Annotated in this window: 44 protein-coding genes and 1 pseudogene (1 of these 45 running past the window's edge); 27 read left to right on the top strand and 18 right to left on the bottom strand. The window is 69.5% G+C overall.

Annotated features, from left to right (window positions below; all coding sequences use genetic code 11):
* The 3 genes and pseudogenes from ACSRUE_RS19825 to ACSRUE_RS19835 all read left to right on the top strand — a co-directional run.
* Positions 1–209, top strand: partial view of a hypothetical protein gene (locus ACSRUE_RS19825; protein WP_441292341.1) — the 3' end only. It extends 472 nt beyond the left edge of the window; the window shows 209 of its 681 coding nt (coding positions 473–681); the start codon falls outside the window, past its left edge; its stop codon occupies positions 207–209.
* 37 nt (positions 210–246) lie between these two features.
* The gene (locus tag ACSRUE_RS19830; protein WP_441292342.1) at positions 247–1,107 is read left to right on the top strand and encodes a hypothetical protein; all 861 of its coding nucleotides are present in this window, start codon (positions 247–249) and stop codon (positions 1,105–1,107) included.
* A 22-nt stretch (positions 1,108–1,129) separates the two neighbouring features.
* A pseudogene (locus ACSRUE_RS19835) lies at positions 1,130–1,741 on the top strand (class I SAM-dependent methyltransferase); the annotation flags it as partial.
* Between the two features lie 42 nt (positions 1,742–1,783).
* Here the strand turns inward: ACSRUE_RS19835 and ACSRUE_RS19840 are convergent.
* Complete coding sequence (locus ACSRUE_RS19840; protein WP_441292343.1) at positions 1,784–2,275, bottom strand: DUF6368 family protein; 492 nt, start codon at positions 2,273–2,275, stop codon at positions 1,784–1,786.
* 182 nt (positions 2,276–2,457) lie between these two features.
* Here ACSRUE_RS19840 and ACSRUE_RS19845 point away from each other — a divergent pair, with 182 nt between their 5' ends.
* The 3 genes from ACSRUE_RS19845 to ACSRUE_RS19855 all read left to right on the top strand — a co-directional run bounded on the left by ACSRUE_RS19845 (position 2,458) and on the right by ACSRUE_RS19855 (position 7,168).
* The gene (locus ACSRUE_RS19845; protein WP_441292344.1) at positions 2,458–3,537 is read left to right on the top strand and encodes a multiheme c-type cytochrome; all 1,080 of its coding nucleotides are present in this window, start codon (positions 2,458–2,460) and stop codon (positions 3,535–3,537) included.
* An 8-nt stretch (positions 3,538–3,545) separates the two neighbouring features.
* Complete coding sequence (locus ACSRUE_RS19850; protein ID WP_441292345.1) at positions 3,546–5,042, top strand: hypothetical protein; 1,497 nt, start codon at positions 3,546–3,548, stop codon at positions 5,040–5,042.
* Positions 5,043–5,395: 353 nt separating this feature from the next.
* The gene (locus tag ACSRUE_RS19855) at positions 5,396–7,168 is read left to right on the top strand and encodes a CotH kinase family protein (protein ID WP_441292346.1); all 1,773 of its coding nucleotides are present in this window, start codon (positions 5,396–5,398) and stop codon (positions 7,166–7,168) included.
* Between the two features lie 46 nt (positions 7,169–7,214).
* Here ACSRUE_RS19855 and ACSRUE_RS19860 read toward each other — a convergent pair whose 3' ends face one another.
* Both ACSRUE_RS19860 and ACSRUE_RS19865 read right to left on the bottom strand, forming a co-directional pair.
* A complete protein-coding gene (locus tag ACSRUE_RS19860; RefSeq protein ID WP_441292347.1) occupies positions 7,215–8,639 on the bottom strand; it encodes a proteinase inhibitor in 1,425 nt (474 codons plus the stop codon).
* 245 nt (positions 8,640–8,884) lie between these two features.
* Entirely contained in the window at positions 8,885–9,970 is a 1,086-nt protein-coding gene (locus ACSRUE_RS19865) for a monooxygenase (protein ID WP_441292348.1), read from the bottom strand.
* A 529-nt stretch (positions 9,971–10,499) separates the two neighbouring features.
* On the opposite strand from ACSRUE_RS19865, the gene ACSRUE_RS19870 reads away from it, so the two are divergent.
* A complete protein-coding gene (locus tag ACSRUE_RS19870; protein ID WP_441292349.1) occupies positions 10,500–11,924 on the top strand; it encodes a peptide MFS transporter in 1,425 nt (474 codons plus the stop codon).
* Positions 11,925–11,989: 65 nt separating this feature from the next.
* Here ACSRUE_RS19870 and speD read toward each other — a convergent pair whose 3' ends face one another.
* The 4 genes from speD to ACSRUE_RS19890 all read right to left on the bottom strand — a co-directional run bounded on the left by speD (position 11,990) and on the right by ACSRUE_RS19890 (position 16,828).
* Positions 11,990–12,409: an S-adenosylmethionine decarboxylase gene (speD, locus tag ACSRUE_RS19875; protein ID WP_437765766.1), complete on the bottom strand. Its 420-nt coding sequence runs from the start codon at positions 12,407–12,409 to the stop codon at positions 11,990–11,992.
* Positions 12,410–12,490: 81 nt separating this feature from the next.
* A complete protein-coding gene (locus ACSRUE_RS19880) occupies positions 12,491–13,261 on the bottom strand; it encodes a hypothetical protein (protein WP_441292350.1) in 771 nt (256 codons plus the stop codon).
* Positions 13,262–13,427: 166 nt separating this feature from the next.
* Positions 13,428–13,898 (bottom strand): PaaI family thioesterase, encoded by a 471-nt coding sequence (locus tag ACSRUE_RS19885; protein WP_437293595.1) that lies wholly within the window; start codon positions 13,896–13,898, stop codon positions 13,428–13,430.
* A complete protein-coding gene (locus tag ACSRUE_RS19890; protein WP_437765769.1) occupies positions 13,895–16,828 on the bottom strand; it encodes a 2-oxoglutarate dehydrogenase E1 component in 2,934 nt (977 codons plus the stop codon). Before ACSRUE_RS19890 ends, ACSRUE_RS19885 begins: the two co-directional genes overlap by 4 nt.
* 143 nt (positions 16,829–16,971) lie before the next feature.
* Here ACSRUE_RS19890 and ACSRUE_RS19895 point away from each other — a divergent pair, with 143 nt between their 5' ends.
* The 9 genes from ACSRUE_RS19895 (at position 16,972) to ACSRUE_RS19935 (ending at position 29,532) form a co-directional block, all read left to right on the top strand.
* Positions 16,972–18,609: a glucose-6-phosphate isomerase gene (locus ACSRUE_RS19895; protein WP_441292351.1), complete on the top strand. Its 1,638-nt coding sequence runs from the start codon at positions 16,972–16,974 to the stop codon at positions 18,607–18,609.
* 538 nt (positions 18,610–19,147) lie between these two features.
* Complete coding sequence (locus ACSRUE_RS19900; protein ID WP_441292352.1) at positions 19,148–21,241, top strand: DUF2169 family type VI secretion system accessory protein; 2,094 nt, start codon at positions 19,148–19,150, stop codon at positions 21,239–21,241.
* Positions 21,242–21,349: 108 nt separating this feature from the next.
* Positions 21,350–23,743, top strand: coding sequence for a type VI secretion system Vgr family protein (locus ACSRUE_RS19905; RefSeq protein WP_441292353.1), 2,394 nt, complete (start codon positions 21,350–21,352; stop codon positions 23,741–23,743).
* Between the two features lie 108 nt (positions 23,744–23,851).
* Positions 23,852–24,298: a hypothetical protein gene (locus tag ACSRUE_RS19910; RefSeq protein ID WP_441292354.1), complete on the top strand. Its 447-nt coding sequence runs from the start codon at positions 23,852–23,854 to the stop codon at positions 24,296–24,298.
* Between the two features lie 33 nt (positions 24,299–24,331).
* Positions 24,332–26,974, top strand: a complete 2,643-nt coding sequence (locus ACSRUE_RS19915) for a DUF2169 family type VI secretion system accessory protein (protein WP_441292355.1) — start codon at positions 24,332–24,334, stop codon at positions 26,972–26,974.
* Positions 26,971–28,020 (top strand): pentapeptide repeat-containing protein, encoded by a 1,050-nt coding sequence (locus tag ACSRUE_RS19920; protein WP_437765775.1) that lies wholly within the window; start codon positions 26,971–26,973, stop codon positions 28,018–28,020. The genes ACSRUE_RS19915 and ACSRUE_RS19920 overlap by 4 nt, the downstream gene beginning before the upstream one ends.
* A gap of 19 nt (positions 28,021–28,039) precedes the next feature.
* Complete coding sequence (locus ACSRUE_RS19925) at positions 28,040–28,684, top strand: DUF3540 domain-containing protein (RefSeq protein WP_437765776.1); 645 nt, start codon at positions 28,040–28,042, stop codon at positions 28,682–28,684.
* A gap of 9 nt (positions 28,685–28,693) precedes the next feature.
* A complete protein-coding gene (locus ACSRUE_RS19930; RefSeq protein ID WP_437765777.1) occupies positions 28,694–29,086 on the top strand; it encodes a DUF4150 domain-containing protein in 393 nt (130 codons plus the stop codon).
* The gene (locus ACSRUE_RS19935; RefSeq protein WP_441292356.1) at positions 29,083–29,532 is read left to right on the top strand and encodes a hypothetical protein; all 450 of its coding nucleotides are present in this window, start codon (positions 29,083–29,085) and stop codon (positions 29,530–29,532) included. The genes ACSRUE_RS19930 and ACSRUE_RS19935 overlap by 4 nt, the downstream gene beginning before the upstream one ends.
* A gap of 76 nt (positions 29,533–29,608) precedes the next feature.
* Here the strand turns inward: ACSRUE_RS19935 and ACSRUE_RS19940 are convergent, their stop codons facing one another.
* Positions 29,609–29,935 (bottom strand): DNA/RNA non-specific endonuclease, encoded by a 327-nt coding sequence (locus ACSRUE_RS19940; RefSeq protein ID WP_441292357.1) that lies wholly within the window; start codon positions 29,933–29,935, stop codon positions 29,609–29,611.
* Positions 29,936–29,977: 42 nt separating this feature from the next.
* Positions 29,978–30,352 carry a hypothetical protein gene (locus tag ACSRUE_RS19945; RefSeq protein WP_441292358.1) on the bottom strand — a complete coding sequence of 125 codons (375 nt, stop codon included), beginning with the start codon at positions 30,350–30,352 and terminating at the stop codon, positions 29,978–29,980.
* A 1,215-nt stretch (positions 30,353–31,567) separates the two neighbouring features.
* Between ACSRUE_RS19945 and ACSRUE_RS19950 the strand changes: the two genes are divergently transcribed.
* The 5 genes from ACSRUE_RS19950 to ACSRUE_RS19970 are packed head-to-tail and all read left to right on the top strand — an operon-like array spanning position 31,568 to position 40,767.
* Complete coding sequence (locus ACSRUE_RS19950; protein ID WP_441292359.1) at positions 31,568–32,536, top strand: hypothetical protein; 969 nt, start codon at positions 31,568–31,570, stop codon at positions 32,534–32,536.
* Positions 32,537–32,548: 12 nt separating this feature from the next.
* Complete coding sequence (locus ACSRUE_RS19955) at positions 32,549–34,870, top strand: type VI secretion system Vgr family protein (protein ID WP_441292360.1); 2,322 nt, start codon at positions 32,549–32,551, stop codon at positions 34,868–34,870.
* Between the two features lies 1 nt (position 34,871).
* A complete protein-coding gene (locus tag ACSRUE_RS19960; protein WP_441292361.1) occupies positions 34,872–36,206 on the top strand; it encodes a hypothetical protein in 1,335 nt (444 codons plus the stop codon).
* Positions 36,203–40,195 (top strand): RHS repeat-associated core domain-containing protein, encoded by a 3,993-nt coding sequence (locus ACSRUE_RS19965; RefSeq protein WP_441292362.1) that lies wholly within the window; start codon positions 36,203–36,205, stop codon positions 40,193–40,195. The genes ACSRUE_RS19960 and ACSRUE_RS19965 overlap by 4 nt, the downstream gene beginning before the upstream one ends.
* A 29-nt stretch (positions 40,196–40,224) precedes the next feature.
* Complete coding sequence (locus tag ACSRUE_RS19970; protein ID WP_441293106.1) at positions 40,225–40,767, top strand: hypothetical protein; 543 nt, start codon at positions 40,225–40,227, stop codon at positions 40,765–40,767.
* A gap of 238 nt (positions 40,768–41,005) precedes the next feature.
* Here ACSRUE_RS19970 and ACSRUE_RS19975 read toward each other — a convergent pair whose 3' ends face one another.
* Together ACSRUE_RS19975 and ACSRUE_RS19980 are read right to left on the bottom strand one after the other, a co-directional pair.
* Positions 41,006–41,731: a hypothetical protein gene (locus ACSRUE_RS19975; RefSeq protein WP_441292363.1), complete on the bottom strand. Its 726-nt coding sequence runs from the start codon at positions 41,729–41,731 to the stop codon at positions 41,006–41,008.
* Between the two features lie 46 nt (positions 41,732–41,777).
* Positions 41,778–42,530: a hypothetical protein gene (locus ACSRUE_RS19980; RefSeq protein WP_441292364.1), complete on the bottom strand. Its 753-nt coding sequence runs from the start codon at positions 42,528–42,530 to the stop codon at positions 41,778–41,780.
* Between the two features lie 752 nt (positions 42,531–43,282).
* On the opposite strand from ACSRUE_RS19980, the gene ACSRUE_RS19985 reads away from it, so the two are divergent.
* The gene (locus ACSRUE_RS19985; RefSeq protein WP_441292365.1) at positions 43,283–44,755 is read left to right on the top strand and encodes a DUF5050 domain-containing protein; all 1,473 of its coding nucleotides are present in this window, start codon (positions 43,283–43,285) and stop codon (positions 44,753–44,755) included.
* A 142-nt stretch (positions 44,756–44,897) separates the two neighbouring features.
* Here the strand turns inward: ACSRUE_RS19985 and ACSRUE_RS19990 are convergent, their stop codons facing one another.
* Entirely contained in the window at positions 44,898–45,200 is a 303-nt protein-coding gene (locus tag ACSRUE_RS19990) for a hypothetical protein (protein ID WP_441292366.1), read from the bottom strand.
* 169 nt (positions 45,201–45,369) lie between these two features.
* Between ACSRUE_RS19990 and ACSRUE_RS19995 the strand changes: the two genes are divergently transcribed.
* The 4 genes from ACSRUE_RS19995 (at position 45,370) to ACSRUE_RS20010 (ending at position 50,314) form a co-directional block, all read left to right on the top strand.
* A complete protein-coding gene (locus ACSRUE_RS19995) occupies positions 45,370–46,050 on the top strand; it encodes a hypothetical protein (RefSeq protein ID WP_437765783.1) in 681 nt (226 codons plus the stop codon).
* A 142-nt stretch (positions 46,051–46,192) separates the two neighbouring features.
* The gene (locus ACSRUE_RS20000; protein ID WP_441292367.1) at positions 46,193–46,615 is read left to right on the top strand and encodes a DUF1810 domain-containing protein; all 423 of its coding nucleotides are present in this window, start codon (positions 46,193–46,195) and stop codon (positions 46,613–46,615) included.
* A 351-nt stretch (positions 46,616–46,966) separates the two neighbouring features.
* Entirely contained in the window at positions 46,967–48,973 is a 2,007-nt protein-coding gene (locus ACSRUE_RS20005) for a sodium-translocating pyrophosphatase (RefSeq protein ID WP_441293107.1), read from the top strand.
* A 177-nt stretch (positions 48,974–49,150) separates the two neighbouring features.
* The gene (locus ACSRUE_RS20010; RefSeq protein ID WP_441292368.1) at positions 49,151–50,314 is read left to right on the top strand and encodes a pyridoxal phosphate-dependent aminotransferase; all 1,164 of its coding nucleotides are present in this window, start codon (positions 49,151–49,153) and stop codon (positions 50,312–50,314) included.
* Between the two features lie 33 nt (positions 50,315–50,347).
* Here the strand turns inward: ACSRUE_RS20010 and ACSRUE_RS20015 are convergent, their stop codons facing one another.
* On the bottom strand, positions 50,348–51,289 hold the full coding sequence (locus tag ACSRUE_RS20015; protein ID WP_441292369.1) for a LysR family transcriptional regulator: 942 nt from the start codon (positions 51,287–51,289) through the stop codon (positions 50,348–50,350).
* 134 nt (positions 51,290–51,423) lie between these two features.
* On the opposite strand from ACSRUE_RS20015, the gene ACSRUE_RS20020 reads away from it, so the two are divergent.
* On the top strand, positions 51,424–51,831 hold the full coding sequence (locus tag ACSRUE_RS20020) for a RidA family protein (protein ID WP_441292370.1): 408 nt from the start codon (positions 51,424–51,426) through the stop codon (positions 51,829–51,831).
* Here the strand turns inward: ACSRUE_RS20020 and ACSRUE_RS20025 are convergent.
* The 5 genes from ACSRUE_RS20025 to ACSRUE_RS20045 form a co-directional block, all read right to left on the bottom strand.
* Positions 51,821–53,833, bottom strand: coding sequence for an ABC transporter ATP-binding protein (locus tag ACSRUE_RS20025; protein WP_441292371.1), 2,013 nt, complete (start codon positions 53,831–53,833; stop codon positions 51,821–51,823). The two genes, ACSRUE_RS20020 and ACSRUE_RS20025, sit on opposite strands and share 11 nt — an antisense overlap.
* The gene (locus ACSRUE_RS20030) at positions 53,830–55,563 is read right to left on the bottom strand and encodes an ABC transporter ATP-binding protein (protein ID WP_441292372.1); all 1,734 of its coding nucleotides are present in this window, start codon (positions 55,561–55,563) and stop codon (positions 53,830–53,832) included. The genes ACSRUE_RS20025 and ACSRUE_RS20030 overlap by 4 nt, the downstream gene beginning before the upstream one ends.
* Positions 55,557–56,171, bottom strand: a complete 615-nt coding sequence (locus ACSRUE_RS20035) for a TetR/AcrR family transcriptional regulator (RefSeq protein ID WP_441292373.1) — start codon at positions 56,169–56,171, stop codon at positions 55,557–55,559. Before ACSRUE_RS20035 ends, ACSRUE_RS20030 begins: the two co-directional genes overlap by 7 nt.
* 102 nt (positions 56,172–56,273) lie before the next feature.
* Positions 56,274–56,663 carry a hypothetical protein gene (locus tag ACSRUE_RS20040; protein WP_441292374.1) on the bottom strand — a complete coding sequence of 130 codons (390 nt, stop codon included), beginning with the start codon at positions 56,661–56,663 and terminating at the stop codon, positions 56,274–56,276.
* Complete coding sequence (locus ACSRUE_RS20045; RefSeq protein ID WP_437765791.1) at positions 56,663–57,613, bottom strand: lipase family alpha/beta hydrolase; 951 nt, start codon at positions 57,611–57,613, stop codon at positions 56,663–56,665. Before ACSRUE_RS20045 ends, ACSRUE_RS20040 begins: the two co-directional genes overlap by 1 nt.
* Between the last annotated feature and the right edge of the window lie 58 nt (positions 57,614–57,671).

The raw sequence follows: 57,671 nt of genomic DNA on the forward strand, positions 1-57,671 counted from the left end.
AGCGCGTTTTTCGCGACGCTGCAACGGCGCTCGGCCGCGATGACGTGGACGATCTTCTGTCCGCGATGGGCCGAGCGATCGGGCCGCCTTGGCAGGCCAACCACAAGCTCGCGGCAGCGGCGGCGCTCGCGGCCACAGGGCATCCAGCGCCGCGGGAAACGACAGGATCGTTGCGGAGCCGGTCCCAGAGCTCGAGGTGGAAGCGCTGACCCGGCTGGTCACCGCTCAGAAAGAGCAGGTCGACCGGTGACGACCAAGAAGGCCAACCCGCCGGCTATCAATAGGGGAATCGATGCCGAGAATGTGTTACACGCTCCCTCTGGCCGGACACGCCAGATGACCGAGACGGAATGGCTGGTGTGTACTCGGACCAATCCCATGCTCCGCTTCCTGCTCGGACTCGGTCCGAAAGAGCTGCGGGTCGTGGACATCAAGACGTTTCCGGCGTGCAGGGGGAGTGACCGCAAGATGCGGCTGTTCGCCTGTGAATGTTATTACCGCGTGCGCGCCCTGCTCCCCGATGAGCTCGCAGAAGCGGCAGTGGAAACAGCGCGCCGTCACGCCGATGGCCTGGCCACGCTGGAGGAACTCCAGGCAGCCGAGGCTCTGGTCCGGCAGGCGCTCGACTCTCTGGAGGGTAGGTGGCGGGCGTCCCACGGGGCCGAACGTACCTCGCTCCAGCCGACGCACGACGCGCTGGCCCTGAGCTTTCAGGTAGTTCGGCCACAGGCTCCGAAGGCGGCGTACTACGCCTCGTCCAACGCTCATCTGGCGGCGGCTGCCATGGCCAATCCTGGCGCCGCGTCTGGCGATACTTCCTACGCTGCCAGCAGCGCCGCGGAAGAGCACGCCCAGGCGGACGTGCTCCGCGACATCTTTGGCAACCCGTTCCGCGCGGTGGCATTCGACCCGGATTGGCGGACCTCGACGGCCGTCGGGCTGGCCCGGCAGATGTACGAGAGCCGCGTTTTCGGGCCGATGCCGATCCTGGCCGACGCCCTGCTGGAGGCCGGGTGCGAGGACGCGGACGTGCTCGGCCACTGCCGTGGCGACGGGCGGCACGTCCGCGGGTGCTGGGTGATCGACGCGCTGCTCGGGAAGGGATAGGCTGAGCCTGACTCACGGCTGTGGCGTCGGGCAGTACGTCATCCTCGGCGCGGGCCTGGACACCTTCGCCCAGCGTCGGCCGGAGCTCGCCTCCCGCCTGCTCGTGTTCGAGATCGATCGGCCCAGCCCCCAGGCGTGGAAGCGCCGGCGCCTCATCGACCTCGGCCTTGGCGTCCCATCGTTCCTGCGGCTCGTTCCGGTCGACTTCGAGGCAGGAGACGCGTGGTGGGAGCGGCTGGCGGCGTCGGGCTTCGACTCGGGGCGGCCGGCGGTGGTGGCGTCCACCGGTGTCAGCATGTACCTGACCAGGGACGCCACCGCGGCGACGCTGCGCCAGGTCGCGGCGCTCGCTCCGGGCTCCACGCTCGCCATGTCGTTCCATGCTTCCGATCGAGCTGGCGGACCCCGAGGTGCGTCCCGGGATCGAGCGAGCGGCAGCGGGGGCCAGAGCCAACGGCACGCCGTTCATCAGCTTCTTCACGCCGGCAGAGATGCTGGCGCTGGCCCGAGATGCCCTTTCAGAGAGGTCCAGCACGTATCGGCCGCTGCGCTTGCAGAGCGCTACTTCGCGGGCAGGACGGATGGCCTTCGTCCGCCGAACAATTCAGAGGAATTGCTCGTGGCGGCGACCTGAATCAAGCGGTCTGACCAGTCGTTGCACCGATCCGAGTTGCATCTACTTCACCATGCGGAAGCTCGCGTGCCGTAGCCAGGAGCGCGCGAGCGCCGCGTCTCCGTAGTGGGAGCGCGCCGTCGCGAACAGCACGCCCGTGACGCCACCTGGATTCTCGATCCTGACGGGCTTGTCGTCTTGAAGGCCGTCCAGCTGTGCACCGATCGCCAGCTGCCCACCGAAGTCGATCACTCCACCTTCCGCCTCGGCCAGGTCGATGCACAACCTGACGAGCAACCGATGATCTTCGTCGTCGTTGCACATCGCGGCGAATGAAACGACGTCTTCTGGCGACCATCCGAGCACCTCCGGGAGGCCCGCCTCGAGGATCTCGGATATGGCCTCGGGATATTCGGGTCCAACGGTCAGAATGAACGGGCGTCGGTCAACCCAGAAGCCGTCCCCACGAACATCGTCGGCGATGCGCGAGATCGCACTTCGAAGCGCGGCGACTCGCTCCACGCTCATCTTCGACGGCAGCAACACGGACGCCACGGGACCAGCCATTCCTCGAGCGTACGCGCTCGATCCATGGCCGTCCACCGAGGCGTCGCATCCGCCGAGCTTCGAAGCTTCGTCCGTCGTCCTGAGGAGTGCTATCCTGAACGAACATGGGCAGGTGGCGTCGGACGGCCTCCGGTGAACGGAGGACACCTCGTATCGCGGGTGCCGGCGTCATGGCGCTCGCCGCGCTGCTGTTCGCGCCCGCGGCCGGCGTGCGCGGCGATCCGCTGCCGCCGCTGCCGGGACCCGCGCCGCAGGGGAGACCGCAGGGCTTTTCCGCGCGCATCGAGAACCAGCGTTGCGAGGCGTGCCACGAGGACATCGCGGCCGAATGGCGCGCCTCGTTGCACCGGCAGGCGTTCACGGATCGCGTCTTCCAGAGGTCCTACGCGATCGAGCCGCTGCCCTTCTGTCGTGGCTGCCATGCGCCCGAGGCCGATCCTGCCCACCACCCCGGCGCGGACGCGCAAGCGGTGGGCGTGGGGTGCGTCACCTGCCATCTCGTGGCCGGCGAGGTCGTCTCCGCGCGCGGCAGGGACGCGCGCGGCGGCGCGCACGCCGTCCGTGGCGACGCGCGGCTCTCGACCGATGAGGGCTGCGCCCGCTGCCATCAGTTCGATTTTCCGCGAGCGCCCGGCGTCGCCATGCAGGACACCGTGGCCGAGCACCGCTCCGGGCGCTTCGCGGAGCGACCCTGCCGCGATTGCCACATGCAGCTCGTTCAGGGCATCGCCGGGAGACCGCACCGCGATCATCGCTTCTCCGTGGTCGGGGATCCGGCCGTGCTGCGCTCCGCGATCGACGCCAGCGCGTCGCGGAGCGGCGCGAACGCCATCGAGGTGAGCGCGCGCGTGGTCGCGGCGGGGCACGCCGTCCCCACGGGCGATATGTTTCGCCGGCTCGAGGTCCGCGCCTCGGCCGTCGATGCGGAGGGCGCGCCCGTGGCCATCGCCGCGCCAGTGATCCTCGAGCGGAGGTTCTCCGTGCGCCCGGTCGAAGGAGGCATCGAGCGCGTCCCTGCCGGCGATACGCGCCTTCCCGCCTCGGGGGCGCCGCGCGTCCTGCGGCTCGTGTTCCCGGCCGCCATCGACGGGCTCGCGGTGCGCTGGGAGGTGGTCTATCAGCGCATGGGCGCCGCGATGGGCGCGGCCTTCGGCGTCGATCCGGCCGCGGACGAGGTGGTCCTCGCCGCGGGCACGCTGGGCGCGCGCCCGGTTGTCATCCGCCGACAAGCGCTCGCTCCGGTACCATGAGCGCCGCCATGCGAACCCGTCGCCTTCCCGCCCTGCTGCTGCTTGCGCCTTTCTTCGCTGCTGCTTGCCGGCCCGCGCCGCCCCCCGCGACGGCGCGCGCCGAGATCGCCACGCTGCCGAAGGCCCCCGTCGTGGCCGCGCCCCCGGCGGCCGCGCCCGGGCCTTCGCCGCTCGTCAGCGTGAAGACCCAGGCGCGCGTGCCTGAAGCGTTCGTGCTCGACGGCGACGTGGCGGAGTGGGGCTCGCTGGTCCCGCCGCCGCCGCCTCGTCCTCCGCGGCCCGCGCGTGGGGAGAGCGCGCCTCCGCCGCCCTCGACCAGCGCGATGGATGCGCCTTCGCACGTCGCCCTGGTGCTCTCCAGCGCGGGCGTCACCCTCGCGGCGGAGCTCGACGAGGGATCACAGGGCGGGATCTGGCTGGGGCTCGGCTTCGGCGCGCCGGAGCTGCCGCCCATCGGCTACTTCCAGCGCGGGGGCGGGGTGATGCCGCTCAACTGCGAGACCGACATGGGCGGCGAGCCGCTCCCGGCCGACGTGCAGAAGGCCTGCCATGAAACGCTGGCCCAGCATGACGCGTTCACCGCCGGCTACGAGGCGCGCTTCGTGCGGTTCTTCCGGCTGGATCGCGGCGGCCTCTCGGGGATCGGCGAGGACGGGAAGGGACGCCCGATCGAAGGTGCGAAGGCGGCGGTGAAGGGCGGCGAGGGGAGGTTCACCATCGAGGCCACGCTGCCGACCTCGGCGCTGCCCCGCGCCTCGTCGGCGCCCATCGACAGCATCCGGCTCTTTGCGCGGGCGGCGGACGCGCCGCGCGCGCCGGCGCCGGCGGACGAGGAGTGGGTCTGGCGGGAGATCCCGGAGCCGGTGAGCTACGAGCCCTTCGCGAACCTCCGCGCCCTGGCGTTCCAGGCGCCGGAGCCGATCGGCCGCGTCCCCATGTCGTACCAGCCGGGAGATCCGCTCGAGCTCGAGGTCATCGGCTATGCGCGGGGTTCGGACGGTACCGCCCTGGAGCCCATGCGCCAGGGACTCTACAGCCCGATATCCACGATAGGGGACGTCGAGATCGGCGAGCTCTTCCTGCGGCGGCCTGCCCTCGCCATCCTGCGCAAAGGCGAGATCGTCGACACCATCGAGACCTCCGGTGCGCCGACGGGCATCGAGAGGCGCAACAAGGAGCTTCACATGTTCTTCTACGATCAGTACACGTCGACGGACATCTGGGCCGAGAGCGCGGACTGGCGGGTCATCGGCATCAAGCCGAGCGGCGAGTACACAGAGCTTCTGGAAAGGGCCGCGGACAATGGTCCCTGGGCCAAGGATGTCGAGGAGTTCCATTCGACGCGCTTCGACCGCTTCGGGATCCGCGGTACGCCGTGGCGCCAGGACGCCGAGGGCGAAGCGCCGCGCGCCGTGGAGATCACGTGGCGCTACGACGCGACGGCGGGGATGTATCGGCCGAGCTCGCGCGCGCTGCCCGCGACGAAGGCGAAGAAGGCGCGGTGAGGCGGAGAGCGCGTGACGCGCGCTCGACCGGCTGGAGCAGGGTACCCGGAGCGATCGACGGCGCGCGGCGGGAGCGTGGGGGCGATCCTCGCCTCGATGGATCGACGCCGCGTCGCGGCGTTGGCACACAAGGACGAAGCTCCCGGGCAGTGTGCCAGCCTCTGACCCTCGTGTCATGAGGGGGCTCCGGCGGCGCGTCCACGCACCGCGGCACGGACGGCGCGAGCTCCTCGACGAACTCGCCGGACCCACGAGGGCCGAGCTGTCTCCAGGGCACCGACACCGACGGTTTACAATTTCGCCGTGAACGGTACGTTATTTGCACTGGGCGTGAAGCGGAAAGGTTGCGCTTCATGTCCAATCAGCTGCCGTCGTCTTCCTCTGGTCGATCCTGGTCGTCCCGCACGCGAGCCATCTCGCTGTTCGCCCTGCTTGCCCTCCCGCCTGCCGTCTTCTCGGCGGGGTGCGCTGACGAGCCGGACAACATCTACAACTACTATTACACCAACGGGGAGGGCGGCGCCGGGGGCGCCGGCGGCGCCGGTGACGCCGGGGGCGCCGGCGGCGCGCCCGAGCCGTACCCGGGGGCGCCGGTCGCGGACACCGAGGTGGCCGAGCATGCTCTCGACGTCTTCGGCACCGTCGGCAACCGCTACTGGTTCGCCGTCTCGGAAGAGCAGCTCGAGATCATGAACGAAGGGCTCGGCGGCATCGGGGGCCCCATCAAGAGGGACGCGTTCGGGGACATCTACTCACCGACCGGGGAGGACACGACCTTCGTGGATCATCTGTGGGTGACGACGGCCGGCGCCGAGGGCAAGACGGCCGACTACGGCAAGGTCCAGGTGGGGATCGCCGGCCAGTCGACGGAGCGGCCCTGGACGAAGCGAACCATCCCCAACCTCAACATCGACGCCGACGAGTTCGTCGAGAAGCAACGGCTCGGCGGCTTCGAGCACGTGCGCTTCAACAACGGCCAGGTCGGCAGCATCTTCCGCGAGCGCCTCACGCTCGATCTCTATGCTCGCCTCGATTATCCGGCCCCCCTCGCCAACTACGCCTGGCTGTCGAGCAACGTCTGGGGCGCGGAGGTGGCCGTCCCCTACATCGTGGTCGAGCGCTACAAGAAGGCGTTCTGCGCCCGCCTCGAGGGCGAGCTCGGCGGCGGCTGCGCCAACATCTGGGAGTTCGCCGGAGACTTCGCCGGCAACGTTCCGGGAGGCGGCGGGATCCCGCTTCCGATCGACATGGTGCCGTTCGGCGTGAGCGTCTTCGACGATCCGGAGAACTGCCAGCTCAAGGAGTGTGACAAGACCCGCGCGAAGGAGCTCGAGGAGCTGATCGTCGAGACGCCGCCTGGCGAGGGCTTCAAGGCCGCGCTCGAGGGCTGGATCGACTGGCCGGCGTTCCACCGGTTCCAGTGCCTGTCGTGGGTGCTCGCCACCGGTGACGACGCGATCCACAACAGCAACAACGTCGTGCTGGTCGAGCGGGCCGATGGTCTGTTCCAGTACCTGCCGTACTCGGTCGACATCAGCCTGGGGCAGAGCTGGTATCCGGTGGTGCCCCTGGCCGGCATGAACACGCTGGCGCGCGGGTGCCAGAGCGAGCCGGCCTGCTGGGCCGACACCATCGCGGCGTGCGAGGAGGTGATCGAGGAGTTCACCGCGCTGGACCCGAACGCGGTGCTGAAGGGTCTCTACGAGCAGCTGTCGGACGAGGGCATGCTCCGCCCGGGTGACGAGGAGCGATACGAGGAGCTGGACGCCTGGCTGACCAATCAGCTCGAGGTCCTGCCGGTGGAGCTGGAGAGGAACCGCGAGCAGCCGCAGCTCTGCATGCCTCCCCAGATCGATTGCGGCGGCTACTGTGGCTTTCCCCAGGAGTGCGGCTTCTGCGTTCCTCCCCTGATCGACTGCGGCGGTTACTGCGACTATCCCAAGGCGTGCGGCGGCGGCGTCGGAGCGGGCGGCGGAGACGCGGGCGTCGGAGCGGGCGGCGGAGACGCGGGCGTCGGAGCGGGCGGCGGAGACGCGGGCGTCGGAGCGGGCGGCGGCGAAGCGCCCGTCGGAGCGGGCGGTGGCGACGCGGGTGCGGGTGGCGCCGGCGGTAAAGCAGCGGACTGACGCCGGCTGAACCCCGAGGGAGGGGCCCACGCCGTGGAGCCCCCTCTCAGGGCGAAGCCTCGAACAGGCACCGCGTGATCGGGATGGCGACGTCTTTCCAGACGTACAGGTAGTATTTCGTTCCCGGGACGAGCTCCTCGGGGCTCCCCTCGGCGGGATAGCCCTGCTTCGTGCCCGGCGGGACCTCGCCGTAGGTGATACCGCTCTTGACGGGCGCGGCGCTCGAGGGCACGTCGAGCCGCCAGATCGTCCCCTCGGGCAGGTCGAGGTTGGGCGGGGCGCCCGGGTTCTCGGCGTTCGCCGACAGGACGTAGACGTAGCGGGCGTCGCCGCCGCTCCACGTGATCTTGCCTGCGGCGTCCACGCCTTCCCCTGCCGCGCAGTCGCCTGGCACGTAGAGGCTCTGTTCATGGAGCGGCCCGCCGAACGGGGTCTCGTCCGCGAAATCCTCCTTCGTGAACCCGCGTCGCAGGAGCTCGCCCTCGAAGAACGCGACCATGCGCGCCGGGTCCGTGGAGGGCAGGCCGCTGACGTCGCGGGAGAAGCCGTTGTTCTGGTCCGGCGGGTACGCGCCGAGCGCCGCCGAGGAGACCCAGCCGGCGGCCAGCGCGAGGCCTGTTGGATAGAAGCTGTCGGTCCAGACCGGTCCGGCCTCGATGTACCAGTTCGACGGCCCCGCGGCCGGCGCGGCCTTCTCCGAGTGGCAGCACACGCACCCGCACGCCTCGGTCTGCTCCGTGACCCAGGCGAGCTCGCCGAGCCATTCTGGATCGGACAGGCGTGGATCGTCGCTCGGCGTCTTGTAGTCGGAGGGGGGCGCCGGCCAGTACGGGCGCTGCGTGAGGACCGGCTCGCACGACGCGTAGTCGGTGAACAGGCGGCCGGGCTCGGTGCAGCCCGAGATCGCGCCGAACGTGCAGACCTTCCCGCCGCTCTGCCCTGCGGGCTCGCCGGCCTTCGGGTCGGCGCAGACCAGCTCGGGCCACTGGAAGACGGCGCCGCCCGTGCCCACGCCGCCCCCGGGCGCCTCGGCCGCGCCCTCGCAGGCGTCGGCCTCGAACCGGCCGCCGCCGAACGCCTCGCAGCCGCGCTGGGTCGAGGCGCACTGGCTCGTGTCCCCGCCGGGGAAGATGAGGGTGTATTCGTTGCCGGTCCCGCCGCCGAGCACGCACCGGCCGAGCGTCTCTGGATAGGCGCAGCTCTCGCCTCTGGTGAAGGTGGAGCCCTGGAGCGCCTTGCAGTCGGCCTCCGCGGCCTCCGCGGTCCAGCCCGCGCCTGTGTACTCACGGCACTCCTCGGCCTGGCTGAAGGGGCTCGTATAGACGCAACGACCTGGCGACCCGGAGGCCTCTGGAACCCCGGATGCGGCGTTTCTCTCGGTTTCCAGGCAGGCGCCCAGCCCTCCGAGGGCCGAGACGAGGAGCGCTGCGCCCAGCATCACGTGCGGTGAACGGAGGAGCTCTTGCTTCACGGTCGAATCTCCTGAACGTCGCTCTCGGGTGACATTGATTGTGATCTGTCTCACGCAACCTCCCGGTCAGCGTCCGTTTGTATATCGTTTGTTTATGGTTGTTCAATTGTTGTCCAATCTTTTTGTGTGAACTATGTATGCAAGAACACATTCTTGCTCATGGCGCCATTCGCTTGGAGGAGGCGGAGGCGTGTCCAGGGGCGCTGGCCCGCGCCCGTGCGGGGATCAGGCGGCGACGAAGCGCCTCACCGGAGCGCGCCGAGGCCGAGCGAGATGCACGGCTCCCCGTCGCGCAGCGAGATCCCCGCCACCTGCTTCTCCGGCGGGTACATGTACCCGAACAGCATGCACATCTCGTTGTCTCCGAGGCCGAACGTGAGATCGTGGCCCGACGTGTTCCGGAACCTGCACGCGTACCGGATCGCGTCGCCCTCCTCGAGCGCGAGCGCCGGCCGGTAGACCTCGATGTCGCTCTCCAGATCGAACGCCCCGCCCTCGTACACGCGCGTCTCGCCCCCGTCCGCGCGGACGACGTCGACGTCGAACGCATCGGCGTAACGGTGCGTGTGCGGCATCAGAGAGACGATGTTCCCCCCGAACGTCGAGCACGTCGTGCCCACGGTCCGTGTGGCGCGCGGCGGGACGAGGAAGTCGTTGACGCTCAAGACGAACGGCGCGAGCTCTTCCGTCCGCTCCGAGAGAGGCATGGTGAAGAAGTCGTAGGCGAACTCCACGAGCGCGGGCTCGGGCGACGTGTTGAGCAGGTGCACGCTCGTCGCGATCTCGCGGGATGGTTCGAGGGTGAAGCCCATCCCCTCCGGGAAGACGAGCGTCTCCTCGCCGACGACCTGCGTGGAGCTCGCGAAGAGGACGTCCGGGATGGCCGCCGGCAGCGTACCGAAGGGATCGTCGGCGCCGGGATGGCAGCCCGGGTAGGGGTTCGGCCCGAACGATGGATTGACCGGCTTGGCGATCACGTTGCTGTGATGCAGCCCGGCCGTCGCGTAGACGCGCGCCGCGTGGACGGTCGTGCTCTCGATCGCGGGGAAAGGCCATGACACGCAGTAGGTCGCCTCCTCGCCGGGCGCCATGAGCCGCGGCGGCGCGATGATCCTGAAGCCGCTGCGCGGCGGCTCCGGCAGCGCGAGCCGGGTGAGCTCGGCGCCGAAGGCGACGACGTTGTCCCGGTCGACGCGCTCCTCGGGCTCGTAGCGGGCGGCGGGCTGGACGCACCGCCCGCGAAAGCGCTCCTCGCCAGGAGCGCACGCCTCCGGCGGCGACGGCTCGACGCCCGCGCAGGCAGGGAGAAGCAGAATCCACAGGAGACCCATCGAACGTGCGCTGTCCCTCGGGACATAGCGAGTTTTGGGATGTTGCATCACCAAGCATCTGCGGCCGACGGCTTCTCACCGGAAGCCTCGACTGCGGATCTCCCCAGCAGAGGAAGGGCGCCCTCGCGCGGCCAGGGCGGAGCCCGCGGCGAAGGGGACGCTCCCGGCACAACCGAGGACGGCGCGGGCTTATGCGGTCCATCCGCGGCGGCAGGCGGCGTCGGCGCGGCGGCTGGTCCGCCACCACCGGCGCTCGCTCCGCCCGCGGCAGCGGCCGCTCGCCGGCCCGCGACCGCGTCGCCTATCGCAGCGCCGACCGGAGCGTCCCGCCCACCTGTCCTCCGGCCGTGGCCGAAGGGCCGCCTACGTGGACACCCTGTTCACCCGGCTCGACGCTGTGCGCAACAAGGGGGTGACGTGGTCGTCGCGGATCGTCTAGCATCCCCGTGCCGAGGGGCAGCGCGCCCCACGATCCCCCGCATCGCCCGACCACCACGCAGCGTGGTCCCAGCTCGTGGAGAAGACAGCATTGAGCGAGCAAGCAATCGAGCCGGCCCTCCCCGTCACCGCTTTCGAGAGGCGCTTCAAGCACCCGCCGGGGCTCGTGATCCTCTTCTTCGCGGAGATGTGGGAGCGCTTTTCCTATTACGGCATGCGCGGCCTCCTCAAGCTGTATATGGCGAACTACCTGTTCGTCACCGCGCGAGAAGCCTACCAGGGGTGCCGGCAGCACGCGCAGCCATGCGATCTCGTCCCTGGTGATCCGACCACGGTGTTCGCCTGGCAGTTCATCAAGGGCCTCCTCCCGAGCGCGCCCAACGAGCAGGCGTCCATGCTCTACGGGCTGTACACGGGCCTCGTGTACCTCACGCCGTTCTTCGGCGGCATCCTCGCCGACAAGGTGTGGGGGCAGCGCAAGACGGTGGTGATCGGCGGCGTCTTGATGGCCATCGGACACTTCGTGATGGCGTTCGAGAACTCGTTCTTCATCGCGCTGCTCCTGCTCATCCTCGGCAACGGCGCGTTCAAGCCCAACATCTCGACCCAGGTCGGCAGCCTGTACCCGAAGGGTGATCCGCGCCGCGACGGCGCCTTCACCATCTTCTACATGGGCATCAACCTCGGCGCCTTCATCTGCAACTTCGTGTGTGGCACCCTGGCCGCCGTCTACGGCTGGCACTACGGCTTCGCCGCCGCGGGCGTCGGGATGTGCCTTGGGCTCGTCGTCTACCTGGCGGGGCAGAAGTACCTCGCCAAGGACAACCTGATGAAGACGGCGGAGGGGGCCGGCGACCAGAAGCAGCCGCTCTCCGGCGACGAGTGGCAGCGCGTCGGCGCGCTCGTGGCGCTCTGCGCCCTCAACATCGTCTTCTGGGCGGTCTACGAGCAGCAGGGCAACACGATGCAGAGCTGGGCCGACGAGAAGACGGTGTGGCCCACCGTGCTCGGCTTCCAGATCCCGTCGACGTGGTTCCAGTCGGTGAACCCGCTCTGCATCATCCTGTTCGCCCCCCTCCTCGACATCTTCTGGCGCTGGCAGGCGAAGCGGGGCACCGAGCCGACGAGCGTCTCGAAGATGGCCCTGGGCTGCACCATCCTCGGGCTGTCGTTCATCGTGATGATCCTCGGCGCGCAGGCCGTCGGCGACGGCAAGGGCAGCCTGTTCTGGCCGGTCTTCTGCACGCTGCTGCTCACGATCGGCGAGCTCTACCTGTCGCCCATCGGGCTGTCGCTCGTGACCAAGGTCTCGCCGGTGCGGATCGTGTCGATGATGATGGGCATGTGGTTCGTCTCGAGCTTCCTCGGCAACACGCTGAGCGGCTACCTCGGCATCTTCTACACGCGCTGGTCGAAGGACATGTTCTTCCTGATGCTCACCGTGCTCGGCCTGGGCGCGGGCGCCGCGATGTTCGCGTTCAACAAGCCGCTCCGCCGCGTGCTCGGCCAGCACTGATCAGCACTGAGCCATGCCGCGCCCGGCGCGGCCGCGCGCCCTCTCCGCGAGGGCGCGGCGCCGCGTCAGGGCGCCCGCGCGCCGGCGGGGTCGACGATCCGCTCGTCGAGCGTCGCGAGCCGCCCCTCGGGCAGCGCGCTCCCGATGGCGGCCACGGCGCGGCGGACGCTCTCCAGCGTGCTGCACGAGGCGACGTCGACGAAGAGCCGCCCCGACTCGGGCCAGGAGTGCAGCGCCACGTGCGACTCGCCGACGACGGCGCACGCGGTGATGCCCTGCGGCGAGAACGGGACGACCACCATCTCGAGCAGGGTGAACGACCCCGCGGCGACGGCCGCCTCCAGCGCCCCGCGGAGCGCGGCCGGGCTGTTCAGGAAGTCGGAGGGACAGCCCTCGAACAGGGCAAGAGCGACGAAGAGCTGCATCGGTGAGCGGGCGCGCGCGGCGGCCCGCGCCGGCCGCCCAGGGTAGCCGAGCCCGGGCACCGCGGAACCTGAATCGGCTTCACGAAGAGGGCAGGCCCTCCTCGGGCCGGGCAGCTCGGCACGCCCTTTCCCCCCGCCGCGCTAGCGCCGCCGCGCGACCTGGATGACCTCCCTCACGCGCTGCCCACCCAGGTCGAAGCGCCCCTCGAGCCCCGCGAACACGAAGCTGTTCACGCGCCTGTCCGGGACCTCCCAGCCGCGGCTCGACCCGTCGGTGTTCTCCCAGAGGAACAGGTTGAGCCCGCCGCCGATCGTGGGCCCCAGCGCCACGCTCTCGGACATGCGGACGTCGATCACCACCTGGAGCCGCCCGAGCTCGATCCCGTGGGTCACCGTGTCGCCCCTCACCCCCGCCGGCGCCGCGATCCACATCCCCGCCGGCGTCGCCGTCCACACCCCCGGCCGCGCCGCGGTCCACAGCGCCCGGTAACCGGTGCCCAGCGAGATCACCGGATCGACCCGCTCGAACGGCGCCAGGTGAAAGCTCGCCTCCGCGCCGAGCGTCACGCCGCGCACGTCGGCCCCGCCCTGCTCCCCGCCCTGCGCCATGTACTGCTCGTATCTCGACGTCAGCCCGAGGCCGACCTTCGGCACCGCGCGGTAGACGAGCTTCACGCCCACGCCCGCCCCCGGCCCCGCCACGTCGCGCAGGCGTCGCTCGCTCCCGATGTCGCCGAACCCCTGCGCGTATCCGAGGTTGAGGCCGAGCTCGAGCGCGTTGGCAGGCGCCCTCAGCGGAGAGCGCAGGTAGCTCGGCGGGACCTCGCCCCCGAAGTCCTGCGCAGCGGCGACGCTCCCGCAGAGCACGGCGGCCGCTCCCGCGGCGATGGCGACCCCGGTGTTTGCCTTCATTGCGGATCCTCCTCGCTGCGCGGCGAGGCGAGGACGGCGGATCCGATCCGCGCGCCACGCCGGGAACGCCGCGCGCCGGGGCGCGAGCATCGCGTGTGCCACGGAGGCGGCGAGCAACGCCTTCCCGGTCGCGGACGGGCCGCCCGCGCCGCGCGTCAGCTCGGGCCTACCAGCGGTGGAAGGCCGGGTGCCCTTCCTTCACCGCCACGAACGTCCCGCGGCACGTCGCCGTGACCCGCCCGCCCGCCTCCAGGGTCGCCTCGACCACGACGCGGTCACCCTCCGCCTCGGCGACCTGCGCCCGCAGGTGCACCGGGCCGCCGAGCGGCGTCGGCTTCTTCAACTTCACGTGGAAGTCCGCCGTCACCGTGCACGGCGGCGCGTCGGCCCCCCGCGCCTTCATCAGGTGGTAAGCCGCGGTCCAGTTGGAGTGGCAGTCGAGCAGCGCCCCGATGATGCCGCCGTTGAGCATCCCGGGGAACGCCTCGTGGTGCGGCTCCGGCGTGAAGTCGCAGACCACCGCGTCGCCCTCGACGCGGCTCTTCAGCCGGAGCCCCCTGTCGTTCGCCGGCCCGCAGCCGAAGCAGCGGCCCTGCGGCGAGTACCTGTCCTGCAGGCTCGCCGCGCCGCCGCTCACCGGGTACCCCCGACGAACGCCTCGTCCATCAGCATCTTCTGCTCGAGGAGGTGGCTCGCGCGCGAGCCGGTCGCCGGGCTCGCGCTCGGCGCGCGGCTCACGCACGAGAGCGGCAGCCGGTCGCCGATGCGCTGCCGGAGCACCGCGAGGATGTAGTACCAGGCGCCGTAGTTGCGCGGCTCCTCCTGCACCCACACGAGCGGCGTGCCGTCCTTGTAGGGCGCGAGCGCGTTCACGATCTCCTCGTTCAGCGGGAACAGCTGCTCCAGCCGCAGGATCGCCACGTCCTTGAGCCCGCGCGTCTCCCGCGCCAGCGCGAGGTCGTAGTACACCTTGCCCGAGCAGAGCAGCACCCGCTTCACGTCCGCCGGATCGACCCCGCTCGTGTCGGGCAGCACGCGGTGGAACTTGCCCTCGGAGAGATCCTTGATCGTCGACACGGGCCGGTGCGGGCCCTTCGACGTCGCCGGGACGCGCAGCAGGCTCTTCGGCGTCGCGATGATGAGCGGCTTGCGCCACGGCCTGTGCACCTGCCGCCGCAGCACGTGGAACAGCTGCGCCGGGGTCGTCAGGTTGCACACCTGGATGTTGTCCTCGGCGCTGTTCTGCAGGCAGCGCTCGATGCGCGCGCTCGAGTGCTCCGGCCCCTGGCCCTCGTAGCCGTGCGGCAGGAAGAGCACGATGCCGCTCAGCCGGTGCCACTTGTCCTCGCTCGACGTGAGGAACTGATCGACGATGACCTGCGCGCCGTTCAGGAAGTCGCCGAACTGCGCCTCCCAGATGACCAGCCCGTCCGGGTAGTCGAGGCTGTAGCCGAAGTCGAAGCCGAGCACGCCCGCCTCGCTGAGCGGGCTGTTGTACGCCTCGAAGCGCGCCGGCCCCTCGGCCACGCGCGACAGCGGCGCGTAGCGCGCGCTCGTCTCGACGTCGCGCAGCACCGCGTGCCGGTGGCTGAAGGTGCCGCGCTGCACGTCCTGACCGGAGAGCCGCACCGGCGTCTTCTCGGCGAGCAGCGACGCGTAGGCGAACATCTCGCCCGTGCCCCAGTCGAACGGCTCGCCGGCGACGAGCTTGTCGTGCCGCTGCTGGAGCGTCGGCAGCACCTTCGGGTGCGCCTTGAAGCCCTCGGGCAGCTCGAGGAGCTTCTCCGACAGCGCGATGAGCTTCTCGGCCGGCACGCTCGTCGGCACCTCCGGCGTCGCGTGGTCGGCGCCGCCGCGGTAGTGCGACCACACGCCGCCCATCGAGTACAGCACCGGCGCGAAGCCCTTCTGCTTCACCTCGTCGAGCGCCGTGGCGAGCGCCTCGCGGCGCCGCACGACGATCTCGTCGGCCTTCTCCTCGGTGACCTGCCCGAGCTCCATGAGGCGCCGGACGTACACCTGCCGGACCGTGGGCTTCTTGTCGATCGCGGCGTACATCCGCGGCTGCGTGTAGCGCGGCTCGTCGCCCTCGTTGTGGCCGTACCGCCGGTAGCAGTACATGTCGATGATCACGTCGGAGCCGAAGCGCGTGCGGTAGTCGATCGCGAGCTGCGCGACGTGGGCGACCGCCTCCGGGTCCTCGCCGTTCACGTGGAACACCGGGACCTTGAGCATCCGCGTGATGTCGGACGCGTAGCGGGTCGAGCGCCCTTCCATCGGATCGGTCGTGAACCCGACCTGGTTGTTCACGATGACGTGGACCGTGCCGGCCGTCGTGTAGCCCTTCAGGTTCATCATGTTGAGCGTCTCGGCGACGACGCCCTGCCCGATGAACGCCGCGTCGCCGTGGATGAGCAGCGGCATCACGCGGCGGCGCGCGTCGGCGGCGCCGTCGGCGAGCCGGCGGTCCTGCTTCGCGCGGACGCGCCCCTGCACGACGGGGTTCACGAACTCGAGGTGGCTCGGGTTGAACGTGAGCGTGAGGTGGACGTTGCGCCCGTTCTCGAGCGTGCGATCGGTCGAGTAGCCGAGGTGGTACTTGACGTCGCCGCTGCCGAGGTGGCGCTCCGCGTTCTTGTCCTCGAAGGCCGCGAAGATCTCGCGCAGGCTCTTGTCCATGATGTTCGCGAGGACGTTCAGCCGGCCGCGGTGCGCCATGCCGACCACGATCTCGTCGACCTCGTGCGTCCCCGCGCGCTCGATGATGAGGTCGAGCAGCGGGATGAGGCTCTCGGCGCCCTCGAGCGAGAAGCGCTTCGTCCCCGCCTCGTAGGACTTGTGGATGAACTGCTCGAAGATCTCGGCGTCGGAGAGCTTCGTGAGGATCCGGAGCTGCTTCTGGCGGTCGAGCGTGAGCCGGTTGCGCGTCGACTCCATCTGCTGCTGGAGCCACTGGCGCGCCTCGGGCTCCTCGATGAACGTGAACTCCACGCCGATCGAGCGGCAGTACGTCTCCTCGAGCCGGCGGATGATCTCGCGCAGCGTGAGGACGGGCGGCACGCCGGCGAGGTCGGTCGTGGGGAAGGGCAGCTCGAGGTCCTCGACCCGGAGCCCGAAGTTCGTGAGGTCGAGCTCGGGCGGCGTGGCGGGCGGCAGGCCGAGCGGGTCGACGTGCGCGAAGAGGTGGCCGCGCACGCGGTAGGCGTTCACGAGGGCGTAGACGCGCGCCTTGATCGCGGCCTCCGCGAGCACCTTGAGATCGCGCGAGGACTCGGGCGAGCTCGGGTGCTCGCTGAGCGTCCGCGCGAACGCGGCCTCCAGCGTCTTCGCGGCCTCGCCGTTCGTCTTGCCATTCCCGTTCCCGTAGCCGTGCCCGTTCCCGGGCCGCAGCACATGGTGCGGGATGGTCGGCGGCGCCGCCGGCGCGGGCAGCCTGCTCGGCGTCGCTCCGCCGTTCTTTCCCTCGAAGAACGAGCGCCAGCCGGGGTCTACCGACTCCGGGTTCTCGAGGTACTGGGCATAGAGCTCCTCGACGAGCCCTGCATTGATTCCGAAATCAAGCTGCATCGTGGTCGGGCTGCAAATAACGCGTGTCGGGCCGGCACGCTAGAGTCGTTTTCCGACTCCGTCGACTCGTGGGGCGGAACATCGTCCGGGCAAGGGGTTCGAGCGCCTGGAGAAACGGTAGGGAGAAGCGGTAGAAGGGGGCCATGGATCAAGACCGCAGAACCCCGGGTCGAGGACCGGCGCCCGCCGTCCTCCCCTTCGATCGCTTCCGGGACCACCTCTTCCACGATCCCAGCCTCGGTCTCTGGCTGGACGTGAGCCGGATCCGCTTCGGGAGCGACTTTTTTACCACGATGGAACCGCGGATTCAGGCGGCGCTCGCCGAGATGGCGGCGCTCGAGGGCGGTAGCATCGCAAATCCCGACGAGGGCCGCCGGGTCGGTCACTACTGGCTGCGCGCGCCGGAGCTCGCGCCCGAGGCGGCGCTGCGCGCGGCGATCGAGGAGACGAACGCGCGGATTCTGCGCTTCGCCGCGGACGTTCACGCGGCGCGGGTCCGGCCGGAGCGGGCGGCCCGCTTCAGCAGGGTGCTCGTCGTCGGGATCGGCGGCTCGGCGCTCGGGCCTCAGTTCGTCGCCTCGGCGCTGGGGACGCCGGCCGATCGGATGCGGATCCATTTCTTCGACAACACGGATCCCGACGGGATCGATCGCACGCTGGACGCCATCGGGGACGAGCTCGGCGCGACGCTCGCGGTGATCATCTCGAAGTCGGGCGGGACGAAGGAGACGCGCAACGGGATGCTCGAGCTCGAGGCGGCGTACCGCCGGCTCGGCCTCTCGCTCGGCGCGCACGCGGTCGCGGTGACGGGGGAGGGCAGCGAGCTCGACCGGTATGCGACGAAGCACGGCTTCCTGGCCCGCTTCCCGATGTGGGACTGGGTCGGCGGGCGCACGAGCGAGCTGTCGGCGGTCGGCCTGCTGCCCGCTGCGCTCCAGGGGCTGTCGATCGTCGAGATGCTGCAGGGGGCGCGCGAGGCGGACGAGGTCACGCGCTCGAAGGAGGTCCCCCGGAACCCCGCGGCGCTGCTCGCGCTCGCCTGGTACTCGGCGACGGGCGGCGTGGGCCGGAAGGACATGGTGCTCTTGCCGTACAAGGACAGGCTCGAGCTCTTCTCGCGCTACCTCCAGCAGCTCGTGATGGAGTCGCTCGGCAAGCGCCTCGATCGGCAGGGCAACGAGGTCTTCCAGGGCATCGCCGTGTACGGCAACAAGGGCTCGACGGATCAGCACGCGTACGTGCAGCAGCTCCGTGACGGGCTCGACAACTTCTTCGTCACGTTCATCGAGGTGCTGCGGGATCGCGCGCCGTCGCGCGGCGTGCTCGAGGTCGACCCCGGCGTCACGACCGGCGACTACCTCGACGGCTTCCTCCAGGGGACGCGCAAGGCGCTGACCGAGAGCGGGCGCGAGTCGATCACGCTCACGATCGACACGGTCGACGCGCGCGCCGTCGGCATGCTGATCGCGCTCTACGAGCGCGCGGTGGGCCTGTACGCGTCGCTCGTGGGCATCAACGCGTACCACCAGCCCGGCGTCGAGGCCGGCAAGAAGGCGGCGCAGGAGGTGCTCGACCTGCAGGCCAAGGTGCTCGCGGCGCTCGGCGCGAGCGCGGGCCGCGCGCTGTCGCTCGCCGAGGTCGCGAAGGCCGCGGGCACGGACGACGTCGAGACGGTCTTCTGGATCCTGCGCCACCTCGCGGCGAACCCGGAGCGCGGCGTCGCGCGGGACGTCCCGCAGGGCGGCTCGCCGTTCGACGCGACGTACCGTCTGGCGCGCTGAGGGGCCTCGCGGAGCAGGCCCCCGGGCATGTCGGACATGGGCGTGCGCCTCGCGGAGCGCTCGTCGTCGTGTTCGTTTGAAACGCAACCTCTCGAGTCGATCGCGACCGCCTCGCGTCCGGCTCGGCAGCTGGCTGACATCATGGCCAGCGCCGTCGCCACTGCCGCGCTCGTCACATGGCATGGCGGGAGCTCGACTCCGATGGTCGTGGCTCTCCGCCTCGGGTTGATCGGGATTGGCCTTCCAGCGGTTCTCTTCTCGGTGTCCTTCGTTGATGCGCTCGGCCACGCGAGAACCAGGCAGGTGGTCCAGATGACGAAGACGGCTGCCGCGAGGAGCTTGGTTTTCGGATCGAGGTTGGATCTCGGCCCCCGACAACCCCACACAAGGCGATCACCGGAGCCTCTTCACCGCCATGCTCCCGCGAGAGGGCCCGACCGCGAGCCGCCTCCGGTCAGGTCCTGCGCTTGCGCCCGATAGGCGAGCGGGGCTATGTTGAGGGGCTCAGGGCCCGCTGCCGTCGAGGTGCGTGGGCCCCGTGACCCCCGTCGTGCAATCGCCCTGGCCCCTCTCCGTCGTCGCCCTGTCGCCATCCGCCTGCGGCGCCGTTCTGTGGCGCATGCGGGGGGCAGAGCGGCTCACCGTCCTCGTCAAGGCCACCTTTGCCCTCGTGCACGACAGGACCGCAGAGCTCGCCGCGGCGGTCGATCTGGTCCGCGCCGACCACCTTCGGGAGGGGTGGGGCAGCCTCGAAGAGGCCAGTGAGACAGCACCCTACCTGCCGGGCGCCGGGGTCGTCGTGCGCGGGCACGCCTGCGCGCCCGCGGGAACGACCGCCACGGCGCTCCCGGTGCGGATCGCGCTCTTCCGCGATGGCCGCTGGATCCTCAACAAGGCGCTTCATGTCTTCGGCGACCGCACGCGAGAGGCGCCGAGCCCCCGTCCGTTCAGCCGGATGCCGCTCGTGTACGAGCGCGCGTTCGGCGGCCCACATCTCGAGGGGAACCCGGTGGGCGTGGGCTCCGACGCGGTGCTGCCGAGCATCGTCGATCCGGGCGATCCGATGCGGCCTGCGGGCTTCGGCCCGATCGCGAGGCACTGGGCCCCGCGGCGGCATCTCCTTGCGCGGGATCTGCCGGCCGACCCGCTGGCGCTGGATCTCGACGGCAGCTTCGACTTCCGGTACTTCCACGCCGCGCCCGCGGATCAGCAGATCGACTTCCTCCGCGGCGACGAGTGGATCTTCCTCGAGGGCCTGCACCCGCATTGGCCGTGGCTCCGGTCCAGCCTGCCTTCGGCCCGCGGGCTCGCGCGGCTCTACCGGACCGGGCCGGAAGGAGAGGACCACGGGCAGGCGATCGAGCTCGTCGCCGACACGCTGACCATCGACGCCGACCGGCTGCTCTGCTCCGTGGTCTGGCGAGGGAACGTGGCCCTGCTGGCGGGCGACACGCCGGCCCGCATGCGCGTGGTCGCGGGCGTCGAGACGTCGGGGCAGCCCCTGGCATGGCCTTCTGCGGCGGCCGCGCCTCCGCCGTCCCATCGCCGGCATGGAGCGCCTGGCCCCGTCGCGGGCGAGCGACCGATCGCCAGGACGCTGGTGGTCGAGGAGGACTACACGGTCGATGCCCGCAACAGCGGTCTCGTCGTGGACATGAAGATGAAGCCGCCGTTCGCGCTCGCCGCGCCCGGCAGCGGGCGTGCTTCCCCGGTGACGGCGATCCCGGGGGCGCCCTGGAGCGCCCGTCCGCACCTGGCGCCGCCGCCTCCGCTGCCCGCCGTCGTGGCGAGCGGCCCGACAAACCTCGATGCACCGCGGCTCGATGCGGCGCCCCTCGACCTCACGGTGACGGCGATCACCGAGAACACGGCCGAGCCTGTCGCACCACCGCACGCCCTGGCCGCGCCCATGTCCGCCGCGCCCGCCGCCATGTCGCCCGAGCCGGAGAGCCGGGGCCTCCGCGCAACGTTGCTCGCCCGCCTCAGGAGCGGCCAGCCGCTCCACGACCTGGAGCTCGCGGGCGTCGAGCTCGACGGCATCGACTTCGGCGGCGCCTCGCTCGAGCGCCTGAACCTCGCCGGCTCGACGCTCACCCGATGCAACTTCGCGTCTGCGCGCCTCTCCGGGGCAAACATGAGCGGTACGGATCTGACGGACGCGAGCCTCCACGCGGCCGATCTGACGCGCGCCGATCTGTCCCGCGCCACGCTGGACCGCGCGCAGCTCTCCTCCGCGCTCCTCAAGAACGCCGACCTCGCCTTCGCGAAGGGGTCGCGCGTGCGCTTCGAGGACGCGTCGCTCGAGGGCGCCGACCTGCGGCAAGCGCGCCTGGTCGAGGCCGTCTTCGATCGGGCGTGCCTCGCGGACATCAACGGGACCAAGGCCGACATCTCGCGAGCGAGCCTCGCGGGCGCCAACCTCGCGGGCGCCGTCCTGCGCGCGGCGAAGCTGAAGGAGGCGAGCCTGTCGTGCGCCAACGTCGAGGGCGCCGATCTGCGCGACGCGGACCTCGCGGGCGCCAACGTCTATGGGGTCAAGCTCGCGAGCGCGAAATCGAGCGGCGCCATCCTGCGCGCGCTCGTCGAGATCCCACCGACCGACGCCGGCATCGACGGCTCTTCGGCAGGTTGACCACCCGACGGATTCTGCCTAGTTCTATCAACGAGCTCCTCGGGACGACGGGCGAACGATTCACCTGGTGGCATCGGGCGCGCGTCCTCGAACAACGCAGGGAAGGCCATGGACGACCTCATCAAAATCTCATCGGGCGTGCTCCCCAGCTCCACGCGCGTCGTCGGCTTTCGGGGCGTCGAGGCCATCTCGCGCCCGTATCAGATCGAGATCTTCCTCCTGCTCCAGGGCGAGGACGCCGAGTCCCTGGACCTGCCCGATGCCGTCGGCGCCAAGGCGTCGCTCGTGCTCGACTGGCCGAGAGACAACCTCCCGCCCTTCGTCTTCGCCGGCGTCCTCGCGACGGTGGGCCTGCTCCACGAGCTGGACGGGCGCTCGCTCCTCCGGGCGGTGCTGGTCCCGAAGCTCTGGCTGCTCGGCCTCTCCAAGCGCAGCCGCATCTTCACCAAGCTGTCGCTGCCCGACGTCATGAAGGCCGTCCTCGAGGAGAACGGCATCGGACCTGACGAGTACGAGATGCGCCTCGGCAGCTACGAGGTCGAGGAGCACATCTGCCAGTACAGGGAGAGCGATCTCGACTTCCTGGCGCGGTGGATGGAGCGCGAAGGCATCTTTTACTTCTTCGAGCACACGCCCGACGGCGACAAGGTCATCTTCTGCGACGCGACGTCGTACGAGGAGGACCCGATCGGCGAGCCTGTCCGGTACCACCCGCAACTGGGGCACGACGTGAGCGCGGGGATGTCGCTCCGCACGTTCACCAGCCAGCACACGACCTTGCCGGCGGTGATCAAGCTCAAGGATTACGACTATGCGCGGCCCAACCTGAGCGTCGCCGGGTCGGCGCGCGTGTCGCCGAACGGCGCGGGCGAGGTGAGCCTGTACGGCGAGCGCTTCTTCACGCCGTCCGCGGGCGAGCGGCTCGCGAAGATCCGGGCCGAGGAGCTGCTCGCGCGGCAGGTGCTGTACCAGGGGACGGGCACGCGGCTGCACCTCCGGCCCGGCTACACGTTCGAGCTCGACGACCACCCGCGCGCGGCGTTCAACGCGAAGCACCTCACCATCGAGGCGCACCATCACGGCAACCAGCTGGCCGGGGCCACCGGGTACCGCGAGCTGCTCGACCTGCCGCACGAGGAGGCCTATTTCGTCGAGATCACCGCCATCCCGGCGAAGACGCAGCTCCGCGCGGAGTCCCGCACGCCCTGGCCTCGCATCTACGGATACGAGAACGGCACCGTCGACGGCCCGGCCGAGAGCGAGTACGCCCAGATCGACGATCTTGGCCGCTACAACGTGAAGTTCAAGTTCGACGAGAGCAACCTGAAGAGCGGGAAGGCCTCGACGTTCGTGCGCATGATGCAGCCGCACGGCGGCGGCATCGAGGGCTTTCATTTCCCGCTCCGCAGGGGCACGGAGGTGGTGCTCAGCTTCCTCGGCGGCGACCCCGACCGGCCGGTGATCGCGGGCGTGGTGCCGAACGCGCTCACGCCGAGCCCGATCACGAGCGGCAACCACACGAAGAACGTCCTCCAGACGGGCGGGCGGAACCGGCTCGAGCTCGAGGACAAGACAGGGCAGCAGCGCGTCACCCTCTCGACGCCGTACTCGAACACGTACCTTCGCATGGGCGCGCCGAACGACGATCACGAGCTCATCGTGAAGACGGACGACAACACGCTGCTCGACGCGGGCAAGAACTTCGACCAGAGCGTGGGCCAGAACGGCGGCGGCTCCTGGGTCGCCACCATCAAGGACAACTGGATCACCCACGTGCAGTCCGGGATCCACGAGCTCTTCGTCGACGCCAACACCTCGTACACCGAGGTCAAGGGTGACACGGCGCTCCACGTGCTCAGCGGCAACCTCTTCACCGACGTCGACACGGGCGTGATGACCACCACGGTGAAGGGAGACACCACGACGACGGTGAAGACAGGCAATTACACGGTCAACGTCGAGGCCGGGGACACCCTCGTCGACACGAAGGCCGGGACCACGACCGTCAAGAGCAAGGGCAAGATGACGCTCGAGACGCAAGATCAGTGCGAGGTCAGCGTCAAGAGCAACATGATCCAGACGGTCGACGGCAACCTGATGGGGCAGATCAAGGGCTCCGAGGAGCTCAAGACGTATGGTCCGTTCAAGAAGCTCTTCGTCTCGAACAACGTCAACGTGACGGTCGGCATGAAGTCCGACACGTTCCTCGGCCTCTCGAACACCAACGCCGTCGGCGCCACCGTCGCCACCTTCATCGGCGCGAAGGCGACGCTGGAGCTCTCGGCCGCGCTCACCGCGACCTACGCGGCCAAGCTCGACATCTCGGGCGGCGTGGCGCTGGCGTTCAAATGGGGCGCCTCGCTCGCGATCAACAGCGCTGTCGAGGTCACGGTGAAGCCTGTCACCATCCAGTCAGGCGCGGCGAAGATCTCCCAGCTGCCGACGCGGCTCGCGATGACAGCGCTGCGTTATCACCTCTCCGGCGTCCATGTGCTCAGCTGAGAGAGCGAGCGAGGTCATCTTGTCCAGGAGCTCGGCCTCGACCGTCGGCGCCCGCGGCCAAGCCGCGGCTCAGCGCTCGTGAGCCCGAAGGGGAGATCGCGCGGCGACATGGGTACGATCATCTTCCTCTCTGCGATCCTCGTGCCGCTCCTCGTCCTCGCGGCCATCCTCTTCTTCGTCTTCCGCCGGGAAGGCGCCCAGCTCGGCGCGGTGAAGGAGCGCATGACGGAGCTCGCCGCGAGGGCGGCTCGGGCGAGCCTCGCTCAGGCCACGGTGGTGTCGAGCCGGACCCTCGGCACCTTCGAAGACGGCGCCATGGCCTTCGTCGAGCTCCGGCTCGAGGTGCAGCCGCCCGGCGGGGCCGCGTACCTCGCGAGGACGGAGTGGGAGCTGAACATCAGCTCGCTGTCGATGGCGGAGCCGGGAAAGCGCGTCGCCGTCAAGATCGATGGTGACGACCCCGAGCTCGTTTATCCTGACGTGAGCTGGGCCAACCTGTCTCGCTCGTACATCGCGCGCGGCGCGGCGGACAATCGCGCCGGTCGCGGCAAATGAGCGCCCGCCCGGCGTGAGCGACCCTTATCCCCTATGCGCGTCATCAAACCCCAGCGTCTCTCCGTCCTGCAGCGCGTGTTCGAGCTGCAGCAGCAGCGCTTCCTCGCGCTCGGCCTCACGGCGTACCTCCCGCTCGACGCTCCGGAGCTCGCGCTCCCGGAGATCGCGATGTGGCAGGAGATCCCGAAGCAGCTCGGCAAGGACGTCGCGCTCGACGAGGGGCTGCCGAAGCCGCGGGGCGAGGTCCTCGCGTTCGGCAAGGCCTTCGCGGCGGGCGGCACCCCGCGCCCGGCGTTCCGGGCCCGCGTCCAGGTCGGCCCGATCGACAAGGCCGTGTATGTCGTCGGCAAGCGCCGCTGGGAGCGCGGCGTGCCGAGCGAGCCCGAGCCCCTGACCGAGCTCGCCCTCGGCTGGGACAAGGCCTTCGGCGGGCCAGGCTTCGCCCCGAACCCGCTCGGGGTGGGGTTTGCCCCGGTCGAGGAGGACGGCAAGAGCCACCACCCGCTCCCGCAGCTCGAGCACCCGAAGCACCTCATCACCTCGCCGGGCGATCGGCCGCCTCCCGCGGCGTTCGGGCCCCTCGACCCCACCTGGCCCGAGCGCCACGCGAAGCTCGGGACGTACGACGCGGCGTGGCTCGAGAGCGACTTCCCGGGCTTCGCCCGCGATCTCGACCCGGAGTACTTCATGGTGGCGCCGCCCGATCAGCGCCTGCCCGGCTTCTTCCAAGGCGGGGAGCCGATCGCGCTCGAGCAGCTCCACCCCGAGCAGGCCGCGCTGACGGGCCGCGTGACCGAGCTCGTCGCGCGGTGCTTCGTGACGCGGGCCTCGCGCGAGGACGCGCTCGAGGAGATCGGGACGAGGCTCGAGACGCTCGTGCTTCTGCCCAACATCCGCCGCATGATCGCGATCTTCCGGGGCGTCGCGCGCGTCGAGGAGGACGACGCCCGCGACGTGAAGTGCCTGCTCGCCGCGCTCGAGCGCCGCGGCGCCCCCCGGCCGAAGGAACATTACGACGCCGTCCTGGCGCAGCGCCTCGACAAGAAGAAGGGGCACCTCGTCGCCCTGCGCGATCGCGATCTGCTCCCGGACCCCGACCCCGACGCCCCCGCGCTGCCGGACGAGAAGATCAGCGACATGGACGATCTCCTGCGCCGCGAGGGCGTGCTGGAGCGGCGGTCGCGCGAGCGGGCGCAGCGGGAGCTCGACAGCGCCCGCATGTCGGTGCGGGTGCTCGGGATCGATCCGGACGAGAAGGGCATCCCGCGCGAGCTGCCGCCGCCGGAGGCGCCGCCGAAGCTCGACGAGCTGCCCGAGTACATGGAGCGGGTCGAGGCGGAGGCCGCCCGCCTCGAGGCCGAGGCGAAGGTCAGGCAGGCCGAGGCCCTCGAGCAGGCGCGTCAGAACCTCGCCGAGCACGGCATCGACATCGACGAGGTCATCGAGAAATCGAGGCGCGAGGCAGGCGGGCCGCCCAAGTTTCGCGCGGACGAGCACCTCGCCCGCATGCGAGAGACCGCCCAGATCGGCCGCGACCTCGGCGCCCCGATGGACGAGCTGGAGGCCCAGATCGAGGATCCGGCCTTCGTCGCGAGGCTCCGCAAGCTCGAGGAGGCGCAGATCCTCGGCTACAGGCAGGCCGCGCACCACATGGCGCCCGCGGCGCTCCCGGACGACGCCGCGCAGCGCGACCTCCGCGGGCGCGTGGAGGCGGCGGTCGCGTCGGGGGGCCCGATGACCGGCTGGGACCTCACCGGCGCCGACCTCCGCGGGCTCGACCTGTCCGGGGCCGTCCTGCGGGAGGCGCTCCTCGAGCGCGCGGACCTGCGCGGGTGCGCGCTCGCCGGCGCGGATCTGTCGGGCGCCGTGCTGGTGCGCGCCTGCCTCGAGGGCGCCCGCCTCGAGGGCGTCCGCCTCGAGGGCGCGAACCTCGGCGAGGTCGCGGCGCGCGGGGCCGACTTCGGCGGCGCGCGCCTCGCCAAGGCGATCCTGCAGCGCGGCGAGCTCGAGGGCGCGCGCTTCGCCGGCGCCGACCTCCGCGGCGCCGACCTGTTCGAGGCGCGCCTCGCGCGCGGCGAGCTCGAGGGCGCGCTCGCGGACGAGGTCCTCTTCTACGAGTGCGACCTCGAGGGGGCGCGGCTGGATCGCGCAAGTCTCCGGAAAGCCACGTTTTTCCGGTGTCGCATGGCCGGCGCGAGCCTCGCGGAGGCCGTGCTCGAGGGCGCGGCGCTCGTCGAGACGGCCGCCGAGGGCGCTTGCTTCCGAGCCGCCCGCGCGAACAACCTGCGCCTCGTGCTCGCGTGCCAGCTCGGCGGGGCCGATTTCTCGGGCGCGGAGCTCGCCCTCGCGACGATGCGCGGCGCCTCGCTGAAGGGCGCCGGGCTCGCGCGCGTCCGGGCCGACGGCTGCGACCTCAGCGAGTCGGACTTGCAGGAGGCCCGCCTCGCGGGCGCGAGCCTGCAAGGGGCGCGGCTGATGCGCGCGGATCTCGGCGACGCCGAGCTGTCGGACGCGAACCTGATGGAGGCGATGCTGCAAGGCGCGAAGGTCCGCGGCGCGTCGTTCCTCCGGGCGAACCTGTTCCGCGCGAACCTGATGGGCACCGAGGGCGACGCGCGCACGAGCTTCAAGGACGCCCACGTCGTCCGGACCCTGTTCCCGAGGCGAAAGCGATGACCAAGGACGATCTCCTCGCCCGCGTCGCGAGCGCGGATCCGGTAGTCGACGAGGATCTCGCGGGCATGGACCTCCGCGGCGCCGATCTCTCCGGAGCCGTCTTCGAGCGCGTGTCGTTCCGGGGCGCCGACCTCACGGGCGCGCGGCTCCACGAGTCCATCTTCTCGGATTGCCGGTTCGAGGGGGCGCAGCTCGCGGGGGCGCGCCTCCGCCACGGCACGTGGGACCGGTGCACGTTCCTCGCGGCCGACCTGCGTGAGGCCGATCTGGTCGCCGCCAGCCTGGTCGAGTGCGATCTGTCGCGCTCCTCGCTCGACGGCGCCGACCTGACCATCGCGAGCCTGATCAAGCCGCGCCTCGAGGAGGCGAGCCTGAAGGGGGCGAACCTCGACCGCGCCGCGCTCGTCGACGCCGACGCCCCGCGGGTGAGCTTCGAGGGCGCGAACCTCGTGCAGACGGTGCTCCTCAAGGCGGACCTGTCGACGGCGCGCCTCCGCGGCGCGCGGCTCGAGCGGGTGATGCTGATCGGGGGCAAGCTCGCCGGCCAGGATCTCTCGGGGATGGATCTCACGCTCGCGCAGCTCATGGAGGTCGACCTCGGCGGCTGCGACCTCCGGGGCGCGCGGATGGCGCAGACGAATTTCAAGGGGGCTTCCCTCGCGGGCGCGCGCCTCGACGAGGCGAGCCTCGAGCGGGCCCTCTTCGCGGAGGCCAGCCTGTCGGACGCGACGCTCAGGAAGGCGAAGCTCGATCAGGCGCTCTTCGTGAAGGCGCGGCTCGAGGGCGCGAGCCTCGAGGGCGCGAGCGCCCGCCAGGCCATCTTCAAGCACGCGAGCTGCGCCCGCGCGACGTTCGCCGGCGCCGACCTGACGTACGCCGATTTCTCGTACGCGGACCTCGCGGGCGCCGACTTCTCGCATTGCACGCTGTTCCGCGCGCGGTTCCACCGGACGCGCGAGCAGGACACTCGATTCACGAACCGATCCGCGGCGCTCGGCGACGACGAGGAGCTCAGCAAGGCGGAGCGGCGCACGGAGGGCCGATGAGCTCGGCGCGGAGGTACCGATGAGAGACAATCTGGCAAGAAAGCTGGCGTGGCCTGCGCAGGAGGCCGCGATCGTGGTGGGCGTCTCGGGTCGCAGCCTGCGCGTCAGGTCGAGCTCGGGCGAGCTGGAGGCGCGGCGGGCCGCCAGCTGTCTGCTCGAGCCCGCCCTCGGCGACGAGGTGCTCGTCGCGCATCACGAGCGCGGCTCGCACGTGCTCGCGGTGCTCGAGCGCGACGACGCGGCGCCGGCGCGGCTGTCGGCCGAGGGCGACCTCGAGATCGCCGCCGCGTCGGGCACGGTCTCGGTGAGCGGGCGCGATGGGGTCGAGGTGATCACGCCCGCCGAGGTCACGATCGCGGCGGGCTCGGCGCGCCTCTCGGCGGCGCGCGCCGACGCGGTGGTCGGGGTCCTGAGCCTCCTCGGCGACAGCCTCACGGCGCAGGTCGACCGCGTCAAGACCGTGGCGCAGTCGGTGGAGACGGTCGCCGAGCGCCTCGTCCAGCGGCTCGACAGGGCCTATCGCTTCATCGCGCGGTCCGAGACGGTGCGCGCCGAGTACCTGGAGCTCGAGGCGCGCGCCGCGTTCCACGTCAAGGCGGAGACGACGCTCGTGAACAGCGGCGGGCTGACCAAGATCGACGGTTCCCAGATCCACCTTGGCTGAGAGGGCGAGATGTTCGCGAACACGCAGATGATGGGCATGTCTCTCGGCGCACCCGACGTGTGCCTCACGCCGATGCCGGCCCCGACCCCGGTCCCGTACCCGAACATCGCGATGCAGCCGATGGGCATACCGGCCGCGTACAACGTGCTGTTCATGTGCACGCCGGCGCACAACATGGCGACCACCGTGCCGCTCACGAACGGCGACAATCCCGGCGTCGCCCTCGGGGTCGCCTCGGGCATGGTGATGGGCCCGTCGCGGCACGTCACGGCGTCGTTCACCGTGCTCGCCGGCGGCATCCCGGCCACGCGACTGACCAGCATGACGATCACGAACTCGACGAACTGCCCGGCCGTATCCATCGTCCCGAGCCAGGTCAAAGTGCTCCTCCTCGCGCCGTGAGGGACCATAGCAGGCACCGCCTGGCGCTCATCACGAGCCGCTATGCGGCGCGGCAGCAAGAGAAGCTCGCGAGCGATCGCCGGGCCTTCGACGGCGCCTTCCGAACGGTGAGCGGCGAGGTGATACGGCCCGTCCTCGAGGAGATCGCCTCCGAGCTCCGCTCCGCCGGCCACGTTCCGCGCATCGCGCTCGATGAGGAGCCCGAGGCGCCGAGCATCGCGCTCGAGCTCGGGATCCGGGGAGCGAGCGCCCCACAGGGGGCGGACCGCATCGCCTTCGCGGTCATCCAGCGGCGCGAGGCGCCGGAGGTCCTCGCCTATCTCGTCGTGAGGCCGCCGCCGATGGATCTCCTGCGTTTCGCGAGCCCGGCCGAGATCACCGCATACCCGGTGGAGCAGCTCGTGATCGACGCGATAGAGCACATCTTCGCGTGCCGCTCCGTGTGATGCGGTGCTTGCCGGCGCGGGCGCCGATGCACGCCCGTGCACGGTCGGCCCCACCGCAGCGCGGTCGGCCCAGGGTCTAGTTACAGCCCTGGCTGCTGAGCCACGACACCCCGCGGTTCTTCTCCGAGGTACCGTTCGAGCCGCCTCCGTCCGTGTTCGCGAACGACATGGAGACGCTGCTCCCGGTGGAGCGGTTGGTGATCTCCATGGTCATGTTGTTCGGGATGAGCGTGCTGCTGTTCGGGTAGTTCGCGCCGATGTAGTAGCGCATCCGTCCACTGGGCAGCGAGCCGCAGGTGGCCATCTTGTTCTCCAGCGCCACCCAGTTCCCGCGGTTGAAGTTCGCCTCCTGGGGCACGAGGTTGGCCCGTCCTCCCCATCCGCCGAGCTGCGAGCCGATCATGTGACCGCCATCGTAGTCGTTGGACGGATTCTCGGCGTATCCTCAGCGTCCCACATTCCCCTGACATGTGTCCGTGCGAGGAGCGGCGACGATCGGCGGAAGATAGGCGTATGCCCTGTAGGCCCGGCCAGAGCCGTCGATGTAATAGAACTCCCCATCGAAGGAATGCCACACGTTGCGGTCGCCCGAAGGGAAGTACTGCCGGCAGTCGCTGATGAGCTCCTGAACTGCATAGCCGATTCCGTACTCGTCGCGCGTGGCGCGGATCTCTTCCTCGCTGCCGCTCTCGAAGAGGTCCATCACGCCGTCGGGACCGCCGAAATCTCGCTCGAGAGCATCCAGCGGCTCCCCGTCGCCGATCGGCTCGCCCGCGCACCCGACCAGAGCAAGGAAGCTCGCACAAAGCAACGCAGACATCGTTCGAGGCTCGCGTGGCTGCCAGAGCGGCTGTCGCTCGACCTGGTGACAGCCAGGTCGCTGCGTGCTCGGCACCGCGGGAGCAGGCCACGTTAAGAGAAGGGCAGGATTTTATGTCGATACGATTTGATTGAGTTCGCGTTTCAGAAATGTTGAAAGTCGCTCATGTTTTGGTGCGCCAAGACTCTCGAAGTGGGGGATAGGTGTGGAGTTGTCGCGAACGCGTGCCGAGCACTGGCGGTCTACGAGCCAAGGCATGCCGTCGGCAAACGGTTCGTGGACCACCCAGCGCGGGGTCTCACCCATCACATCGCGCTCCAAGGTCACTTCAACGAACAGATTTATCCAAGCTTCGCACCGCCCAGAGTTGGGGCCAGCGAGCTCTGCGTCTTTTCGCCCGTGGAGAATTCCCCGGTGGTTCCCTGCTCAGTCGCGGAGGACAGGCATTTCGATGAGCGAGCCGAGGAAGTTTCGAGGAAGGGTGGACGCTGCGGGGTGCGCAGAAACCCACGCCCGCAGACTTTCGCGCCGCAATGTCATCAACATGTCGGCAAACACGTGTCCCCGCGCCGCTCCCGCTCGCGGCCCGAGCGCCATTCCAGCGACTCCTTCGCCATCTATCGTCTGGCCGCCGCCCACGAGCTGACCCGCTGGCTGCCCCGGTGCCCCAGTTGCCACCGTCGACACGCCGAGGTCCCCAGGCTCAAGGCCCTCCGACTGACACCGTGGTGCTAGGTTCACGCCTGCTACGACGCACCTCCCCAGAACGCCCACTCCTGGTGCTACCGGAGGTACGTCCGGTGCCCGCCGGTGAGCTCGCGCGCCTGGGGCGACTGATTGATGTTGATAAGGTAGCGAGCCGATCGTCGGCTATTCGGCTCCGTCCGGCATGGATGAGCCCTGCGCATGCGAGCAGGATGGCGTGAGCGGAGTCCGCCTACAAGAGCTGACGAGAATCGGCGGCAAGAAAATTGCCCGCGCGGTTACCGGGCTCGGGCCGATGCGAGCCTTTCGCAGTCCTTCTCACTCCGCCTCTGCTCCTTCCAGTCGAGCGTGCCGAATAGGGGGTGGACCCGTGAGCGTCCTGGCGTCGTGGCCGGCCGACATGAGCTCCTTGGTCGTCGTCTCCCCCGGAGCTCGTGGCCGAATCGGACTCCGGACGGCCGTGAAAGGCGTTGGCATGCTGACCATTTCGTGAGAGCATCCGGCATCGTCATGAAGCGGATCGGCTGGGACGTGTTCGCGCGGATCCGCGCGAAGCTGGATGCGGGGCTAGAGCGCGAAGCCGTCCTTGCGGAGGCGGGCGTCGATGCGGAGACCTGGTTCAGCGACCACGAGGCGCTTCTGGCCGAGCTCGCCGACGATGTGGAACGCGCCGACTTGACCCGTTTGGCGGCCTACCGGGCCGCATACCAGACCGCTTGGGCCGAGCTGGCCGCGCTCGCCACGACCGATGCGCCCCCAGCGGACATCGTTGCGAGCGAGCAGCCCGGAAGCCAATCATCGCCCGACCCCATACCGCATATTGAAGTACAGCAAGCCAGTTTCCAGCGCGCTGCTGTCGTTGCGCCGTGGCCCGCCGCAGCCCCGCCTGGGCCGTCACTGGTCGGCTCGGTGTCGGATGAAGCCCCTGCCGACGGGACGCTCCTGCTCCGGGGCGTGATCGACATGGATCCGTTGCCCTTCCAGCTAGCCTCTGCCCCGCATCTGGCGGCATGTCAGGACGACGCGACGCTCCCGCTCCAGGGCCTGGTCAACATGGATCCGTTGCCGTTCCAGGTCGCCATGCCCCAGCGCGTGCCACCACGGCAGAACGGGGATTCTGACCATTCCCCCCCGCCACCCCTGGCACAGGAACCGGCGCCGTCGTCCTCTGAGTTTGCCGAGATAACGCTCGGTCCCACATCTCCTCCAGCGTCTTCCGCTCTTCCGTTCCAGACTCCGTCTGCGCTGACCCGCCTGACGCTGGAGCAGTACGCTTGCTTGTGCGCCGAGCTCTCGGTGTTCCCACAGCATGTAGAGGCGATCTTCAGAAAATACGGTCTCATCTCGCTGCGCGAGCGGCTCACCGTTGATATCGCGTGGCAAGAGCGGCTGCGCCGGGATCCGACGGAGCACGCTGCGTGGCAGGGGCTGTACCGGCGCTATCAGGCCTACTGGATCCACACGGCGAATCACCACTGACGAGGGCCAGCGATGCTGGACAGCGATTTTTCATTTCAATGGGACGGTGGGGGCCGTCTCCACGTCGTGAGCTTCACGCTGAACGAAGCAATCAGCGTCCCCTACGAGCTCAAGCTGCTCCTGCACGCGCGAACGACCGAGGGGGAGGTCGACCCCTTCGACCTCTTGGGCAAGCTCGGCACGCTGCGAATCTCCACGGGCACCACCCCTCCGGAACGATGGGTCCACGGCGTGATAGCCAGCGCTGAAGACAAGGGAAGCACCCACACCGGTAGCCTTTACGAGATCGTCCTCCTTCCCCCATTCGGACGCGCCATGCACCGGAAGCGGAGCCGGATCTTCCTCGAGAAGACCACCCGGAAGATCATCGAGTCGGTCCTCATGGATGACTCGATGATGCAGCCAGGGGATGTCGATGGTCAACCGGCCAAGGCGGATCGGCGCGCGGCCGATCTGCACCGCGCGTTCGCCAGCCCGGACGAGAAGTTCGCTTGGCGTCTCCTCGACGCGGCGCGCGTCGAGGACGCGGCGGTACGGCCTTACGTCGTGCAGTACGAGGAGAGCGACTTCGACTTCGTCTCGCGTCTGCTCGAGGAAGAGGGGATCAGCTACCATTTCGAGCACACGGACAGCGCGGTCGTCCTCGTCATGTGCGATCACGATGGCGGCAGGAACAAGCTCGACCCGTTCGAGCCGCTCGCGCCGGTCGCGGTGGGCCGTCACCTCGACAGGGTCCGGCTCGGTGGGCGTCTTCGCCCGAGCCGGGTGAAACTCGTCGACTATAACTGGCAAAAACCGAAGCTCCCGATGGACGCTGAAGCGCGGGGCGACTCGGACGATCTCTTCGTCCAGCTCTACCCGGGTCGGTTCGTCGAGAGCCCAGAGCACGGCGCGCCGCTCGCCAGGGCGCTCCTCGAGCGCTTCCAGACCGAAGGGCGCTTCGGCACCGCCGAGGGCTCGTGCCGGATCCTCGGTGCGGGGACGATCTTCAAGCTTCAGCACGCTCTGGATCGCTATGAGGGCGAATACCTGGTGACTCGATCCGTCCTTCGCGGAGTTGCCGAAGGGGAGCTCGGCCCCGGCGTCGAGGGCGTTGGGAGGCTGCCGAACGACGGGCCGTGTCATGCGGAGATCGAGATCGTGCGTCGGGGCGAGCGCGACAAGGCCGCGGAGTCACGCTTTCGTCCCGCGCGACGGACACCGAGGCCACGGATCTTCGGAACGCAGACGGCGACGGTGGCCGACGAGCCGGGCGCGCGCGGAGCCGAGATCCATGTCGGCGGACCTGAGGGAAACGAGAACGGATGCGTGCGGCTGAAGTTCCACTGGGACACCGAGACCGAGCGGCACGAGAAGGAACCCACAAGCGCGTGGGTGCGCGTCGGTCAGATGTTCGCGGGCGCCGGCGGCGGCTCGGTCGCCCATCCACGCGTCGGCACCGAGGTGATTGTGGCCTACGAGGACGGCGATCCTGACCGGCCCGTGGTCGTCGGCCGCGTCTACAATGGCATTCAGCTCCCCGCGGCGTCGGGCAAGGGGGCGGCCACGGTCACGACAATGAAATCGATGTCGAGCCCAGGCGGCAAGGTGTTCAACGAGTTCCAGTTCAACGACACCGCAGGTAGCGAGAAGGTCAGCCTCACCGCCGGCAAGGATCTGAACACGGACGTGGGGAACAACCGCTCGGAGACCATCAAGAACAACAGCACGTCGACGGTCAACGTGAACCGCACCGAAGAGACCGGAGCGAGCCGCAAGACCCACGTGACCGCGACGAATGAGGAGAACGTCGACGGCGATGAGAAGGTGACGATCGGCGGCCGACAGACGCTGACAATCACCTCGGGGCAGGACCAGAGCGTGACCGCCGATCGCAACCTCACTGTTACCGGGCCTCACGGCGTCACTGTCGGCCCTGAAACCTACACGGTGAACGGCGCCGAAAAGCTGACGATCACCGCGGCGAAGACGGAGACGATCGGGGCCGCGTACGATCTCACGGTTGCTGCCGCGATGACGGTCAACGCCGGCGCTTCGCACACCTTGAACACGCCGATCGCCACCACGAACGCGCCGGTGATCTCGGACAACAGCGTATCTTGGACCGTCAGCGCGAGCGCTGTCGCCAAAATCGACACGACCGTCTTGAGCGCTGTCGCAGCGGGCCCAGCGACCCTGCAGGGTGCCACGGTCACCGTCACCGCCGCGGGAGATGTGGTCATCTCGGGCGCGAGCGTCCAGATCAAGGGAGGGAGCATCTCGCTCGAGGGTGGCGCGATCAAGATCGCGGGCGGGACCGTGGACATCACCGGCGGTGTCGTGAAGGTGAACTGACGTGGATCCGATTACCCTCGCTGCCAAGCGTTTCGCCGCCGAGTTCGAGGCGTTCTGGGCGCCGCCGCCCGGCCATGCGGTGACGCGGCCTCCGGTGCTGCGCCTCGCGGTCGCCCCAGTCGACCGGAGAGACATGATCAAGGCGCTGCGCGTGATCGAGTGGCAGCCCGACAACCGCCACGCGTTCATCATTGTCGAGTCTGCCTTCTCTACCGAGGCGTCCTTTGCGTTGGCCGTAGCGACCGCGCTCGAAGCCGACTACGAGAAGCTCCGCAAAGGCCTCGCGGAAGAAGGAAGCGCGATCCACGCGCTCGTGTCCACCGAGCTGCCCATCACGACCGATCGTGTCGCGGCGCAGCTTCGCCGGGCCGCGGGCAACGTGAGCGCTGTACTCGACGGCCTTGTCTTGGCGCTCGTCCCCGCGCGCTTTGACGAAGAGGCTGCTTATGCGTCCTTTGTGGAGCGGCTTGCACCGGCGTCGAATGGAGCCACCGTTCGGGTGTGCGTCCTGGATCACCCTAGCCTGAGGAGCCTCCTGCCAGGACAGGCGCGTTTCGCGGTCGATCACGATGCGTTGCTGGGGTTCTTGAAGGAGCTCAAGTCCGATCGCGCGAACGGGCCCGCCTCGGCGACGCCACAGCTTTCTCCGGCGCAAAGAGCCGCGCTGGAGAAGGAGCTGAAGCGGCGCATTCCATCGCGGCCCACCGGCGATGAGCTGAGGACGCTATTACTCGACGCCGGCAAGGCGATGACCGACGGCCAGTTTAAGACGGCCGTCCGCAAGTTTCGCGCGGCGCGCATGCTCTGCCATCTGAGCGGGTTGACGCAGGAGGAAGCGGCGACGTCGATCGCGCTCGGCAGTATGGCCCTCGCTGCGGGCGACAAGCGCGCCGCGATCGCGGCCTACCGGGTGGCGAAGCAGATCGCGATCACCGGGGAGATGCCAGCGATGGCGGCTCAGGCCGAGCTCGGCATCGCCGGGGCGCACCGGTCGACGCGCGACTACCGTAATGCACGCGGATCGTATGCCGAGGCGATGGCACTGGCCGAGTCGCTACCGGCGCTTCGGATCGAGGCGATGCGAATGACGGCCGAGTGCTTCGTACTGGAAGAGCAGCCGCATGAGGCGATCGCGTCGTATCGCGATGTCCTCGACGCCGCCGAGCGACTCGATCCGGGTGTCCGGCGGACGACGTCGTTCGTCCACGCCGGCGAGGCGCTCGCCAGGCTGCTCCTCGCGCTCGGGCAGCCGGACCCGTCGCGCAACGTGGAGGCGCGTGTGGCGCGCCTCCAATCAGAAGGGGCCGCGTTGGGGAGCCCGGAGGAGCGTTCGTGATCGCGTCAAAATGGGGTGATCCCGTCCTTGGAATCGACATCCATGCGGTGACGCTTCCGCCTCCTGCGCCGCCTGCTCCGACGCCACTGCCTCACCCGTTCATCGGTGTGGTCTTCGACCCCTTGGGCGCTCTCGTGGGTGCTTTGATGGGGGCCGTCTTTGGCGGCGGGGGTCCAGTATATGTCAATGGGATGCCGTGCGGCAATACGGGCACTGAGGTGAAGGGCATCCCGCATGTTCCGACCCCACCCGGTGTCGCGCCTCACCCGGTGGATGCTCCGACGGCCAATGAGGGGTCGCTCATCAGTGGATCGAAGACCGTGCTGTTCGCCGGATCGAGCGAGAGCCGCACCGGGTCGATCGTGATGAGCTGCAGCTACCCGATCAACCTGCCCGGAAGCGTGTGCCTGTCCGTGCCGATGGGGCCGCCCGTGCTCATCGGCGGCCCCGAGGCGGTGGACTGGGCCGCGGCGGTGACGCTGGGCATACGCACCAAGTGGATGTCGAACAAGCTCCACAGCCTGCTCGGCGCGACGAAAGGCTCGTGGCGCAGCAAGCTCATCTGCTTCCTCACCGGGCATCCCGTGGACGTGATGACGGGGGAGTTGCTCGCAGAGGCGGTTGACTTCGAGATCCCCGGCCTCATTCCCGTGGTGTGGGAGCGCAATTACCGGAGCCGCCAGACGCGCCAGGGAGCGCTCGGATCGGGCTGGTACCACCCGTTCGATGAGCTCGTCGAAGAGACGGAAAGGGGCCTGGTCCTGTGGCTTGCCGACGGACGGCCGAAGCAGCACCCGAAGCTCAGGGCGGGCGGCTCGGACTGGGACGGCGAAGACCGGTACTGGATCCGCCGGGTCGACGGCGGGTACGACGTCGAGTCGTGGGATGGGATCCGGCGATCGTTCCGCAAGGTCGACGGCGCCAAGCACTTTGTCCTCACCGGGATCGACAACCGCGCGGGCAACCTCATCACGCTCGACTACGAGCGAGGGTATCTGTGCCGGATCCGAGACACGGGCGGGCGCGAACTCGACGTGCGCTGGACGCGTGAAGGGCGGATGGAGGGGATCTATTTCGAGACGCAGCCGCTCGTACGGTACACTTACGATGCGGAGGGGCGGCTGGCGCGGGCGATCGATCCTGCGGGAAGCGCGCTTCGGTACGCATACCGTGGCGGTGTAATGGTGGAGGAGATCCATAAGGGTGGCCTGGCCTTCCATTTTTCGTGGGACTGGTATCATCCGGAAGGCTGGTGCACGCGTACCTGGGGCGAAAATCCTGCGTCTGCGATGCAGCCCGGAGAGCCGGCGGGGGTGCCGCAGCACATCTACAATCGCAAGATCACTTATGATAAGCACCGGCACTTCACTTCGGTTGAAGATGGACGTGGCGGGATTACCCAGTATTGGGGGAACGACCTTGGACTCGTCGAGAAACTTATAGACCCCGGGGGGGCCGTGACCGAGTACACTTGGGACGCACTTTGCCGAAAGACGAGCGAGACTGACGGCGTCAGCAACAAGACCGAGTGGACTTACGATGCTCAGGGTAATTGCATCAAGGAGCGTGACGCACTCGGCGCTGAGACTCACTGGACGTTTGATCGTGAGAACCAGCTTGTCCGGATCGTCGATCCGGCGGGTGCCGAGTCAATCATCGAATGGGGACGGAAGGGGCAGCCTCTCTGGGTGTGCAATCCGCTCGGCGTGATGACGATCTATACCCACGATGACCATGGACGCGTCCTGAGCGTCGTGGATGCGATGGGGCGGCGCATCATCATGACATGGACTTCTCGCCACGATCTCGCGAGCTACACTGACGGGGAGAACCGAACGACAAATTTTGAATACGATCTGCTCGGCCGGCTTACTGGCTCGCGGGACGCAGGGGGACGGATCGAGCGTGCGGTCCGTGACGTGATGGGTCGAATCACTTACCTCGAGTGTGCTGACGGTGAGAAGTTCTGGATGGAGTACGATGTCGAGGGGAACGTCATCGAGCAGGTCGATTCGCTCGGACGCGTGACGCGCATGAGATATGCGGGCATGAGCCGACTCGTCGAGCATATCAATCCGATGTGCTACCGGGTGCGGCTGGAGTACGACAGCGAAGAAGATCTCATCGCTGTCGAGAATCCGCTCGGCGAGCGCTACCGCTTCGAGCTCGATCGGGCGGGACGCGTCAAGCACGAACTCGGCTTTGACGGCAGAAAGCAAAGCTATTTCTTCGACAAAGCCGGAAGAACAAATCGAATCCTCGGCCCAGACTATCATGTAACTTTGGTCGAGCGCGATCCGCTCGGACGCGTGATCAGGCGGAAATGCACAGCACCGTCGGCCTATCATGCTATTGGAGGCGCCGCGGTGCGCGGGGAGGAGGAGAGCTTCGAATTTGACGCGTGCGGCGCGCTTGTGGCAGCCCGGACTGCTGCGACGAGCATCATTTTCGAACGCGATGCGCTCGGCCGAACTATCAAGGAACACTGCCAGGTCGGTGAGATATCTCATTTCGTTGCGAGTCGTTACGATCTGTCAAGCAACCGAATCGAGCGCGAGACCGACCTAGGTCATCGAACCGAATACATTTGGGACGGCGCGGGTGATTTGGCGGGGGTGAAGGCAGGGGCGAGTTCGAAGCTACTTACAGCAGAAGTGCGGGCATTGCGACTCCCACTGTTCATGTTGTCCGATTGGGAGATGACGATCGAGCGCGATCCGTTCGGCCTAGAGAGCTCGCGCAGGGTGCCAGGCGGCGTGGTCGCCATCTGGAAGCGGGATACGTTTGGACGGCCGGCGTTGCGGCAAGTCCTAATAGGCGCGTCCCCTGGGCGGAAAGCCGAGGATGTGAGCCGGGTCGGCTATCGATGGCGGGCGCCGGAACAGATCGAAGCAATGATCGACACAAGTAGGGGCGCCACACGGTTTGAACATGACTCACGTGGTCACCTCATCGCGGCGATGTTTCCAGACGGAACCACGCAGCACCGGGCGAGCGATGCGGGGGGGAATCTATTCAGAAGAACTGATTGTAGTGATTCGGACTATGGGCGAGGTGGCACACTTCAACGTTCAATTGGTAATAGATACCGCTACGATGGACAGGGGAATCTGATAGAGAAAATACTCGTAGATGGTACGAGTTGGAAATATTCATGGAGCGTGACGGGGAGACTGATAGAAGTGCTCCGGCCGGATGGCAAGGCGATACGATTCACGTACGATGCGCTCGGCCGGCGGACGAGCAAGGTGTTCGACGGTAGCATCACGGAGTACGTCTGGGACGGCGATGACCTAGTGCATGAACGGGTGAAAAGCACTGACGGGGCTTTTCAGCCTTTGGTAACGTGGATTTTTGATCCAGACTCGTTTGCGCCAGTAGCAAAAATCGAGGGTCGCAGGCGCTATGCGGTAATCACTGATCATCTGGGTACACCAACGATGCTGCTAACCGAGGATGGGCAGCTCGCGTGGAAGGCGCAGCTCGATATTTGGGGCGTGGTGCGGGAGGAGGAGGCTGTCCGAGAGGAGAACCGGACGAGCAACTCGTGGAGATGGCCCGGGCAATATGAGGACGCCGAGACGGGACTCTACTATAACCGGTTTCGGTATTACGATCCAGAGACGGGGAGGTATATTAGTCAGGATCCGGCAGGATTAGATGGCGGCTTGGCACAATACGCGTATGTTCATGATCCACTGATCTGGATTGATCCTCTGGGTCTAGCAAAGAAGAAAAATTGTAAAAAAGGGGGAGGCGACGATGATATCAATCGGGGCCCGGGTGGCGCACGCAAGCACAATCCAGGTAAGGCGCATCGTAATGCTACCAATAACCGAAAAGCCAAGGAGAAATGGCAGGCCAGGGCAGCTAATAAGCGAGCACAGGCTGAAGAGAGATACCGGAAGGCTTTGGAGAGATGGGAAAAGATGTCTGAGGCTGCCAGGAAACTTCTCCCAGAACTGCATCCGGACAAATTTAAGCCATGAAGCCACGCATGATACAAAAGCCGCCTCGCGTGCGGAATCGTAGGCGATTCGTCTCAGATTGGGACGAGCTCGATTATTTGTATCATAAGGCACTGCAATGGTTCTATGGGTCGCCTGTCAACTCCGTTCGGGCACGGGCTTTTGCTGTTCGTCTTGAGGAACTCCTCACTAAGATGAAGCCTGGGTCGATGTCTATTATGGCTCAGGAGTGCTGGGCTCTTGTCTGTGAAATTAAAGGCGATCTGGTCGGAGCTATTCGTCACCGACGTCGCGAGATTAAGTTGCTGATGAAGTTGCTCTCGCTTCCTGAATACCCTCAACTGGATCCCGAGATTGTTGGAAGTCACTCGGACCTGGTTGATTTGCTCGTGCTCCTCGCACTTCTTTATCAAGATACTGGTTCTTTTGAGGAGGCAATCAAATGTTTAGAGCAGGCGCGGGAGGTGGCAAAGCAGCGTCGCTTCAGGTTTCCGGCGTATGAGCTTTTGACGGATCTGCGTTTGACGGTGCGGGAGTCCAAGAGAAGTCGTGTTGGAGTAATGTCTAAGACAAGAAGGACTGGTTACGGCTGAGCGAAATTTGGTCTGGTGATTGTGTTCGTTGGTGAAACATGGTGGGTTGCGGGTTGACTTCTATTGGCGTGCTGATCGTCGTGTTGGGTGCCCGACCCTCTGTTCCCGGGCTCCGCGGCGGAGGTGTGACATACGGCCGCGATCGAGGCGTCTTAGTCCAGTCGGTCGCGGGATCGCAGACTGCTGGCTCACCCGGCGACGCCCGTGGATGCGCGCTTGCGGTCGACGGGATCGACCCTCAGAAGCTCACGCGCAGGGTCGCGCCGGTCGGGCCGACGGTGAGCTCGGGGGCCTGGACCGACACCTTGCGCGGGATGTCGTCGCGCACCCAGACCCGCTGGTTGCTGACGAGGCCTGCGACGAGCAGCACGAAGCCGGTCACCTGCGTGGCCCCGTCGAAGAGGAGGAGGGCGGCGGCGAGCCGGCCGCTGCCGCGGTCGACGTCGACTTCGTCGCCCGTGCCGAGCGTGATGAACGGGCCGCCCACGGGCACGAGCAGCGGCGAGTAGCTGGCGGCGTCGTTGCCTCCCTCGCTGAGGATGCTCCCCGCCGTCAGCGCCGAGAGCGCCCACGCGCTGGCGAGGACGATCGACCCCGCGATCACCAGCCGGCGGTTCATCTGCGTCTCGACGCGATAGCCCGCCGGCCGGATCCCGCCTTCCGTGAAGGTCAACGTTCGTGGCGTGCCGAGGATGATGGACGGCGCATACGGCACGTAGCCCGGCGGCACGTGCTGGGGCGGCGGCGCGTATCCAGGTGGCAGCGCGTAGCCGGGCGGCGCATGGCCGGGCAGCGCGTAGCCGGGCGGCGCGTAGCCGGGCGGCGCGTAGCCGGGCGGCGCGTAGCCGGGCGGCGCCGCGCTCTGCGCGGACGGGGGGGCGTCGCTCTCCGCCGTGGCCGGCGCTGCGAGCGCGAGCGCTCCAACCAGCGTGGTCATCGAGAGGACGGTGCGGATCGCGGTCACGTGCGTCTCCCTTCGGGGTGAGGGCTGTCGGCGCAGGGGCACCAGCTCAGAATCTCCATCGGAGGGTGGCGGAGGACCCGCCGATCGAGACCTCGGGCCAGCGGGACGCAGCGAGCCCAGGGTCGCGTGAGCTCACCGTGAACTGGCGCTCGAGGTAGATGTCCTCGTTCGCGAGACCGGCGGCGTACAGGATGAGCCCGCCCACCTGGGTCACGGCGTCCATCGTGAGCCAGAAGATGCCCGCGCCCTCCGCTTCCAGGGTCCCTATCGCGATCATCGGGCCGGCGAACGGGATGAGCAGCGGCCCGAACTCGTCGAACTCGTCGTCGTCGAACGACGCGACGCCTGCGATCGTGAACGTGAGCGCGTACGGGATGCCGAACGTGAGCAGCCCCGCCGTGGCGAGCTTGCGGTCCGCCCTGGTCCGGAGCGCGTAGCCGCGCGGGATCGGGTCCCCCTCTTCGTACTCGATGGTCCGCGGGTTGGCCCACGGCGGGAGCGGCGGCGCCGGCAGGTAGTAGCCCTGCGGGATGGGCACCAGCGCGCCGCCCGCCGGAGCGACAGGGGCGGGCGCCGGAGCGATCGGGGCGGGCGCCGGAGCGATCGGGGCGGGCGCCGGAGCGACAGGGGCGGGCGCCGGAGCGATCGGGGCGGGCGCCGGAGCGATCGGGGCACCCGCTGCCGCGGGCGCCGTGCCTGGCGCGGCGGGCCTCGCCGCGTCGCCGCGCGCCGGTTTCGGCGGCGCGGCCTGCGCCTGCGCGGCCGCCGGCGCGGCGAGCCCGAGCAGCGCTGCGAGCACCGCGGCGGCCTGGACGCCGCGAGCGCGCGGCGCGGCGTCACGGCGTAGCGGTACGGTACTCCCTTTCGTTTGCCCGATCGGCATGCTGGCTCCCGTCGCGCTCGCGCGACGACTCCGAGGAACTGTGCGGGTGGCTTCGGTGCAGCGAGGCCAGGATACGCAGACCGTTCACGAACTCAATCCGCCCGCACGGTGTGGACGGGCGCCCCGCTGAAGGAGCCCCGACGCTGGCGAGCCCGTCGCCCGCTCCGGCCGCACGATGGGCCACCTCTCGGCCATGCGCTGCACGCCGGAGGAGGCGCTCGTCGCCGCGAAGGCCACGATGCCCCGCCCTCGGCGCATGCTGGGCTGCCGCTCCCAGGGCGCCGGCGGTGCCCGCGCGCCCCGCGCTCACCCGCGCGATACCCGGCGTCGCCGAGCGTGGTCCGCGCGCCCGCGCGGCGCCGTCGCCCCGCCGCGACGCGCCGTCCAACCGTGCAGATGGGACAACCCTGACGGGTAAGGACCGTAGCGAGCGGACCCCTGGGACAACCACGATGCGTAAGGGTCATGGCAAGTGGACGCCTGGGGTAACCCTGACAGGTAAAGACTGTATGTCTCTCACCTGCTCTGGCTCAGCTCGCCACCGCCCCATCGGGCGCTACGCTGTTGTCTGATCAAGGGTGATGTCGCGGCCACCCCCATGGTGAGCTCGGCAGAACCATGGCCTTCCATGACATGGCGGCGACGACCGCCAGCGGAGGAGCGAGACGATGACAAGGACCTCATTCGTGGTGCTGGCGTGCGCGGCTGCCGCGCTGAGCAGCGCGTCGTGCGGAGGGACGGACAAGGGCAATCGGGCCACGGGCGGCGGCGATACGGGCAGCGGCACCACCGGCGGCGGCGATGCGAGCGGCGGCGATACAGGCGGCGGCGCCACGTCAGGGACCGGCGCGCAGCCGGGGGCCGGCGCGCAGTTCTCCGTCGACGCGCAGGGCGGGACCTTCACAGCGGACGACGGCTTCATCCTCGAGGTGCCGCCGGGCGCGGTGAACGAGAACACGGTGATCACCATCGAGCGCATCGACGAGGCCCCCGAGGGCGCGGTGGGGCCCATGTACGTCCTCGGCCCGGAGGGCCTGACGTTCGAGAGGCCGATCACGCTCACGCTGCCGATCACCGTCGAGCTCAGGGCGGAGCTGGGTGACAACACGGTCCTCGGCGCTCATGGCTTCACCGCGCAGGAGGGCTCGGACGATTTCGCGCCGCTCGCGCGGCACGACGTCTCGAGGGTCAGCGTCGTCACGGAGACCGACCGCCTCTCGAGGATCTATCCAGGCATGATCCTGGCGACCCCGATGGCGAGCCTGCACCGCTATCCGAGCGCGCTGGCCACCGACGCGTCCTTCCTCTACTTCGCGAGCGGCGGCACCGAGGACGTCGCGACCGGGGACAACAACGACGGATTCATCTACCGCGTGAGGCTGGGCACCGCCGAGCCAGAGGCGATGATCCCCGCCGATCCCGATCCCAAGGCGCTGTGGGTCAACGACTCCCACGTGTACTGGGCGAGCGGCGGCGATGACGACCCGGTGATCCCCTCGGCGCTCCGGCGCGTCGACAAGGCGACCCTGGAGGTGGAGACGCTGGCCCAGATCGGCTATGTCGTGAGTGTCATCGGCGACGCGTCCGCCCTCTACTTCGGCGACGGCGATGGAGAGAACCTCTTCACGATGCCGCTCGGCGGCGGCGAGCCGGTCGTCCTCGCGTCCGGCGCCGGGAGGCCCGCGTACCTCGCGCAGGACGCGCAGAACCTCTACTGGACCGGCGGCGCGGCGACCAACAAGGTCTACAAGGTGGCGAAGACGGGAGGGGAGGTGACCGTCATCGCCGACAACGAGGCCGAGCCGGCCGGGATCGCGGTGGACGCGGCGTTCGTCTACTGGGCCAACGCCGGCGACGGCGGGGTGTTCAAGGCGCCCATCGCCGGAGGACAGAAGACCTTGATTTATCGGGGGGACTCGATGGCGGGGCTGGCCCTCCGGGGCTCGACGCTGTTCTCGACGGACACGCGCGGGAACCGCAGCGTCAACGCGCACGATCTCGAGAGCAACAGGACCGTCCTGCTGGCGTTCGGGCAGCCCGTCCCCTGGCGTGTCATCGCCCCGGAGGGGCAGGGCGTGTTCTGGTCCAACGCCGGCGACTACCGCTACGAGGGGCAAGTCGCGTCCTACAACGCTCCTTGAGCGTCCGTGTCCCGGCGGCGGGTGGTGGGGTCGCTTCGCTGAACGTGGGGGGCTTTTGAGCCGCCAAGGACGCGCGGCGGCGCTCACGTCGTGACGCCGTCGCCGCGCCCGCGCGTCGTCGCCACGATCGTGGCCCCGGCGCTCACCAGCCAGGATCGAGCGCCGGCGCGACGGGCACGAACGGACCGACCTCACCGAGGTTCCAGCCGCCGTGGCGGAAGCAGGCGCCCGAGCCGCCGGTGCGCACGCCGCAAAGGAGGTCGTACCCGCCTTCGATGAACGTGAAGCGCCCGGCGTCGATCGGCATCTCGGCGCCGTCGTAGCGCCTGCACGCGAGGGCCCCCTCGGCGTCGAGCGCGCACACCGCTCCGGCCGTGGCGGTGATGGAACAGGTGGAGGCGCGCGCCTCCATCGCCCTGCCGATGGAGGAGGTTGTCGCCTCCATCGCCGGGTCGAGCGGCGGTCTGCCCCACGACCTGCGTCGCGATCTGCGCTGCGAGAGCATCGAGGGCACAGGAGCGCTCAGGGGATCGTCGCAGGCACGCTCCCTGCTCTCTGGCTGGTTGCGGGGGCGGGGGCGGCCCGAGCGGCCGGCATACCAAGGGAGTCACACCATGAAGATTGCTGCGTATCATCTCGGTCTCGGTCTCATCACCTTCTCGATGGTCACGGGCTGCGTGGCGGCGGACGCCGGCAGCTTCGACGAGGAAGACACGGCGGAGAGCGCCGAGGAGCTCGGAGGAAACCCTGACCCCTGCGCGATGGGGACCGCCCCGAACTTCACCAGCCCGCAGCTCACCGCGGTCGGAGCAAGCGAGACCTACGTCCGCGCCTACCAGTGGATCGACGGCATCTGTCCGGACATCGGGCAGGATCGAGCGACGACGATCGTGGATTTCCCCGTGCCCGGCTATTACCAGCACCAGATCCCGGAGACATACCGCTTCGACGTGCAGCCTACCTTCTGGGGGGCCTCCTCCACCTCGTGGAGCAACGCGTCGCAGGCGATGAGCGACTGCGCGAACACCAAGATGGCCACGCGCGTGCAGCGCTGGGACGCGGCCACGAGCCAGTTCGTGCAGCTCACGTACAAGGAGCAGGCGGGCACGTGGCTCTGGGACAACCCGCTGACCGGCCGAGGGCACTGCTCGACGCCGGCGTTCGTCTACTACCACGAGAACTACGGGACCGCGCAGCAGGTCGCCACGACCAAGTACCGCGTCCGCACCTGGGCCACGCAGCCCGACGGCTCCCACGCGTCCGTCTGGATCACGGGGACACACACGAGCTTCTAGCCCTGCCCATCGCTCCATCCGGGCGGGCTGGCGCGAGCAGCGATCCGCTGTTCGCGCGAAGCGCCTTGAATCCCCCCGGATCCTCGAGGCAGCTGGAAGCCCGGCGACGGGTAGAATGCTATTCTGGGGTCGAGGAGCGCCCATGCCCGATCCGCACGACCTGCAACGATTCGTGGACGCGCAGGCTCCGGTCTATGACCGCGTCCTGGTCGAATTGCGCCGAGGAGAGAAGGCCAGCCACTGGATGTGGTTCATTTTTCCGCAGCTGAAGGGCCTGGGCCACAGCGCCATGGCTGAGAGGTACGGCATCGCTTCGAAGGGCGAAGCCGAGGCGTATCTGCAGCACCCGACGCTCGGTCCGAGACTGCTGGAGTGCACTCGCCTCGTGAATCAGATCGAGGGGCGCTCGCTCTACGACATCTTCGATAGCCCCGATGACATGAAGTTCTGCTCGTCGATGACCCTGTTCTCCCGCGCGGCCCCCGGCGAGGGGGCGTTCCTCGCGGCGCTCGACAAGTACTGCGGCGGCGAGCCCGATCCGCGAACGCTCGCGCTGCTCGGGTAGCGCCGGCCGTCGCCGGACGCGCCGCTGGATCGCCCCCCGTGGGTGGATCGTCGACGCGCTCGCGTCGCGTCGGGTGCGCCCTCCTTGCCTGTAACATTCCGATGCCACGGTTGCTTTCGGCTCGCGCGGGAACCAGCACCACCGACGTTGCGGACACCACGTCCCAGGGGGCCAGCTCAAGATTTCGCCCTGGGCGGCCGCCTGGAACCGAGGCAACGCAATTTCCTACTTGATCCGCCGTCGTGGACGGACGAGTGAGCCGGCGCTCGCTCCGGCCGGGGGCGACCGAGAGGACCATCACCCGTGGATGCATTGTCGTACCAGTCGCTCGTAACGGGCGCCGTCGCGCTCATGGTCGCACGCACGTTCTACGTGCGTGTCAAGAGGGCCCCTGAAGGCAACGAGACGATGGCGCGCATCGCGCGCTACGTCCGCGAGGGGGCGATGGCCTTCCTCGCGCGCGAGTACAAGGTGCTCGCCGTCTACGCCGCCGTCGTCTTTGCGCTCCTGGCCGCGACGCTCGGGCTCCTGTCCGCGGGCGCGTTCGCCGCGGGCGCGTTCCTGTCGCTCATCGCCGGCTTCTTCGGCATGAAGGCCGCGACGTACGCCAACGTTCGCACGGCCGAGGCCGCGCGCGCGCACGGCAAGGCCACCGCGCTCGTCACCGCGCTCGACGGCGGCGCCGTCATGGGCCTCTGCGTGGCGGGGCTCGGCCTCATCGGCCTGGGCGGCATCTACGCCCTGTTCCGCAGCCACGAGCACCTCGCGACGATCGTCCACTCGTTCGCCGTCGGCGCGAGCTCGATCGCGCTCTTCGCCCGCATCGGCGGCGGCATCTACACGAAGGCCGCCGACGTCGGCGCCGACATCGTCGGCAAGGTCGAGGCGAACATCCCCGAGGACGACCCCCGCAACCCGGGCGTCATCGCCGACAACGTCGGGGACAACGTCGGCGACATCGCGGGCATGGGCGCCGACATCTACGAGAGCTACGTGGCCGCGGTCGTCGCCGCGATCGCGCTCGGCCTCACGCTGCCGATCGCCAAGCTGCAGCAGCTCGCGCCGTCGATGGGCGAGCAGGAGCTCCGCGCGATGGCCGTGTCGCTGCCGCTGCTGCTCGCGACGATCGGCCTGGCGGTCTCGGTCGTCGGCATCTTCATCACGCGCGCGCTCAAGAACCTGCCGCCGGCCCGGGTGCTGCGCCTCGCGCTCATCGTCCCGCCGTTCCTCGTCGTGCTCGCGGCGGCCGGCATCCTCCCGGGGCTCGGCTTCAGCTCCGGCGCCGTCGTCACCCTCGCGGCCGGCGCGGCGGGCGGCGCCATCGTCGGCCTCGTGACCGACTACTACACGTCGATGGGCCCCATCCACAAGGTGGCCCAGAGCTCGCTCACCGGCCCCGGCACCAACGTCATCCGCGGCATCGCGGTCGGCCTCGAGAGCGTCGCGATCCCCCTCATGACCCTCGTCGCCGTGGGCTGGATCTCGAACCACTACCTCGGCCTCTACGGCATCGCGCTCGCCGCGGTCGGCATGCTCGCGGGCACCGCGATCGTCATGACCGTCGACGCGTACGGCCCGATCGCCGACAACGGCGGCGGCATCTCCGAGATGGCCGGCCTCGGCAAGGAGGTCCGCGCGATCACCGACGAGCTCGACGCGGTCGGCAACACCACCGCGGCCGTCGGCAAGGGCTTCGCGATCGGCTCGGCGGTGCTCACCGTCGTCGCGCTGTTCGCCGCCTTCAACATGGAGGTCGACGCGGTCCGCCGCGCGAAGGGCCTCCCGGAGCTCGTGCTGTACCTGACCGACGCCAAGGTCCTCATGGGGCTGCTCTTCGGCGCGCTCCTCCCGTGCCTCGTCGGCGCGCTCACGATGACCGCCGTCGGCCGCGCGGCCGGCGCGATCGTCGAGGAGATCCGCCGTCAGTTCCGCGAGATCCCCGGCCTGCTCGAGGGCAAGCCGGGCGTCGACCCGCAGCCGAAGGTCATCGTCGACATCGCCACGTCGGCCGCCATCCGCGAGATGATCGCGCCCGGCGCCATCGCGGTGCTCGCGCCGGTCGTCGTCGGCTTCGTGGCCGGCCCCGAGGTCCTCGCGGGCACGCTGGCCGGCGCGCTCGTCGTCGGCGCGGTGCTCTCGCTGATGATGGCGAACGGCGGCGGCGCCTGGGACAACGCCAAGAAGCACATCGAGAAGGGCGGCCTCGACGGCCACGCGAAGGGCTCCGACGCCCACAAGGCCGCCGTCGTCGGCGACACCGTGGGCGATCCCTTCAAGGACACGTCGGGCCCCGGCATCTCGATCCTCATCAAGGTGATGGGCGTCGTGTCGCTCCTCATCGCCCCGCTCATCGCCTGAGCGGACGCGCCGTCACGGCGAGCAACGAGAGAGAACGCGGCCCTCACCGGCCGCGTTCTCGCTTTTGTGGCTTCACGCACGGCTCTCGTCCTGCCTCGGCCGTCGGATTTCCTCTGCTGACAGCGGAGCTGCCGTGCTGTAAATGGCCTGTCTTCGGCGGGGGAGAAGGATGGCCGGGTGAGGATCAGCCGCCGCTCGCAGGTGCCGCCGTTCGCGGTCATGCAGGTGCTCGCCGCCGCCAACGCGCGGCGCGCGGCGGGTGAGCCGGTCATCAGCCTGTGCGCGGGCCAGCCGGGCTCAGGGGCGCCCGCCGCCGTGCGCGCGCGGGCGGCCGCGCTCCTCGCGGAGGGCGACCTCGGGTACACCGAGGCGCTCGGCATCCCGGCGCTGCGCCGCGCGCTCGCGGAGCACTACGGCCGCTGGTACGGCGTGGACCTCGACCCGTCGCGCGTCGCCCTCACCACGGGGTCGTCGGGCGGGTTCCTGCTCGCGTTCCTCGCGGCGTTCGAGGCGGGTGACCGCGTGGCGCTCGCTCGCCCGGGCTACCCGGCGTACCGGAACATCCTTCGCTCCCTCGGGGTGGAGGTGGTCGAGCTGCCGTGCGGCCCGGAGAGCCGCTTCCAGCTGACGACGTCGCAGCTCAGGGCCGCGTGCGACGGTGCAAAGCTCGACGGCGTGGTCCTGGCGAGCCCGGCGAACCCGACGGGGACGATGGTCGACGCCGCGGAGCTCGACGCGATGGCGCGCTGGTGCGCGGAGCACGGCGTCCGGCTGGTGAGCGACGAGATCTATCACGGCCTCACGTACGGCCCGTGGGCCGGGCGCCAGGCGACGGCGGCGCGCCACGCCGACGCGGGCGCCGTCGTCGTGTCGAGCTTCTCGAAGTACTGGGCCATGACGGGCTGGCGCCTGGGGTGGCTCGTGCTGCCGCCGGAGCTCGTCCCGACGGTCGACGCGCTGGCGGGGAACCTCGCGCTGTGCCCGCCCGCCCTGGCGCAGCACGCGGCGCTCGCGGCCCTGACCCCGGAGGCGTACGCCGAGGCGGACCGGCGGGTGGAGGGCTACGCGGCCGCGCGCGACCTGCTGCTGCGGCGGCTGCCCGAGCTCGGCTGGAAGGTCGCCCCGCCCGACGGCGCCTTCTACCTGTACGCCGACGTCGGCACGGACGACTCGGTGGCGTGGTGCGAGCGGCTGCTCGCCGACACGGGCGTGGCGCTCACGCCGGGCACGGACTTCGACGGCGAAGGCGGCGCGCGGTACGTCCGGCTGTCCTTCGCGGCCCCGGTCGAGCAGGTCGACGAGGCGGTGACGCGGATCGTCGCCTGGCAGCGCGCGCGGTGACCGGCGGGGGGGCGCTGGGGAGGCCCGGGGAGCTCATGAGGCGGCGCGCGTCTCCTTCGGCTTCCGCCGGCCCGCTGGCATGAGCACGGCGAGCGCCGTGTCGATGAACGCGCGCAGCTTCGCCTGTGCCTGCGCGCGGGCGGGGAAGTAGAGGAAGAAGCCGGGGCCCGTCGGCGCATGGCGCTCGAGCGCCGTCGCGAGCGCCCCGCTCGCCAGATCCTCGGCGACGGCCAGATCGAACATGTACGCGAGCCCGAGCCCATCGCGCGCGAGGGACACCGCCAGATCGGCGTCGTTCACCGTGAGCGTGCCGGGGGCGTGCACGGTGATCTCGCGGTGATCACGCACGAACTCCCAGCGATAGAGCGCGGCGCTCTGGAATCGGTACCGGATGCACGTGTGGGCGAGCAGATCCTCGGGCTCCTCCGGGCGGCCGTGGGCGGCGAAGTACGCCGGCGCGCCGACCACGAGCCAGCGGAGATCCGGCGTGAGGCGCACGGCGGTCATGTCCTGGGCGAGGTCCTCGCCGATCCGCACGCCGGCGTCGAAGCCGGTCTCGGCGAGATCGACCAAGGCGTCGTCCACCGAGATCTCGACGGCCACGTCGGGGTAATCGCGGCGGAAGCGCGGGAGCACCGGCTCGATCACGAAGGGCACGGCCGTCCGGGGGACGGTGAGGCGGAGCAGCCCCACGGGCTGGCCGCGGAGCTCGTCGAGCGCCTCGAGCGCGGCGCTGATCTCACCGGCCGCGGGCGCTAGGCGCTCGTGCAGCCGCTCGCCGGCCTCGGTGAGCCCCACGCGGCGCGTCGTGCGCGAGAGGAGCGGGAGGCCGACGCGGCGCTCGAGGGCGCGGATCGCCTGGCTCACGGCGCCCGTGGTCACGCCGAGCTCCGCGGCGGCGGCGCGGAAGCTCCGGTGCCTCGCCACGGTGAGGAAGACGGTGAGGCCCTCGAAGCGGTCCGTCGCGCGGTTCATGGCGCGATTGTATAGCAGCGCTGATCGGCGCGTTTCGCGCCGCGGGTCTACCGGTCGTCGCGGGGAGGGCGCATCTAACCAGCGCGCGGCCGGGCATGCCGCCCTGCGCGCAGGGAGAGGACGAAGGAGACAGCATGGCCATCACCCTGGTGAACCCAAGCGGGTTGCCGAAGATCGAGGCGTACCGACAGGTGTCGATCGCCACCGGGTCGAAGCATGTGTTCATCGCAGGCCAGGTCGCCTGGGATGCCGACGGGAGGACGATCGGCACAGGCGACTTCGCCGCTCAGGTCGAGCAGTGTTACCTCAACGTCGCCACCGCCCTGGCCGGGGTTGGCGCCTCCTTCAACGACGTGGCGAAGCTGACCATCTACGCTGTCGACTGGACTCCCGACAAGATGCCCCTGCTGCTGGAGGGGATCCGTCGGGCGGCCGCGAAGCTGGGAGTCACCCCGGTCCCGCCAGGCACGCTGCTGGGCGTCGGCGCGCTCTCCGACCCCGATCACCTGGTCGAAGTCGAGGCCACCGCGGTCATCGACTGAGCGCGGCAGCGTGGCCCTCGAGCTTCGCGCCGCTTCCGCCGTTGCCGGTGAGCTGGGTCTGGTACAACGCGTGGTAGGCGCCGCCCGCGGCGAGGAGCTCCGCGTGCGTGCCGCGCTCGACGATGCGGCCTGCGTTCATCACGAGGAGCATGTCGGCGTCGCGGATCGTCGAGAGGCGATGCGCGATGACGAAGCTCGTGCGCTGGGCGCGCAAGGCGGCCATCGCGCGCTGGACGAGCACCTCGGTCCGGGTGTCGACCGAGGAGGTCGCCTCGTCGAGGATCAGGATCGCCGGGTTCGCGAGGAACGCGCGGGCGATCGTGATGAGCTGCTTCTCGCCGGCGCTCAGGTTGCCCGAGTCCTCGTCGATCACCGTATCGTAACCGGCGGGCAGGGCGCGCACGAAGCGGTCGACGTGCGCCGCGCGCGCCGCCTCCTGGATGTCGGCCTCGGTCGCGGCGGCGTTGCCGAACGCGATGTTGTCGCGGATCGTGCCCGAGAACAGCCATGTATCCTGCAGCACGATACCGAGCTTCGCGCGCAGCTCGCGGCGCGGCAGGCGCGCGATGTCGACGCCGTCGATCAGGATCCGACCGCCGTCGAGCTCGTAAAACCGCATCAAGAGGTTCACGAGCGTGGTCTTGCCGGCGCCGGTCGGGCCGACGATCGCGACCGTCTGGCCTGGCAGGATCGTGAGGTCGAGGTCCTCGATGAGGGGCTCGTCGGGCTTGTAGCGGAACGTGACGTGCTCGAACCGGACCTCGCCGCTCACTTTCGGCAGGGCCGCGGGCGGGGTGGCGTCGGGTGACTGGCCCTGTTCGTCGAGCAGCTCGAACACCCGCTCTGCAGAGGCAACACCCGATTGCAGGACGTTCGTGACGGACGCGAGCTGGCCGAGCTGCTGAGAGAACTGGCGCGAGTACTGGATGAACGCTTGCACGCTGCCGAGCAGCATCGCGCCCGACGCGACGCGCAGGCCGCCGATGACGGCGATGGCGACGTAGGTCAGGTTCCCGACGAAATTGACCGCCGGCATGATGATGCTGGACATGAACTGCGCGCGGAAGCTGGTCTCGAAGAGCTCCTGGTTCGTCGACTGGAAGCGCGCCTCGACGTCGCGGCGCCGCCCGAGCACGTTGACGAGCGCGTGGCCGGTGAACGCCTCCTCGATCTGGCCGTTGAGCACGCCGACCTGCGCCCACTGCGCGACGAATTTCGCCTGCGCGCGCTTCGCGACCGCCGCGGTCGTGAGCACCGAGAGCGGCACGGTGAAGAGCGTGATCACCGCGAGCACCGGCGAGATCACGACGAGCATGACGACGATGCCGAGGAGCGTCAGCGCGCCGTTCATGATCTGCGTCAGCGTCTGCTGCAGGCCCTGGGCGACGTTGTCGATGTCGTTCGTGACGCGGCTCAAGAGCTCGCCGTGCGGGCGGCCGTCGAAGTAGGCGAGCGGCAGGCGGGCGAGCTTGTCCTGCGCCTCGGTGCGGAGCCGTCGCACGGCGTTCTGCACGACCTCGTTGAGCAGGTAGCCCTGCAGCCAGGCGAACAGCGACGCGCCGGCGTAGAGCGCCATCACGAGCAGGAGCAGCTCGGCGAGCTCGCGGAGCTGGATGCCGCGGCCGGGAACGACGTCCATGTGGCCCACGAGCGCGGCGAGCCGCGCCTGGCCGGAGCGCTGGAGCTCCGCGACAGCCTCGGCCTTCGTGGCGGCCGCCGGGAGGCGAGCGCCCATCACGCCGGAGAAGATGATGTCCGTCGCGCGGCCGAGCAGCTTCGGGCCGGCCAGGCCGAGCCCCACGCTGAGCAGCGAGCAAGCGAGCACGACCGCGAGGCGCGCGCGCTCGGGGGCGAGGCGGCCGAGGAGGCGCCGCGCCGAGGGGGCGAACTGCTTCGCCTTCTGCGGCGGCGCGGCCCCCATGCCGAAGGGGCCGCGCGGCAGGACCGGGGAGCGCGCCCCCGCGGGGGCGGCGGGCGGGGGACCCGCGTGACGCGCGCTCATGCGGCCACCGCCGCATCGCGCTGCGAGGCCACGATCTCGGCGTACGTCGGGCACGACGCGAGCAGCTCGCCATGCTTGCCCTGGCCGACGATCTCGCCGTTGTCGAGCACGAGGATCTGGTCCGCGTCGACGATGCTCGACACGCGCTGCGCGACGACGATCACCGTGGCGGCGCGCGTGCGCTCGGCGAGCGCGGCCCGCAGCCGGGCCTCGGTCGCGACGTCGAGCGCGGAGAAGGCGTCGTCGAACAGGAAGACGCGCGGCCGGCGCAGCAGGGCGCGGGCGATCGACAGCCGCTGGCGCTGGCCGCCGGAGACGTTCGTGCCGCCCTGCCCGATCGGCGTGTCGAGCTTGCGCGGCATCGCCTCGACGAAGTCGCGCGCCTGCGCGGCGGCGAGGGCCGCCCAGAGCTGCTCGTCGGTGGCCGCGGGGTCGCCGTAGCGCAGGTTCGAGGCCACCGTGCCGGAGAACAGGAAGGCCCGCTGCGGCACGAGCCCGATGCACGACCAGACCGCCTCGAGGGCGAGCATGCGCGCGTCGACGCCGTCGAGCCGGACCTCGCCCCTCGTCGGGTCGATGAGCCGCGCGATCAGGTCGAGCAGCGTTGTCTTGCCCGAGCCGGTGCTGCCGATGATCGCGGTGACCTGCCCGGGGCGCGCCACGAACGAGATGCCGCGCAGGACGGGCAGCTCGGCGCCCGGATAGCGGTACTCGACGTCTCGAAGCTCGACGACGCCGGCCGGCTCGACGAGCGTGACGGGCTGGTCGGGAGCGCGCACCGACGGCTCGGTGTCCAGCACCTCGACGATGCGCTCCGAGCACGCGGCCGCGCGCGGCAGCATGACGGCCATGAACGTCACCATCATCACGGCCATCAGGATCTGCACCAGGTAGGCGAGGAACGCCGTCATCGAGCCGATCGCGAGCGTGCCGTCCGCGATCCGGTGCGCGCCGAACCACAGGACGGCGACGCTCGAAGCGTTGAAGACGAACATCACGGTCGGGAACATCAGCGCTTGCAGGCGCCCGATGCGCAGCGCGGTCTCGGTGAGGTCGCCGTTCGCGCGCTCGAAGCGCGCCGCCTCGGCGCGCTCGCGCACGAAGGCGCGGATCACGCGCACGCCGGTGATCTGCTCGCGCAGCACGCGGTTCACGGTGTCGATGAGGGGCTGCATCCGCCGGAACTGCGGCACCATCCGCGACATGATCGCGACGACGGCGCCGGCGAGCAGCGGCACCGCGATCGCGAGCAGCCAGGCGAGCGACCCGTCCTCGCGCAGCGCCATCACGATGCCGCCGACGCACATGATCGGCGAGAGGACGAGCATCGTACAGCCCATCATCACCACCATCTGCACCTGCTGGACGTCGTTGGTCGTGCGCGTGATGAGCGACGGCGCTCCGAACCGCGACAGCTCGCGCGCGGAGAACTCGCCGACGCGGTGGAACACCGCCGCGCGCAGGTCGCGGCCGAAGCTCATCGCGACGCGCGCGCCGGCGTAGTTCGCGGCGACCGAACACACGATCTGGACGCCGGTGATCGCGAGCATGATCGCGCCGAGCTCCAGGATCCGCGGCGTGTCGCCGAGCGCGATGCCCTGATCGATGATGTCGGCGTTCAGGCTCGGCAGGTACAGCGAAGCGAGCGTCGCCACGAGCTGGAACGCGACGACGAGCGCGAGCAAGCGCACCTGTGGGCGCAGGAAGCGGCGCAACAGCTGCCTCAGCAAGGCTCCTCCTCTTCGGGGCGGCGGCGGATACCATCGAGCAGGATCGCCACGACCTCCGCGGCGGTCAGGGGCATGCCGTCGGTGATCCGCGGGTGCGTGCCCGCGAACGTCATCATGCGCAGTAGCCGCGCTGCATACGCCGGATCGCAGCGCACCTCGTCGCGCGACGCCTCGAACAGGCGCTCGAGCTGCACGTGAACCTGCTCATCCTGGCGCGGCGTCTGAGCGCACCCGGACTCGGGGCGTATGGGTGGCGGCATCGTCATGCCGAGCATCGAGATGAGCTGCCAGATGCCCTCGACGCGGCGCTGCAGGACCTCGACCGCCTGGATCAAGCGATCGCGCAGCGGCGCCGCGAGATCGATGCGCTCCAGCTCCCGCAGCGTCGGCGCCGGATCGAACAGGGTCGCGATCGCGGCCTGGATCAGCGACTCCTTGTCGGGGAACACGCGGAAGAGCGTTCCTTCCGCGGTACCGGCGGCCATCGCGATCTGAGCCGTCGTCACGTTGCGGCCGTACAGGCGCAGCAGCGGGATCGTCGCCGCGATGATGCTCGCGCGACGCTCCTCCGGACGCAGGGGAGGAGCTCGCCGGCTAGGTGGTGCCATGCGTCCCGTATACCGGAGTGAGCGCTCACTCGTCAAGAGTGAGCGCTCACTCACTCGGTCTGCAGACGGGATCGGGGCCTTATTTCGTGGTCAACATCCGGGTCACGGGCTGCCGCGTTCTGTCCCTCGACGGCCAGCCGGCGCGTCCGGCGCGTCCGGCGCGTCCGGCGCGTCCGGCGCGTCCGGCGCGCTGGCCTCGCCCTCGCCCGGCGTCCCCGCCGGCTCCTTCTGCTGCTGCTGCTCGACGACGAAGAGGACCCCATCGATGGTGTACCCCGCGACCCGGTTGACGAGGCGGATCGCCACGTGGACGCCGGACACCATGGTGTCGTGGACGAGCCGGATCCCCCTCACCGGCGCCGCGATGGGAGGAATCTGCTCCAGCAGGTCGAAAGGCAGCTTCGCCGCGTGCTTCTGCAGGCGCTCCACGGCCCGCGAGCCGTGGTCGACCGCGTCCTGCACGAGGTCCTTCAGGCCGCGCCACCGATCCATCACGCCGCCTCCTCGCACCACGCGCGGATCTGCGCGTAGACGCCCGGGTCGCGGGCCAGGCGCAGGTGGCCGAGCGCCGGCATGATCCGCACGTGCTCCTGCGGGAACGGCGAGCACCGGTCCCTGGCCACCGCCCTCCCCGTGGCGCTCCTCAGCGGGACCACCGCGTCCCCGAACAGGAGCGAGAGCCGCGGGTCGGTCGTGAGCGCACCGGCGATGAGGTGGTGGCGGACGTGCGGGAGCAGGGGAACGGGATGGCGCCGGTTCTGGAGCAGGGCGTCCGCGTCGGCGCCCTCCCAGTCCTCTCGGCGCAGGTTGGCATAGGCGAGGTCCTTGATCCCGCCGCTCCGGAGGTTCGCGATGTCGGCGATGAGCTTCGTGTACGGATTGTCGATGCGCCCGAGCGCCCACGTGACGGCGCTGCCAAGGCGCTCCGCCGGGGCGCCGACGTGGGGTGTGCCGAGATAGAAGGCCCGCTTCAGCAGGGGCAGCCACCTCCGCCCCTTGCCGCTCGCCGCGTGCGCGGCGCTGCGCGCGACCAGGCCACCCATGCTGTGGCCGATGAGGGCCAGCTCCTCCACGGGAACGGGATAGCGACAGACGAGCTCCTCGAGGAGGACATCCAGGGCCTCCCCGTTCTCGGAGACACGGAGACCGCTATTGTACCGCACGTAGAGCGGCGTGTAGCCGAGATCGCGCGCGAGCAGCGATCCGTACGTCTCGCCGTCCGGCATCGCCCAGACGTCCTCGGTGCTCATCAGCCCGTGCACGAGCACGACGACGCGCGGCGTGGCCGACGCAGCGGCCGCGGGGAGCGCCCCGGTGAGCGGCACCGGGCGCCCATCGCGGACGAGCTGCATCGCGGTCGCAAGGCCATTGGCGGTCCGCCTCAGGTAGTCGCCGAGGAATCCATTGAGGACAGCAATGGCCGATTCCAGGTTGTTTCCCATGCGATGAGCCAGCCTGCGTTCTAGCATGGTGCCGCGCCGGGTGCCCCTCCGCAGATCG

Source organism: Sorangium sp. KYC3313, assembly GCF_052075895.1.
Classification (GTDB): Bacteria; Myxococcota_A; Polyangia; order Polyangiales; family Polyangiaceae; genus Sorangium; species Sorangium cellulosum_B.

What these genes read in the sequence shown, in the direction of transcription:
- ACSRUE_RS19845 (WP_441292344.1), top strand. Translation starts at nt 2,458, where the DNA reads ATGGCGCTCGCCGCGCTGCTGTTCGCGCCCGCGGCCGGCGTGCGCGGC.
- ACSRUE_RS19850 (WP_441292345.1), top strand. Translation starts at nt 3,546, where the DNA reads ATGCGAACCCGTCGCCTTCCCGCCCTGCTGCTGCTTGCGCCTTTCTTC.
- ACSRUE_RS19855 (WP_441292346.1), top strand. Translation starts at nt 5,396, where the DNA reads ATGTCCAATCAGCTGCCGTCGTCTTCCTCTGGTCGATCCTGGTCGTCC.
- ACSRUE_RS19865 (WP_441292348.1), bottom strand. Translation starts at nt 9,970, where the DNA reads ATGGGTCTCCTGTGGATTCTGCTTCTCCCTGCCTGCGCGGGCGTCGAG.
- ACSRUE_RS19880 (WP_441292350.1), bottom strand. Translation starts at nt 13,261, where the DNA reads ATGAAGGCAAACACCGGGGTCGCCATCGCCGCGGGAGCGGCCGCCGTG.
- ACSRUE_RS19890 (WP_437765769.1), bottom strand. Translation starts at nt 16,828, where the DNA reads ATGCAGCTTGATTTCGGAATCAATGCAGGGCTCGTCGAGGAGCTCTAT.
- ACSRUE_RS19895 (WP_441292351.1), top strand. Translation starts at nt 16,972, where the DNA reads ATGGATCAAGACCGCAGAACCCCGGGTCGAGGACCGGCGCCCGCCGTC.
- ACSRUE_RS19905 (WP_441292353.1), top strand. Translation starts at nt 21,350, where the DNA reads ATGGACGACCTCATCAAAATCTCATCGGGCGTGCTCCCCAGCTCCACG.
- ACSRUE_RS19910 (WP_441292354.1), top strand. Translation starts at nt 23,852, where the DNA reads ATGGGTACGATCATCTTCCTCTCTGCGATCCTCGTGCCGCTCCTCGTC.
- ACSRUE_RS19915 (WP_441292355.1), top strand. Translation starts at nt 24,332, where the DNA reads ATGCGCGTCATCAAACCCCAGCGTCTCTCCGTCCTGCAGCGCGTGTTC.
- ACSRUE_RS19920 (WP_437765775.1), top strand. Translation starts at nt 26,971, where the DNA reads ATGACCAAGGACGATCTCCTCGCCCGCGTCGCGAGCGCGGATCCGGTA.
- ACSRUE_RS19925 (WP_437765776.1), top strand. Translation starts at nt 28,040, where the DNA reads ATGAGAGACAATCTGGCAAGAAAGCTGGCGTGGCCTGCGCAGGAGGCC.
- ACSRUE_RS19930 (WP_437765777.1), top strand. Translation starts at nt 28,694, where the DNA reads ATGTTCGCGAACACGCAGATGATGGGCATGTCTCTCGGCGCACCCGAC.
- ACSRUE_RS19940 (WP_441292357.1), bottom strand. Translation starts at nt 29,935, where the DNA reads ATGATCGGCTCGCAGCTCGGCGGATGGGGAGGACGGGCCAACCTCGTG.
- ACSRUE_RS19945 (WP_441292358.1), bottom strand. Translation starts at nt 30,352, where the DNA reads ATGTCTGCGTTGCTTTGTGCGAGCTTCCTTGCTCTGGTCGGGTGCGCG.
- ACSRUE_RS19950 (WP_441292359.1), top strand. Translation starts at nt 31,568, where the DNA reads ATGAAGCGGATCGGCTGGGACGTGTTCGCGCGGATCCGCGCGAAGCTG.
- ACSRUE_RS19955 (WP_441292360.1), top strand. Translation starts at nt 32,549, where the DNA reads ATGCTGGACAGCGATTTTTCATTTCAATGGGACGGTGGGGGCCGTCTC.
- ACSRUE_RS19985 (WP_441292365.1), top strand. Translation starts at nt 43,283, where the DNA reads ATGACAAGGACCTCATTCGTGGTGCTGGCGTGCGCGGCTGCCGCGCTG.
- ACSRUE_RS19990 (WP_441292366.1), bottom strand. Translation starts at nt 45,200, where the DNA reads ATGGAGGCGACAACCTCCTCCATCGGCAGGGCGATGGAGGCGCGCGCC.
- ACSRUE_RS19995 (WP_437765783.1), top strand. Translation starts at nt 45,370, where the DNA reads ATGAAGATTGCTGCGTATCATCTCGGTCTCGGTCTCATCACCTTCTCG.
- ACSRUE_RS20000 (WP_441292367.1), top strand. Translation starts at nt 46,193, where the DNA reads ATGCCCGATCCGCACGACCTGCAACGATTCGTGGACGCGCAGGCTCCG.
- ACSRUE_RS20005 (WP_441293107.1), top strand. Translation starts at nt 46,967, where the DNA reads ATGGTCGCACGCACGTTCTACGTGCGTGTCAAGAGGGCCCCTGAAGGC.
- ACSRUE_RS20015 (WP_441292369.1), bottom strand. Translation starts at nt 51,289, where the DNA reads ATGAACCGCGCGACGGACCGCTTCGAGGGCCTCACCGTCTTCCTCACC.
- ACSRUE_RS20020 (WP_441292370.1), top strand. Translation starts at nt 51,424, where the DNA reads ATGGCCATCACCCTGGTGAACCCAAGCGGGTTGCCGAAGATCGAGGCG.
- ACSRUE_RS20025 (WP_441292371.1), bottom strand. Translation starts at nt 53,833, where the DNA reads ATGAGCGCGCGTCACGCGGGTCCCCCGCCCGCCGCCCCCGCGGGGGCG.
- ACSRUE_RS20035 (WP_441292373.1), bottom strand. Translation starts at nt 56,171, where the DNA reads ATGGCACCACCTAGCCGGCGAGCTCCTCCCCTGCGTCCGGAGGAGCGT.
- ACSRUE_RS20040 (WP_441292374.1), bottom strand. Translation starts at nt 56,663, where the DNA reads ATGGATCGGTGGCGCGGCCTGAAGGACCTCGTGCAGGACGCGGTCGAC.
- ACSRUE_RS20045 (WP_437765791.1), bottom strand. Translation starts at nt 57,613, where the DNA reads ATGGGAAACAACCTGGAATCGGCCATTGCTGTCCTCAATGGATTCCTC.